Below are 40,618 nucleotides of genomic sequence, written 5' to 3' on the forward strand. Positions count from 1 at the left end.
CCCTTGTGGGAGAGGGTGGCCCGCCGCGTAGCGGCGAGACGGGTGAGGGGTCTCTCTCGGCGAGCAAATCTCTTGCCTCTGAGCGCGTAGAAGCAACCCCTCATCCGGCGCTTCGCGCCACGTTCTCCCACAAGGGGAGAAGGAAGAGCCACCAACCAATTTTTCGATTCCGGGCTAAACCGGGATCCTCACGCTCGCGCGCAAGCCGCCCATCGGGCTGTCGCCGAGCGTGATGTCGCCGCCGTGGGAGCGGGCGATGTCGCGGGCGATGGCAAGGCCGAGGCCGGTGCCGCCTTCATCCTGGTTGCGGGCGTTGTCGAGCCGCAGGAACGGCTTGAACACCTCTTCGCGCAAATGCGTGGGAATGCCCGGCCCGTCGTCGTCGACGGTGACGGTCAAATAACGGTGATCTCGCTGGCCGGCGATGGCGATGCTTTTGCCGTAGCGCGCGGCGTTGGTGACGAGATTGGCGAGGCACCGCTTGAACGAGGCCGGCTTCACCGTGACCACCGGTAGGCCGTGGAACGTCACGGTCGCGGTGTGGCCGTGACGTTCGGCATCGCTGCGCAGCTCTTCCAGCGCCTGGGCCATATCGGTCGGCTGCGACTGCTCGCCGGAATCGCCGCGGGCAAAGGCGAGGTAGTCCTCCAGCATCATCGACATCTCGTCGACGTCCTTGCGCATGCCCTCCAGTTCGGGGCTGTCGCCGATCAGCGCCAGCTCGAGCTTGAAGCGGGTCAGGATGGTGCGCAGATCGTGGCTGACGCCGGCCAGCATCGCGGTGCGCTGCTCCATCGTGCGCTCGATGCGGGACTTCATCTCCAGGAAGGCTACGGACGCGCGCCGCACCTCGCGCGCGCCTCTGGGGCGGAAGTTCGGTGCCTCGCGACCCTTGCCGAAACTTTCGGCGGCGTCCGCAAGCCGCAGGATCGGCTTGATCTGATTGCGCAGGAACAGCACCGCGACGATCAAGAGGATCGAGGACGTGCCGACCATCCAGAACAGGAAGATTTCCGAGTTCGAGGCATAGGCGGCGCTGCGCTGCGCGAACACGCGCATCACCGCATCGTCGAGCTGGATCCGGATCTCGACGAGATTGGAACGGCCGACCGTGTCGATCCAGAAGGAGCGTCCGATCTGGCGGCCGAGTTGCACCGACAGCGTCTGGTCGAGCAGCGAGAAGAACGGCTTCGGCCCCGGCGGCGGCATATCGCCGGCGGGCAGGAAATCCACCACGAGGCCAAGGCGCTGCTGGGCGATGCGGCGGATCTGGTCGCGGTCCTTGTCCTGCGGATAGCCCTTGTAGACGTCGATCAGGGCGGCGATGTCCTGCACCACCGCGGCCGACAAGCGGCGCGTCACAGTGTTCCAGTGCCGCTCCATGAACACGAAGGCGACCACGGATTGCAGCACCACCATCGGCACGATCATGATCAGCAGCGCACGCGCATAGAGGCCGGTCGGCATCCAGCCCTTGAACGCGTTGCCCATCCAGCCATTGGCGGCGGAGACGCGCCCGGCGGCGCTTTTAAGCAGCGTCAGGCCGGTATCGATCGTGCTCATCGCTCGCGCTTCACTGCTTGAACTCTAGGGCGAGGCCACAAGCCGATAGCCGATGCCGCGCACCGCCTGCAGAAACAGCGGATTGGCGGGGTCGTTCTCGATCTTGCGTCGCAGGCGGTTGATCTGTACGTCGACGGCGCGCTCATTGACGCTGCCATTGCCGGTGAGCGCGCTGCGCGGCACGGTCTCGCCCGGCGTCTCCGAGAGAATCCTCAGCATCTCGCGCTCGCGGTCGGTGAGGTGAATGACCTCCTCGCCCTGGCGCAGTTCGCCGCGATCGAGATGGTAGACGTAGGGGCCGAACGCAATCTTCTCGACCGTCGCGGCCTGCGGCGGCGGCGCGGCGCGCTTGAGGATGTTGTTGATACGCAGCGCAAGCTCGCGCGGCTCGAACGGCTTTGCCACGTAATCGTCGGCGCCGATTTGCAGGCCCTCGATGCGGCTTTCCGCTTCATGCCGCGCCGTCAGCATCACGATCGGCACCGAGGAGGACGTCCGGATGAAACGCGCAAGATCGAAGCCGGTCTCGCCGGGCATCATGACGTCGAGGATCAGCAAGTCGAAATGCAGGCCGAGCAGCTTCGAGCGCGCATCGCCGGCGCTCGCGGCGGTGGTGACGCGATAGCCTTCGCCGGCGAGGAAGCGCGACAACAGATCACGGATGCGGCGGTCGTCGTCGACCAGCAGCAGATGCGGGGCGTCATCGGCGGGTTGCACTGGCGGGCGGGCGAGCGTGGCAGCGAGCGGCACGGTCACTCCTTTGCGTCTTGGTCGACGGTGGCGAAGATCGTCTCGAGCACCTTGTCCGGATCGTTGCGGTCGATCATCGCGCGCAGGAAGCGCTTGACGGTCTCGGCGTCCTGCGGCGTCATTTCCGACAGCGCCTTGGTGATCCGCGTGGTTTGCAGGCCAGCCAGCTTCTGCACCAGCGCCTCGCCCTTGGGTGTCGCATAGAGCAGGCGCTGGCGGCGATCGTTATCGCCGGTCTTCTGCACGATGTAGCCTTCGTCAAGCAACTGCTTGAGCACCCGGCCGAGCGATTGCTTGGTGATGCGCAACACGTCGAGCAGATCGGCGACCTTGAGCCCGGGATAGCGGTAGACGAAATGCATGACCCGGTGATGGGCCCGGCCGAAGCCGAAAGCCTCCAGCTCCTGGTCGGGGTCGCCGACGAAATCGCGATAGGCGAAGAACAGCAGCTCGATAATATCCCAGCGCAAATTGCCTCCGTCGCCTGCTGCCGGACGCGGCTCGGCAGCGCTTTGAGGGGGAGTCGCGAAATTTATGTCAGGCATATTGACGTATCTTGGGTTCAATGTTACAAAACGATCAGCCCGCACGAAATTTTAGATCGTTCCGCGTCGGGCGGCATCTTCAAAAGCGGCCGGAGAGAGCCGGACAGCGGCCACGGCCGGATCAGATCTACCGTGCGATTGTCGAGCGGCATTTCGACAAAACATACTGGACTTCCGCCTTCCGCAAAAGCATGTCCTCGGCGACATGCTGGCCACGGAACCCGGCCGTAACAAGGCTGGCGGTGGTCCGGCCACAAACCTAATCAAACCAGCCGGACCCGAAACAGGGTAGGCAGGGGCCAGAACAGCGCCGATCCGGACAGCGGGAGCCAAGGACATGAGCATAAAATTCGACATCCAGCCCGCAGCAAATCCGACTTCCGAAAAGGATCGTGTCGCCAAGCTGGCGGACCCCGGCTTCGGGCGGGTCTTCACCGATCACATGGCCATCGTCCGCTACAACCAGGCCAAGGGCGGCTGGTACGACGCGCGCATCGAGGCACGCGCGAACTTCCAGCTCGATCCGGCCGGCGCCGTCCTGCACTACGCGCAGGAAATCTTCGAGGGCCTCAAGGCCTACAAGCGCGACGACGGCGGCGTGAACCTGTTCCGCCCCGACGCCAACGCGCGGCGGTTCAAGGACTCGGCCGATCGCATGGCGATGGCGCAGCTGCCCGAGGACGTCTTCATTGAAGCGGTCGAGCAGGTCGTGCGCATCGACCGCGACTGGATTCCGGGCGGCGAGGGCAGCCTTTACCTGCGCCCCTTCATGATCGCGAGCGAGATCTTCCTCGGCGTCAAGCCGTCGTCCGAATACATCTTCGCGGTGATCGCCTCGCCGGTCGGCTCCTATTTCAAGGGCGGCCCTGCGCCGGTATCGATCTGGGCGTCGGAGAACTACACGCGCGCCGCGGTCGGCGGCACCGGCGCCGTCAAATGCGGCGGCAACTACGCCGCGAGCCTGCGGGCGCAGGCCGAGGCGATCCAGCACGGCTGCGATCAGGTCGTCTTCCTCGATGCGGTCGAGCGCCGCTACATCGAGGAGCTCGGCGGCATGAACGTCTTCTTCGTGTTCGAGGACGGCTCGCTGTCGACGCCGCCGCTCGGCACGATCCTGCCCGGCATCACCCGCGACTCCATCATCGCGCTCGCCAACGATGCCGGCAAGACCGTGCGCGAGGAGCTGTACTCGCTCGACCAGTGGCGCAAGGACGCGGCCTCCGGCAAGCTGAAGGAAGCGTTTGCCTGCGGTACCGCCGCCGTCATCTCGCCGATCGGGAAGGTGCGCTCGGTCAGCGGCGACTTCGACATCTGTGGCGGCGCCGCCGGCCCCGTCGCCATGGGCCTGCGCAAGCAGCTCATCGACATCCAGTACGGCCGCACCAACGATCCGCACAACTGGATCAAGAAGGTGTTTTAAGCGGCGGCGGTCTGGTTTCCTTCTCCCCTTGTGGGAGAAGGTGGCGCGAAGCGCCGGATGAGGGGTTGTCTCCGCGAACTCAACGGCGACGTTCGACCTGCCGAGAGAGACCCCTCAACCGTCTCGCCGCTATCGCGGCGAGCCACCCTCTCCCACAAGGGGCCCACAAGGGGAGAGGGCAAGAATAGTTGCCGCTTCGCGCGTCGGCTGGTAAACGCCGCGCATGGCCGAGAAACCCAAAAAACCGCAGAAACTGAAGGCGCGCCTGCCGCGCGGGCTCGAAGATCGCGATCCCGCCGCGATCCGGGCCACGCGCGAGATGATGGAGAAAATCCGCGCCGTCTACGAGCTCTACGGCTTCGAGCCGGTGGAGACGCCGGCGATGGAATACACCGACGCGCTCGGAAAATTCCTGCCCGACCAGGACCGCCCGAACGAGGGCGTGTTCTCGTTCCAGGACGACGACGAGCAATGGATTTCGCTGCGCTACGATTTGACCGCGCCGCTGGCGCGCTACGTCGGCGAGCGATACGGGACCGACGCTCTGGTCTTGCCCTACCGCAGCTACCGCGTCGGCTACGTCTTCCGCAACGAAAAGCCCGGCCCCGGCCGCTTCCGCCAGTTCATGCAGTTCGACGCGGATACGGTCGGCTCGGCGACGCCGGCGGCGGATGCCGAGATCTGCATGATGGCGGCGGATACGATGGAGGCGCTGGGCATCGCGCGCGGCTCCTATATCGTGAAGGTGAACAACCGCAAGGTGCTCGACGGCGTGCGCGATGCGCTCGGCATCGCTGACGACGGCCAGTGGCTCACCGTCATGCGTGCGATCGACAAGCTTGATCGGCTCGGCCTGGACGGAGTCAGGCAGTTGCTCGGTGCTGGTCGCAAGGATGAGTCCGGCGACTTCACCAAGGGGGCGGGGCTGAAGGACGAAGACATTGCGCTGGTCGTCTCCGCCATCGAACAGAATAAAGACGCGCCGATTGATCCTCGTCTCAGTGCGAACGTCGTTGGACAGCAGGGTCGCGATGAGCTCGACCAGATCAGCAAGCTCGTGGTTGCCGCCGGCTATGGCGAAGATCGCATCAAGATCGACCCCTCCGTCGTGCGCGGCCTCGAATACTACACCGGCCCTGTCTACGAGGTCGAACTCCTGCTCGACACCAAGGACGAGAAGGGCCGTCCGGTGCGCTTCGGCTCGGTTGGCGGCGGTGGCCGCTATGACGGCCTCGTCTCGCGCTTCCGCGGCGAGCCGGTGCCGTCAACCGGTTTCTCCATCGGCGTGTCTCGGCTGCAGGCGGCGTTGACGCTGCTCGGCAAGCTCGACACGCGGCCGGACTTCGGGCCCGTCGTCGTCACCGTGTTCGACCGCGACCGCGTCGCCGACTACCAGAAGATGGTCGCAACCTTGCGGACCGCCGGCATCCGCGCCGAGCTCTATCTCGGCAACCCGAAGAACATGGGTAACCAGCTCAAGTATGCCGACCGCCGCAACGCGCCCTGCGTCATCATCCAGGGCTCGGATGAAAAGGCGCGCGGCGAGGTGCAGATCAAGGATTTGATCGAGGGCGCGAAAGCCGCCGCCGCGATCGCCTCCAACCAGGAATGGCGCGAGAGCCGCCCGGCGCAATTCTCATGCAGCGAGGAAGACCTCGTCGCCAAAGTGCGCGAGGTGCTGGCGCGCCATGACGTGAAGTGGGGATAGCCATTCGCAAGCGGCGTCCTGCCCGGGCTTGTCCCGGGCATCCACGTCCTGTTTGATGCATCCATCGTGAATGGCCGGCATATGCCCGGCCGTGACGAAAGCAGCAGGGAGAAGACAATGCCTGAGATCACCGTCAGCATGGCCGTGGGCCGCACCGACGAACAGAAGGCCGGCATGATGCGCGACATCACCCAGGCACTGGTGAAGAATCTCGGCGTCGACGCCGACGCCGTCGTCATCCAGATCAACGAAGCCCCGCTCGCCCACAAGATGAAGGGCGGCAAGACCTTCGTGGAACGCGCGGCGGCGGCGAAAAAGTAGCCACCGCCTTAGCGTCAACAACAGCCGTCGTCCCGGACAAGCGTAAGCGCAGATCCGGGACCCATAGCCACAGGCAGTGGTTATCCGGCGAAGCGGTAACTCCGAATCCCCGTAGTCACGACTTCCTGCGGCTATGGGTCCCGGATCAGCGCTCCGCTCTCGACAACACTTCGCGTTCTCAAGAGCTGTGCTTGTCCGGGACGACATCGTGTGTGAGGCGACCATGGACGCGCGCGACTTCATCACAGTCGGCATGAGCGCCGAGCGCACGCTGGTGGTGCCGGTGGAGCGCACGGTCGGGCATTTCGTGCCGGGCATGCCTTTTGTCTATGCGACCCCGATGATGATCCTGGAGATGGAGATGACGTCGGGCGATGCGATCCGCCCTGCGCTAAGGCCGGGTTGGGTCACGGTCGGCACCGAGGTCGACATCCGCCATCTTGCGGCAGCCCGCGTCGGCGCGACGGTGCGGACCACCGCGAAGGTGGTCGCGGTCGAGCGCCGCGTCATCCGCTTCGAGGTCGAGGCCTTCGAGGGCTCGCGCAAGCTCGGTGAAGGCCGCCACGCCCGCGGTCTCGTCAATGTCGAGATGTTCAACAAGCGGCTGGGGGCGTAGCTCGAATACAAGGGTGGGCAAAGGCGCGTAGCGCCGTGCCCACCATGTCTCCGCCTCTGCGATGGATGGTGGGCACGCTTCGCTTTGCCCCACCCTACGACACCTTGCTACTTCGCCAGCTCCTTAGATCGCTTCGTCGCCGCCGCAATCGCACGGATCATCAGGTCGCGCAGGCCGGGCTCGCTCATCAGCACGCCGAGCGCTGCGGCGGTGGTGCCGCCGGGCGAGGTGACGTTCTGGCGCAGCGTGCTGGAGGCAAGCTCCGATTGGTGGAGGAGCTCGCCGGAGCCGGCGACGGTTTCGCGGGCGAGCCTGGTTGCGAGCGCCTCGGGCAATCCCGCTTCAACGCCGGCGCGCGCGAGCTCTTCGGCGAGCAGGAACACATAGGCCGGGCCCGAGCCGGAGACGGCGGTCACCGCATCCATCAGGCCTTCATCCTCGACCCATTCCACCGAGCCGGTGGTGCGCAGCAGGGCATCGGCCACGCTACGTTGCTGCGCGCTGACATTCGTCGCGGCGACGGCAACGGTAATGCCGCGGCCGATCGCGGCCGGCGTGTTCGGCATCGCCCGCACCACGGCGCCGCCGCAGACCTCGGCAACCGAGGCGATCGTGGTTCCCGCCATGATCGACACAACGGAGGTCTTGTCGGAGACGAACGGCTTCAGCTTGGCACCCGCCTCGCGAAACAATTGCGGCTTGACCGCGACCACGACCGTTTCGACTGTGCCGGCCGCCGTCGCATCGGGGTTGAGCGCAACGCCTTTGGCGGCAAGCGCGCTGATCTCGGGCGAAAGATGTGGATCGATTACCGCGACACGGTGCGGGTCAAGGCCGCCCGCCAGCCATCCCGTCAGCATCGCGCCGCCCATCTTGCCTGCGCCGGCGAGCAGGATGGCGCCGGTGATATTTTGGAGGGTGTTGTTGTTCGTCATAGCCGCTGCCAAACTCGGTGTCGTCCTGGCGAAAGCCAGGACCCATTACCCCGAATGTTTCTAGTGGATGGAAGGCAGAGCAACAAGCATCGCGCGGTACGGAGAGACCTCGCGGTATGGGTCCTGGATCTGCGCTCGCTAAGGGGCGGCGCTTTGCGCCACCGCTCGCTTGTCCAGGACGACGTTGAGGAGGCGGGTGCGGCCCACTTACATGTCGAGGAGGAGAGGCGCCCTACGCTTCGCCCGCCGTATCGAACATCGCGGCGTCCATCGCTTCGGTGGTGGACTTGCCCGCCCACACCACGAACTGGAACGCCGGGAAATAGCGTTCGCTGGCGTGGATGGCTCCGGCGAGCATGGCTTCGCATTGCGCGGTCGACGCGGTCAGGCCGCCCGGCAGCACCAGGGCCTGGCGGTGCATGATCATGCCGGTGTGGGTCCACAGATCGAAATGCCCGACCCACAGTTGCTCGTTGATCGCGGCGACGAGCCGCTGCACCTCCGACCTTCGCGCGACGGGAATCTTCATGTCGAACGCGCAGGCCAGATGCAGCGCCTCGATCTCGCCCATCCAGGTGAAGGAGAGCTGATAGTCGGTCCATTGTCCTTTGGAGACAATCGTGAGTTCGTCTTCGCCGGAGCGTTCAAACGGCCAGTCGTTGCTGGCGGCAATATCCTCGACCACCGCGAGCGGATGGTTTCGGGAATCGATTGTGCTTTCGAGCAGGGACATGCCGTCTCGACCTCTTGCCTTTTTGTTGTCTTTGATACGCACGCAGTTGGCCCGGCGCGCGCTCCCTCAACGTCGCTACGGCGTCCCCTCGGAGTCGCTGTTGCGATCCCTCGGATCGGCACGGGCCTGTCGCGGATCAAGTGATGTGATTTGCGGAATCTGCGCAACCGGGTCCGGAGTCCGTCCACAAGTCAGGACTCGTTCGTCCACAGCTCATCTCGGCCACAATTATTAACGAGCAGAACAAACCGGAATCGGATTTGCCGGATCCGGCGATCGTTAATTCCGTCCCGCGAGGGCCAGCCCGCCGGGACGGCATGGGACCATGCGATTTTCCGATGCGGAACGCGCTTGCTGCGGCCGCCGGCCGGCGTCATATTTGCTCCCAGGCCGTTCATCCCGAGCGGCCGATGTTCTCAGGGCGGGGTGAAAGTCCCCACCGGCGGTAAGGGTCGAAATACCCAAGCCCGCGAGCGCCTCCCCCAAGGGTTCTCCTGAAGGGAAGGGTCAGCAGATTCGGTGCAACTCCGAAGCCGACGGTTAAAGTCCGGATGAAAGAGAACGGTCGGTGGCGGACGCATCGCAGGATGCGGCTGTTTGTCGTTCCGTGTGCCCTGATTCTGGTCCTTAAGAAGGAAAGCCATGAATCAGATGTTGCAAGATCCCCAAACCGAAACGTCCCAAGCCGCCCCATCGCCGGTTCCACAGGATCCGGCGGCCGAGCACCCGCGTTTCGCCAAGCCGCAGCGGGTGGCGTTCGTGCAGGCCTGCTGGCACCGCGACGTGGTCGAAGAGGCCCGCATCGCCTTCATCAAGGAGGCGGAAGCACGCCACCTCACCCATGTCGACGTGTTCGAGGTGCCGGGCTCGTTCGAAATCCCGCTGCACGCCCAGATCCTGGCCAAGACCCGGCGCTACACCGCGATCGTCGCGGCCGGCCTCGTGGTCGATGGCGGCATCTACCGTCACGAGTTCGTCGCCGATACCGTGATCAAGGCGCTGATGGACGTGCAGCTGCGCACCGAGGTGCCGGTGTTCTCCGCGGTGCTGACGCCGCAGCAATTCCACGAGACCGAGGTGCACTACGACTTCTTCCGCCGCCACTTCGCCATCAAGGGCGTCGAGGTCGCGGAAGCCTGCGCCAACACGCTGCTCGGGCTCGAGCGCCTGCGCGGCCAGGTCGCGGCCGGGATTGTGGGGTAGGCAGACTGCCGTAGGGTGGGCAAAGCGAAGCGTGCCCACCTCTTCCCGCGAAACAAAAAAGGTGGGCACGGCGCTTTGCGCCTTTGCCCACCCTACGAGACCGGGAAAGAAAATTAGTCGAACAGGCTCGACACAGACTCCTCTGCGGCGGTGCGCGCGATCGCGTCCGAGATCAGGCTGGCGATCGGCAGCGTGCGGATGTTCGGTGCCTTGCTCACCGCATCGGTCGGTTGGATCGAGTCGGTGATCACGAGCTCTTTCAGCTTGGAGTTCGTGATGCGGGCGGCCGCGCCGCCGGAGAGCACGCCGTGAGTGATGTAGGCGTAGACGTCCTTGGCGCCCTTGGCGATCAGCGCATCGGCCGCGTTCACCAGCGTGCCGCCTGAATCGACGATATCGTCGACCAGGATGCAGGTGTAGCCGGAGACGTCGCCGATCACATTCATGACCTCGGATTCGCCGGCCCGCTCACGGCGCTTGTCGACGATCGCCAGCGGGGTGTTGATGCGCTTGGCGAGCCCGCGCGCGCGGGCCACGCCGCCGACGTCGGGCGAGATCACCATCACCTTGGAGAGGTCGAACTTATCCTTGATGTCGCGCACCATCAGCGGCGCTGCGTAGAGATTGTCGGTCGGGATGTCGAAGAAGCCCTGGATCTGGCCGGCATGCAGGTCGAGCGTCATGACGCGGTCGACGCCGGCCTGGGTGATCAAATTGGCGACCAGCTTGGCCGAGATCGGCGTGCGCGAACCCGATTTGCGGTCCTGCCGCGCATAGCCGAAATAGGGCAACACCGCCGTGATGCGGCGCGCCGATGACCGGCGCAGCGCGTCGGTGATGATCAGCAATTCCATCAGATGGTCGTTCGCCGGGAACGAGGTCGACTGGATGACGAAGGCGTCCGAACCGCGGACGTTCTCCTGGATCTCGACGAAGATCTCCATGTCGGCGAAGCGCCGCACCACCGCTTTGGTCAGCGGCAGGTCAAGGCCTTGCGCAATGGCTTGGGCGAGGGCCGGATTGGAGTTGCCGGCGACGAGCTTGATAGAGCCGTTTTTGGCCGACATCGACGCTTCCTCCCGCGCTTTGCTGGATACGACGTTCAACATCACAGATACCCACTGGAAGCACGGTTACGACGGGCGAGCAAATATCAGGCCGAGGGCCGCACTGGCAACCCGGGATGCTACGTTTCCCCTGCGAAAATCCCGAGTCTGAGCAACGGTTTGGCAGGAGTCCTAAAAATACCTGAGGCCGTGGTTTAGCGGTGGTTATCGCTCGGCATAGCCGAGCGCCGCGGCCGGCATATCCGGTGCGGGTGCCGGGGGCATCACGCTCGCCACCGCTGGTCCCCGCAGGCCCGGAACGGGGCTCGGCGCATCCGGCGCTCCATTGATCATGTTGGAAAGTCCGCTGAATCCGGCCTGGGCGATCTTGCGCAGCACCAGATCATCGGCGGCCGACCAAGGATCCCGAGCAGCGTCGCGGCCGCCCTTGCCGGCCGTCGGTTCCTCGCCAGCGAGCCGCAGCGCCCGCTGCTGGTTGGCGTCATAGACGTCCCAGACCCAGGCGATCACGGTCTTGCCGCGCACGATTTGGGCGGAGAGGTAGCTGCGCACACGGTAGGCAGCCGTCCCTTCGCGGGAGACGACGGACAGGCTGCGCAGCTTGGATTCGCTGTCGAGCACGCCGACCATGCGGTCAAACACCTGCGGCGGCGGCCCGTCGATCGACTCGAAGGCGACCGTCGCTGCACTGCCGGCGCTCGGCGCCATCGCATAGGAATTGCTCGCAGCCCCCCCGCCGGCGCAGCCGCCGAGCGCGGCCGCCACCGCCAGCAGCATGACCGCCAGCCCACGCGAGCCCGCGCGGCGCAAGAATGATGACGCATCCCTCATTATGGAGGGCAGCGATATCGTTAAAACGCATTAACGTCTAGGGCAGGCGCGACAGATCCTGTCGGCAAGTGAAATTTGGGGACTTGACGGGATTTCGGCCGTCATGGCCGGGCTTGTCCCGGCCATCCACGAAACTGTTCACGTGCGGCCAGACGTGGATGCCCGGGACAAGCCCGGGCATGACGACTGTGAATGTCGCGACTCTTACGTGTTCACCCCTCCAGTGCGATCGCGTGGATGTGGCGGCCGTAGTCCGGCTCCTTGCGATGCACCGAGCGGCGGTAGCTGAAGAAGCGCTCGTCGGCGTAGGTGTCGAGGCCGAGATCGTCGATCATCAAAATGCCGGCAGCCTCCAGCCGCATGCGGATGAAGCCTGCGAGATCGAACATCGCGTGGCCTTCGCGCACCGACGGGATGAAGAACATGGCATTGTCCGCATCCGCCTCGATGAAGCGCGCCACGAACTCGTTGCCGACCTCGTAGCTGTCCTGGCGGATCAAGGGACCGATCGCCGCGATGATGCCGCTGCGCGAGGCGCCGAGCTTCTCCATCGCCGCGATTGTCGCCTCCAGCACGCCGGTGAGCGCGCCCTTCCAGCCGGCATGGGCGCCGCCGATGACCCGCGCCTCGGGGTCGACGAACAGCACCGGACCGCAATCGGCGGTGGAGACGCCGAGCGCGATGCCGGGGGTCCTGGTGACCAGCGCATCGCCCTTCGGCCGCGGTCCGCCGGGCCACGGGGCTTCGGCGACGAGGACGTCGGGCGAATGGATCTGGTGCAGGCTGAGGAAGCGTTGGGACGCGACGCCGACATGCTCGGCCATGCGGCGGCGGTTTTCCGCGACATGGGCCGGATCGTCGCTGGAGCCGAGCCCGCCGTTCAGGGCTGAATAGATGCCATTGGAAACGCCGCCCTCGCGGGTGAAGAAGGCGTGGCGCAAACCGGGCACCGCCGACAGCAGTGACGACGCAAGGGTCATGAGCCCTCTCCAGCCTGTTCGAGATCGCTGAGGCCCGCAATTGCGGTCAGCCGCGGCTCGGAGATGCCGAGCACCTTGAACATCGAGCCCATGCCGCTGCGCCCCGTATCGGTCAGACGCTTCAGCGCCACCGAGATGTCGGTGGCGATTTCCGGCGTCGCCTTCTGCATCAGGGCGGCCGCGCGGGTGTCGATGCCGATGCGCTTGAGGAAATCGCCCTGCGTCACCGGACCATGCACGCGGGCGCCGACGTCCTCGGCCGCGCGCGACAGCGCCTGGAAGTCGACATGGGCGGTGAGGTCGGCCTGGCCCGGCGCCTTCAAGGGATCGGTGAAGCTGTGGCGTGCGATCGCCTGGAAGGTGTCGCCGGCATCGCTGCGCAGATGGCCATAATCGATGATCAGCGCCGCGCCGTCCTGGTCGCGGACCCTTGTGGCGAGCTTCATGATCTCGGCGTCGGGCCGCCATTCGAACACGGCGCCGATCGGCGCCGCGCGCACCAAAGGCGGCAGCAACATTTCGAAGCGCGGCGTCGGCTCGGCCGCCGCGCCAAACTCAAGCTTGCCGTTGCCGTTGATCTCGATCACGCGCTCGTGCCAGCCGTTCTCGTGCCTGACCATCTGGTGGACCGGCAGCACGTCGAAATATTCGTTGGCGAGGATGATGCTCGGGCCTTCGGGCACGTCGTCGACGCTATTGTGCCAGGTGATGTTACGCAGGCCCGACAGCGTCGCCATCTGCCGCTCGCGCAGCACCGGGTTGACCTCGACCATGTGGATATGAAGCGCCTGGTACAGCGGCGGCAGTACGCGCAATGCCCGCAGCGCATCCGCCATCATGGTGCCGCGGCCGGGCCCGAGCTCGATCAGCCGCAGGAACTGCGGCGAGCCCATCTGCTTCCACACCGACGCGCTCCACAGGCCGAGCAGCTCGCCGAACATCTGGCTGACCTCGGGCGCGGTGGTGAAGTCGCCTTCACGCCCGAGCGGATCGCGCGAGACGTAATAGCCATAGCGCGGATGCATCAGGCACAGTTCCATGTACCGCCAGACCGGCATGGGGCCCGAGGATTTGATCAGCGACTTGATCTCGTTGAGTAGCGGCGAGTCGGTCACGACCTGCTTTCCCAGAAGGAATTAACGAATAGCCCCGGCAGGCTTCGGCGCACCGCGCCACACTGCCAATACAATAAGTATGCCGCCGACAATAAGCATCGGAATCGACAACAGCATGCCCATGGTTAATCCGCCCCAGAGGTAGCCGAGCTGGACGTCCGGTTCGCGGAAATGTTCGCCGGCAATCCGGGACAGGCCATAGACCAGGATGAAGGCGCCGAGGATCATGCCCGGCCGCTTCAGGGCGCCGAAGCGGATCATCACTGCGAGGACCGTAAACAGCAGGATGCCCTCCATGCCGGCTTCGTAGAGCTGGCTGGGATGTCGCGGTAGCTGCGTCGGATCGTTAGGGAAGATCATTGCCCAGGGCAGCTCCGGGTCGGTGGCGCGGCCCCACAATTCGCCATTGATGAAATTGGCGATCCGCCCGAGCAGCAGCCCAACCGGGGCGACCGCCGTGGTGATGTCGCCGAGCGACAGGATCGGGATGCTGTTGCGATAGGCAAACCACATCACCGCGACGACGCATCCGAGGAAGCCGCCATGGAACGACATCCCGCCCTCCCACAATTTGAAGATCGCGGCGGGATGCTCGATGAAGAAAGGCAAATTGTAGAACAGCACGTAGCCGGTGCGACCGCCCAGAATGATGCCGAGCGTGACCCAGAGGATGAAGTCGTCGATCTGGAGCAGCGAGATCGGCGCAGGTCCGCCCCACAGGCGCTGGTTCTTCAGAAGCGAGCGGGCATAGAGCCAGCCGAACACGATGCCGCAGATATAGGCCAGCGCATACCAGCGGATCGCGAACGGGCCGATCTCGATTGCGATCGGCTTGAAGGCGGGAAAGTCGATGAGCAGAAAGGGCATCGCGCCTTCTATGTCTGGACGAGATTGCGGCGATAGAGCGCGAGCAGGCGCCTTGTGATTCTTGTTATGCAGGGACGTTGAATACGATTGCAAGGAAACCGGGGCATGACAAGGATACCGCCGTTCGGCCCTTGAACCGGCCTGTTCGGATTGCCATTGTGTTTTGGAGAGATCGCGCAAAAGTGTTTCGGAGGCCGCCATGACCCAGACCAGCAACCGGTTTTTCGACGAGATCGGCCGCCTGATGAACGACGCCGCCGGCGCTGCCCAGGGCGTCAAGCGCGAGTTTGATACCGTGTTGCGCACCCAGGCAGAAAAATTCCTGCGCGACATGGATCTGGTCAAGCGCGAGGAGTTCGAGGCGGTCAAGGACATGGCACGCCTCGCCCGTGAGGAGAACGAGGCGCTGAAGGCGCGCATCGCGGCGCTGGAGGCCAAGCTCGGCGGGGCGCCAATCACCTGACACGGCCGTAGCCCGGATGGAGCGCGCAGTGCAATCCGGGACCAGTCTCGCCTGTTGCACGAGTTCCTCAGATTACGCTTTCGCTCCATCCGGGCTACTCTTGGGGCCGCCCTGCGCCCATTCTCCTTGTCATTTCCGTCTCTTCCGGGTAAAAGCCCGCCACGTCCGCGGCCCCCGCACCCCTGGAGGCTTGCTGTGGACGGCACCATGGGCCGCCTTGCGGCCCATTAACTTTTGCAAAAACAAGGACTTAACGTTATGGCGACCGTCAAGGAATTGAAGGCGACCGCACGTTCGAAGAGCGGCAAGGGGGCCGCCCGGGCTGAGCGTCGCGCCGGCAGAGTGCCCGGAGTGATCTATGGCAACAACCAGCCCCCGCTCACGATCTCGATTGAGGATCGCGAACTGCGCCAGCGCATCCTCGCCGGCCGGTTCCTGACCACGCTGGTCGACATCGACCTCGAGGGCAAGAAGCACCGCGTGATTCCGCGCGACTTCCACCTCGATCCCGTCAAGGACTTCCCGATCCATGTCGACTTCATGCGGCTCGGCGAAGGCGCCACCATCCGCATCAGCGTGCCCTTGCACGTGGTGAAGGCGGAAGGCTCGCCCGGCGTGAAGCGCGGCGGCACCGTCAACATCGTCGCCCACGCGATCGAGCTCGAATGCGGCGTCGAGAACATTCCGCAGTTCATCGAGGTCGACGTCGGCTCGCTCGAAATCGGTCACTCGCTGCATCTGTCCGACGTCAAGCTGCCGACCGGCGTGAAGACGCTGGCGCGCGAGGACGCCACACTCGTCACCATCGTGCCGCCGTCCGGCTATGCCGAAGAGCAGAAGGCTGCGGCTGCGGCTGCGGCCGGTGGTGCGGCTCCGGGTGCTGCGGCTGCTCCGGCGGCTGGCGCGGCTGCGCCGGCTGCGGGTGCTGCGGCTCCGGCAGCGGCTGCCAAGGCTCCCGCCGGCGGCGACAAGAAGAAGTAATCTCTCAAAGCTGGCGCGCGGTCTCTGATCGCGCGCCGAGCGAGGGGCGCGCCGCGTCATGCGACTGTTTGTTGGGCTCGGCAATCCCGGCGCGAAATACGCACGAAACCGGCACAATATCGGCTTCATGGCCGTCGACGAGATTGCGCGGCGTCATGGTTTCTCGCCATGGCGCCGCCGCTTTCAGGGCGAGACCTCGGAAGGCACGCTCGGACCTGAGCGCGTGATCCTGCTCAAGCCCACGACCTACATGAACGAGTCGGGCAGCAGCGTTCAGGAGGCGGCCAGCTTCTTCAAGATCGCACCGGGCGACGTCACCGTGTTCCATGACGAGATCGAGCTGCCGCCGGGCAAGGTGCGGGTGAAAATCGGCGGAGGCATCGCCGGCCACAACGGCCTGCGCTCGATCTCCGCGCATATTGGCAGCGAGTACCGCCGGGTGCGGCTCGGCATCGGTCATCCCGGCGTCAAGGAATTGGTGCACGGCCACGTGCTGTCGGATTTCGCCAAGGCCGACAACGAATGGGTGGCGACGCTCTGCGACGCCGTCGCCGAGCACGCCGCGCTGGTCGCCAAGGGCACCGACGCGACCTTCGCCAACAGGGTGCATCTTGCCATGCAGGCGAAGGGCTTTTTGACCAAGGACGACAACGGCAAGGAATAACGCTCGTCATCGCGGCCTGCGCGAGATGAGCGGTGATGTGTAGGGTGGGTTAGCCCCGCGGCTGCGCGAAGCGCAGTCCGCTTGGCGTAACCCACCGTGTCGCGGCAAAGGGATTGGTGGGTTACGCTTCGCTAACCCACCCTACGGACCGTCTTAGAGGATACGATGGGATTCAAATGCGGGATTGTCGGGTTGCCCAATGTCGGCAAGTCGACCTTGTTCAATGCGCTGACCGAGACGGCGGCGGCGCAGGCCGCGAACTATCCGTTCTGCACCATCGAGCCGAATGTCGGCGAGGTCGCCGTGCCCGATCCGCGGCTCGACAAGCTCGCGGCCGCTGCCAAATCGGCGCAGATCATCCCGACCCGGCTGACCTTCGTCGACATCGCCGGCCTCGTCCGCGGCGCCTCCAAGGGCGAAGGCCTCGGCAACCAGTTCCTCGCCAACATCCGCGAGGTCGACGCCATCGCGCATGTGGTGCGCTGCTTTGAAGATTCCGACATCACCCATGTCGAGGGCAAGATCGCGCCGCTTGCCGACATCGAGACCATCGAGACCGAGCTGATGCTCGCCGATCTGGACAGCCTCGAGAAGCGCGTCGACAATCTCTCCAAGAAAGCCAAGGGCAACGACAAGGAGGCCAAGGAGCAGCTCGACCTCGTCAACCGCACCCTGGTGCTGCTCCGCGAGGGCAAGCCCGCGCGACTCGTCGAGCGCAAGGCCGAGGAGGAGCGCGCCTTCTCGATGCTCGGCCTGCTGTCGTCGAAGCCCGTGCTCTATGTCTGCAACGTCGAGGAGGGATCGGCTGCGACCGGCAATGCCTTCTCCAGGGCGGTCGAGGAACAGGCGGCGAAGGAAGGCGCAATTGCCGTCGTCATCTCCGCCAAGATCGAATCCGAGATCGCGACGATCTCGCGCGAAGAGCGCGCCGATTTCCTGGAGACGCTCGGCCTGGAGGAAGCCGGGCTCGACCGCCTGATCCGCGCCGGCTACCAGCTGCTCGAGCTCATCACCTATTTCACGGTGGGACCGAAGGAGACGCGCGCCTGGACCATCCATCGCGGCACCAAGGCGCCGGGAGCGGCCGGCGTGATCCACACCGATTTCGAAAAAGGCTTCATCCGCGCCGAGACCATCGCCTATGACGATTACGTCGCGCTGGGCGGCGAAGCCGGCGCCCGCGATGCCGGCAAGCTGCGGCTCGAAGGCAAGGAATACGTCGTCGCCGACGGCGACGTGATGCATTTTAGGTTCAATACGTAAGACCGATCCGCTGTCATTCCGGGGCGCGCATAGCGCGAACCCGGAATCCATTCATCCACTCGCTCGCGGCTCGATGGATTCCGGGTTCGCCGCTTCGAGGCGCCCCGGAATGACAAGATCACCGCACCCCGCCGCCCTGGTCCCTGATCGCGCCGAGGTGTTCGTTGATGCGGAAGATGATCAGGATCAGTTCCGCCGCGATGCGCGAGAATATGATGCCGACGACCACGCCCGCGATCGATTCCAGCACCATCAGGAAGCCGGCGAACGGGCTGATCGCCATCGCCGTCAACCCGGCAAAGATGCCGGACAGTCCGAACAGGCAGATCACCGCGATCACCAGCCAGTAGAAAGTCTTGATGATCGTCGGCGTGATGAAGCGGTCCCATTGAAACAGATCGCTGAATGAAAACATCTCTCTCCCCCGGGCAAATCGCGCCTCCGGCTGCGTCAACCGATTCGAGGCAGGTCTGGCCCCACTCGTCGAATGTAGCACGAGCCATGCGGGCCGGCGGGTTGAGATTGCCGGAAAGTGCGGCCACAATCTGACCCTCCCGCAAAGCTTTCCCAAGATGACCCTGACCTTCGAAGATTTCCCACCCGGCCGGTTCGGAACGTTCGGCCCGCGGCATGTCACCCGCGACGAGATCCTGGCGTTTGCCGCCGAGTTCGATCCGCAACCGATGCACCTGGACGAGGAGGCAGCGGCCAAGAGCATGCTGCGCGGCCTGTCCGGATCGGGCTGGCACCTCTGCTCGCTGATGATGCGGATGATGGCCGACGGGTTCATCACCCGCGCCGCTTCGCTCGGCTCGCCCGGCGTCGACGAGGTGCGCTGGCTTTCTCCCTTGCGGCCCGGCGACGACCTCACGCTCGACGTTGACGTCGTGGACGCGCGCACCTCGAACAGCCGTCCCGAGCTCGGCATCGTCAAGTTCAAATGCACTGCGCGCAACGCCAAAGGCGAGGCGCTGTGCGAGATGACCTCGCCGATCCTGATCGCGCGGCGCGAGGGGGCGGTCTGATGGGCTTCTTCGAGGAGATCGAGATCGGCCATCGCCGCGAGATCGGCGCCTACATTTTCACCGCGGACTCCATCAAGACGTTCGCCGCAAAATTCGATCCGCAGCGCTTCCACCTCGACGAGGAGGAAGGCAAGAACTCGCTGTTCGGCGGGCTCGCAGCCTCGGGCTGGCATGTCGGGTCGGCCTGCATGAGTCTTCTTGTCGCGGACGGCGAGCGTCTGGCGCGAGAAGCCGCTGCGCGCGGTGAGGAGGTCGCGGTGTGGGGCCCGTCGCCGGGCTTTCGGGACTTGCGCTGGCTGAGGCCGGTGCTCGCCGGCGACACCGTCAGATTCGTCAACGAGGTCGTCGACAAGCGCGCCTCCGGTTCGCGTCCCGGCTGGGGCATTTTGACGGCCCGCACCTCCGGCACCAACCAGCGCGGCGAACAAGTCTATTCCATCACCGCCAGCGCCTTCGTTCCGATGCGAGAGGGCGCGTGATTTAGAATCGATCGAGCCCAGCGTCCTTCTTCCCTTCTCCCCTTGTGGGAGAAGGTGGCGCGAAGCGCCGGATGAGGGGTTGCTTCCGCGGATTCAGGTGCCAGAGGGTCGCGCGCGGAAACAAACCCCTCACCAACCGAGCTTGTGTCGATCCGTGGCGCTGCCCTCTCCCACAAGGGGCGAGGGCACAGCAATGCGCATCCGTCCGTGGCGACAAACTTCGATGGCTTCCCTCCCTCCAACGGGTCGAGGCCGAAGAGAAATCGCGGAACTGTTGCCCGCGCGCTATGGACGCGTTTCCGGGTGGCTGCCATAAGCCAGCGCGAGATGGGCTACCTGCGCAGCAGTTCGCGGAACCATCGAGTTGCTAACCAATTATGAACCTGTTGCTGTCTATTTGAATGAACTGGGCAGAGGACAGGGGGACGAGGACCATGGCAGACCGCGGCGCACTCAAGCTGGTCGGATTTATCTTCGCGACCGCCACGCTCGCCGTGATGCTGGTCGCCGGCATGGTGGTGAAGGGCTATGCGGACGGCGGTTACACCCTGGAAGCTTCGACGGTCGACGCGAGCCGTTAAGAGTTCGTTAACTCCTTGAGGCTGGCGTCCGGTCTCCACTCAGCGGCTGTAGACGAACGCCAGCACTGCGATCGCAATCGCCAACAATCCGACAAAGCGCAGCATGATCGTGCCGAACTGGTTCGGCGCTGGCTGCAACGGAATCGGGTCCGTGTTGTCGGGCCGAATGCTTTGCATCTGAAATGTCCCCTCGGGCCGGTCGCAACATAGACCGGCGCTGGGCATTGGTCGGCGCGGGGGCGCGGAAAGTTCAAAGCGCGGTAGCTGGCTGGGCTACGCGGCGCAGACCGCATTCGCCGTTATGCCGCGCGAAGGCGGGGCATCCAGTACGCCGCGGCTTCTCGGCTCTCGCCCCGCTGTCTCTGGAATACTGGATCACCCGCTCCAGTGCGCAATTGCGCACAAGGCGGGTGATGACACCGCCCATAAATCAAAACCGCCGCGCCCCTTGCGGGAACGCGGCGGCTTGTGAGTGTGATGCGATCAGCTGTTGCGCAGGCCGTCGGCGGCGCGCTTCCACTGGGCGACGTTGTCGGAGATCATGCGGGTCGACTTCATCGCGGCCTGGCTGAGCTGGGCGTAGCCGGAGATCTCACGCTGGACGCGCTGGCCTTCGGCATGGAGCAGGTCGCGCAGGCTCTCGAGCTCGGAGATCAGGTTCTCGATCTCGGCAAGCGAGGTGCCGGCGACGCGCTGGATCAGCGAGTTGACGTTGGTGACGGTGGCTTCCGCGCTCGGGTCGAGCGCCGGCTCTGCGCTGCCCGCCGCCGGGCGGCGCAGATAGGCGATGTCGTTGCGGACAAAATCGCGGATGCCGGCTTCGACCTCGGTCACCGCGGCAAGATTGTTGTCGACGGTTTCGGTCTCAGTTGATTCGATCTTTTCCGGACGAATGGCGTTCATCGTTGTTCCCCTGATCGCGTTGAGCGCAGCGCGAGTGTCCCCCGCACGACGACGTCTGTAAGGCTTCTGCATCAGGGCGTCCGATTTTGACGGCAAATAGGCCAAGATGCGGCAAGGGCGGACCATTCGGGGGCTTTGCCGTGGCGCGAAGTTACAAATGTCTGAATACCGCCGCGGCGGGCACGAGGTGCACTTACGGCACGGTCGGTTTCGACTCCCTCGCCCCGCTTGCGGGGAGAGGGTGGGGTGAGGGGGAGTTTCCGCGGGACGGTGACAGTTGAGTGCGCGGAGGCTCCCCCCTCACCCGGAATTTGCTCTAGCAAATTCCGGCCTCTCCTCGCAGGCGGGGAGAGGCAAAGACCTCACCAGCTTTTCTTGAAGCCGGCCGTCAGGCTCTTGTTGATCGCGCCCTGCGAGGTCTCGCCGACGGAGCCGGAGACGGTGACGTTGTCGAACAGCTTCTGCTCAGCGCCGAACTTGTGCAGCCATTTGTCGTCGGTGGTCGACAGCGTCTGGCCGGCGGTGATGCTGGTGCCGGTGTCGGTGAGGGTGACCTTGGCGGACTGGTCGGTCTCGTAGTTACGCATGATGTGCCCGCCGACGCCGGGGAGCGCGGTGGTGCCCTGCTGGTTGATGCTGTAGCCGTTCTGGAGCGTCAGCGACGTGTCGTTCGAAAGCGGCACTGACTTGATGAGCGAGGCGCCCACCTTGCTCTGCTCGGCGCCGGGATCGACGCGGGCTTCCACCGCGGTTTTATCCCAGATCGAGCCGGCGCCCGGCGCGGTCGCGGCCGCCCAGGCGCTGCCGGAGGATTGCGGCAGGTTGCCGCCATTGGTGGCCTTCTGCGCCAAAAGCTCGGACATCGTCCGCGGCTCGCTCGCTACCGTCATGTCGGCACCGATCCGGGCGTCCCAGAACGACGACACCGATTGCTTCACCTTCACCGCCGAGGAGCCGTTCGCGTTGGCGTTCGACGACCAGTTGAGGCCGTCCTTGGCGGCGGCCTGCGCGCGCTTCTTGGCGGCGGTGATGTCGTTGAGCGTGCCGGCGTCGATCGCGAGCTGGCTCCAATCGAGCTTGTCGACGTCGATGCCTTTGAGCACGTCGGGGTCGTTGACGTCGGGGGCCTCCGCGGCCTCGGCCTCCTCGTCCGGCACCGCCGCGGCTGGCGGGATGATCTGCGCCGATGCCGTCAGCACGGAGGCGAATATGAACGCGGCCACCAGCATTGGCAGCCTGGTCCAGCCCAAACCTGTCGACAATTCCATCGTCCTGCCCGCGAGCCCAGTTCGCGCGGAGGATGCGGAACTATCGTTGCGAAATTGTGGCGCTGGCCTCATTTCAAACGACCACTCAAAAAGCGAACCAACGGGCCGGGCGAAAGGCGCGCGCCCGATGACGAGCTTCTCCACGGCGGCATCCGGCGGGGCTGGAGGCCAGGACGCGTCGCAGGGAGCATCAGCCATCGGTCCCGAAACCGGGGCCCGTTGGTGTCCCCCTCAGCCGACGCTGGTCATCTTCGGCAGATGAATGGCGCGGCCAAGTGCCTGCTCGACCAGATCGAAGGTGTCGATCAGCACCCGCATGTTGACGAGCCTGCCCGCCCTGAACTGGGCGAACTGCGCCACCCGCAGCGAGATCGGCTTGTCGGAATCCAGCGCAGTCAGCGAATAGCGAGGCGGCCGAATCCACCCCGAGCATGATGCTTTCACGGTCGAAACGGCGGACCCGGAAATTGTCGGCGAGCTGGCGGATCACGTCGAGCACCGCCGCCTTGCCCTGGCGCGCGCCGAGGAACGGGAACATGTCGATCGGGCCGTAAAGCGCCCAGTCGACGTCCTCGTCGATCAGGGCCTCGATATCCTCGAAATGCCGGTCGTTGATCGCGCGGTGCAACGCGCGCGAAAAACGCCAGAGGCTGTGCTCTGTCATTTTGGGGCGTCCTGAAACTGGCTTTGCAAAAAACGAAAAACAACCCCGCGCACCGTAAGGCGCCGCGGGTCGCTCAATTCATTAGTGTACGAACAAAATACCGGATTCTGGCCAAAACGCAATTCACGTTTTCGCAATGCATAATTGAGCGCGCTTCGTGAAATTTACCAATAGATGCCCGTCCGGCGTCTCCTGAAACCGGGTCACCCGCCGCAGTGCGCGCCTTGCTGAGAAGACGGCATAACCCCTCACCCCGGCCTTTGTGATGCCTCTGGTCTGGTTGGTGCCGGGCTGACCGGCCTGTTGCCGAGACCGCACAGGTCCCGGGTTTCGCTTCCTCGCTCGGTTGCCAACCAACCACCGTTCACCCACACTTCCGCCCTGACTCGACATTTTGGGGGGATCGATGCCGGCGTTCCGCTTTGAGAAGTTCTTGGCTGCTGCGATCTTCGGGATTGCACTGGCCGTCCTACTCCAGCCTCGCGCTGGCTTTGCCTACACGCAGGAGGAGCAGCAGGCCTGCACGCCCGACGCGATGCGGCTGTGCGGCGAGTTCGTTCCGAACGTCGATGCCATTACCGCCTGCATGATCCAGAAGAAGGCGCAGCTCTCGCCGCAGTGCCGGCCGTTCTTCCGGCAGGGACCGGAGCCAGGCGAGGTCCGCGCCGGCAAGCCGACCAACATTGCGCCCAAAACCGCCAGGAAGAGCACGAAGGCGGCCAAGAAGAAAAAGCCCAGCGAGGGCTGAGCGCTTCCTGGCACGTTCCTGTCGCGAAACTGCGTCATGCCCCGGAGAAAAAGCGCGAAGTGGGTTTTCGGGCTCGAAGTCGCGGGCGTTCACCTTTCCGGTGCGTTGTTTCGCAGCCGCTTGAATCAAAATGACCGAGGCATCAGCCCCGCGACAGCTACCGGACTCCTTTTGTTCGCCGGCTCGCGCGCATGCTTGTGCCAATTGCGATCGTCGTCGATAAAAAAGAGCCGCGATACGACTTGCTCGGCAGGGTTGCATTCCGTTTTTCTCGCAGCGCTGGCCAAGAAACGCACGATTGCCAGGTGCCAAGGGCGCTGCGTGACAGTTTGTGTCTATCGTCGCGCGAAGCAGTGTGACTCAAAAGCCAACACGTCTTGTTATTTCGTGGCTTGGGCGCAACTCCCGGTAAATTTTTCTTTCGCGAATCAGCGTGGTGATTCATTTTCGCGATCTGGGGTCAATCTGGAGGCCAAGGTATGAACGTTATTGTTTTTGCATCGCGTAAAGGCGGCTCGGGCAAGAGTACCCTGGCTGCACATCTCGCCGCGCAGATCAAGGCGACAAAGCCCATCCTGCTCGTCGATGCAGATCCGCAAGGATCGCTCACGCTGTGGCACAAGCTGCGTGGCACCAACGAGCCGCCGATCAAGTCGGCGGTGAACTCGGTCAGCGGCATCGTCTCCGCCGCCAAGCGCGACGGATATGAATGGGTGTTGATCGACACGCCGCCGAACCTGTCGGCTGTCGTCGACGATGCGATCAGGAACGCGACCATGGTGGTGATTCCGGCGCGTCCCGGCGTGTTCGATGTCAACGCGGTGCAGGAAACCATTCAGATGTGCCGTGCGGCGCGCAAGCCCTATGCGGTCGTGCTCAACGGTGCGCCGGCCCGCCGCGACGAGTCCGAAAGCCCGATCGTCACCATTGCCCGCGAGGCGCTGGCAAAGTTCCGCGCTCCCGTATGGGGCGGCCAGATCACTAACCGTTCCGATCTCCTGATGGCGCTGAGCCATGGCGAAGGCGCGCGGGAATATCAGGCCGAGAGCCGCGCGGCTCATGAAATTGCAAGGCTGTGGGCGGCGATCGAGCGTTCAGTTAAGGCTATTCGCGGCACGGCGTCGGCATCCGGCGCAATGCACAAGCAGGCGGCATAATTCATCATTCATTTCCCTGGGACGAAAAACGCGCGGATGTCCGCGCGTTTTGCGTTTTCTGGAAGTGAAGATGGAAGTTACGCCACCATCAGCATGTAGAACACGATGACCGGCGACAGCGTCAGGATCACCGACCAGATGCCGACAGCCCAGAGAATGTCCTCGGCGCTAAAGTTCTGCTGTCCGGCGTCGTAATGCGACGCCATATCATTCTGACTATTCACAAACGCCCCCGCGATTTCTTCGCTTTATGGGCGTGAACGATACGCACGATGCTTTAAGATTCCGGGTCGCAGTGTCGCGCGTATTTGAAAACAGGTGCTACCACGGATTAACCATCCGTGAGCAGGCCGTGTCAGGCCAGCCAGACGCGAAACACCAGCACCGGGATCAGGCCGAGCAACACGGCCCAGAACCCGAACGACGACACCACCAGAATTCCCTGCAAGAGATCGGCGGGCGCGAAATTTTCCGCGGCCGTCGGCCGGATACGATGTCCCATGATTTCCCCCTCTGAAAGACATTGGAGGAAACGATAGGCACCCTCGCGTAAACGAGACGTGGATGCACCATGCGGCGCCTGCGAAGGCCGTTCGCGCGCGGTTAACCACGCCGGCTTTCCCTCCCCCCTTGTGGGGAGGGTGGCATAGGCGGCCTTCGGCCGCCGTCCTTAGAACGCCGATGCTTCGCATCGGCTATGGCGTAGCGGCGAGACGGGTGAGGGGTCTGTCTCCGCGGGTGACTCTCTCACTATCGAGTTCGCGGACAGATACCCCTCATCCGGCGCTTCGCGCCACCTTCTCCCACAAGGGGAGAAGGTGACGGCAGCGTGCACGCGGCGAGATTGCGCCTCAGCTAAAAACCACCCGCTGTGCCTGCGTTTGATCTCGTCGATCCGGTCCACCCCATCACGTCTTCGGTCAACCCGATATCGCGGCGCAGCCAGTCGGAGGCCGGATATGTCTCGACCCGTTTGTACCGGTCCGTGCGTGAAGCCGCTGCCATGCGGCGCCGAGCGCGCGGGTCCACCAGCGGAGCCCAAGACTGCTGGCCTGAAGACTGCTGGCGTGAAGACTGCGGGCGCGAACGCCGGCAGCCTCGTTCGAGGAGTCGCAAGCTGGGCGAGATGACGAGGACATTGTCTAGGCCGCAACTCTCACCCGCCGTTCGATCTCGCGATCGAGCGCGGCGGCGAGCTCGCTGCTGATCTCCACCATCGGCAGGCGTACCTCGGGGCTGTCGATGAGGCCGCTTCGCCACAGCCAGTACTTTGCAGGTGCGGGGCTGGGTTCGGCGAACAGCAGGCGCGTCAGCTCCGCGACCTCCTGCCAGCGCGCCAGCGCCGCGTCGTGATTGCCGCGCTTGAGCTCGGCATGGACCGCGGCGAAGGTCGCGGTCTCGACATGTGCTGACAGCACGATGCCGCCGTCGGCGCCATCGCAGAGCGCTTCGTGATGATTTGCGTCCTCGCCGGTGAGTACGCGAAAGCCCTGCGGCCGGTCGCGCAGCAGCGCGATGGATTGCGCGCGGCTCGCGCCGCAATCCTTTAGCCCGACGATGTTTGGATGCTCAGCGAGCCGCAGCAGCGTCTGGTTGGTGATGTTGACCGAGGTGCGATACGGGATGTTGTAGAGCGCAAGCGGCCAGGCGGCGTGATCGGCGAGCGCCTCGAAATGCGCCAGCAGTCCGCGTTGCGACGGTCGCACATAATAGGGACTGGCGATCAAATAGCCGTCGATCGGCCAGTCCGCGGTCTCATCCAGGCGGTCCTTCAGTCGCGACGTGTCGGCGCCGGAGAGCCCGAGGCAGATCGGCACCGTGCGGCGGCCGGCCGCCATCTCGTCGCGCACGACGGCGACGAGGCGCTCGAGCTCGGCGTCTCGCAGCGTCATGCCTTCACCGGAGGTCGCCCCCAGGATGAAGCCGTCGACGGCTTGTCCGCTGTAATGCCGCGTCAGCCGCCGCAGCGACGTCTCATCGAGACGACCGTCGCGAAACGGCGTCACCAGCGGCAGCCAGAGCCCGTGCAAATGACTTGATAGGTCGGTCATGTTCCATCTCCTTCTCGGACAAGACCTGAGACGGAGGGCACATGAAAAAACCCCGTCCAGGCGGCGGGGTTTTCGAAGATTGCGGCGATGAGTCAGCCTAGCGCGCGCAATAATCCGAGGTCCCCGAACGGGGGCCTTTTTTCGAGACGGCTGCCTCGAACGAGATTGCGCACGACTTCGTGATCATTCGCAAATGATGCGGGGTATGCGTGGAACTGTCAATACACGCGGAAAGCGAGAGCGAAATATTCAAAAAAAAGCCGGACTCGAACGAGCCCGGCTTAAGGTATTGGCCACGTGAGGCCGACACAATCACCTTCCAAGAGGGATTACTGAACTCCTGAACTCCCGCGCCACTGGAGGAGGGGGACAAATGCGCAACGCGAAGGCTCAGTATGCAAACATTATGAGCTTGCCCCACGCCATGCAGCAACCGCCGAGGTCGCATGTCAGACATGCGGAAATCAGGACGGCCAGCGTTGCGCCTTGCTCACCACGAAGTCGCGGAACACCTGCACGCGTGCGACCGTCTTCAATTCCTCGGGATAGACGAAATACGTGTCGAGTTGGATCGAGTCGGACTCGCCGAACAGCTGCACCAAGCGGCTCTGCTCTTCGATCAGGTAGTCCGGCAGCGCGGCGATGCCGAGGCCCTGCTGACAGGCGCGCACGAGACCGAGGATGTTGTTCACCCTGAAATAAGCTTCGCGCGGACCGCTGCCGTTGCGGCCGGCTTCGACCAGCCAGTTGCGGTTCTGCAGATGCGGCGCGAAATTGCCGTCGGAGAGCGTGATGATGCGGTGGGAGTCGAGCTCTTCCAGCGTTCGCGGCGTGCCGAAGCGCTTGATGTAGTCCGGCGAGCAGTAGGCGTGGAAGCCCATCGCGAACAGCTTACGTTGGATCAGATCCGGCTGCGTCGGCTTGCGGGTTCGGATCGCGACGTCGGCCTCGCGCATCGACAGGTCGAGCTCTTCGTCGGTGACGATCAGCGAGATCCGGATTTCCGGATAGAGCGCGGTGAATTCGCCGAGCCGCGGGATCAGCCAGTTGATGCCGACGCCAGGCGTGGTCGTGATCTTGAGATCGCCGCTCGGCCGCTCGCGGCTGTCGGTCAGTTTCGCGCGCGCCGCCTGGAGCTGCATGAACACGTCATGCGCGGTGCGGAACAAGAGGTCGCCCTGCTCGGTGAGGATCAGGCCGCGGGCGTGGCGGTGGAACAGCGAGACCGAGAGCTCCTGCTCAAGCGCCGAGACCTGGCGTGACACCGCCGATTGCGACAGGCCGAGCTGCTCGCCCGCATGCGTGAAGCTGCCCGCTTCCGCCGCCGCGTGAAACACCTTCAGCTTGTCCCAGTCCATATCCGTAAATCCGTCGCGTGTTCTAGCCATGATCGTTATTCCGCTGCCGCGCGCTCGCTGGCGCGCAGGGCCAAGAATCGTTCGGCTTCGAGCGCTGCCATGCAGCCGAGGCCTGCGGCCGTCACGGCCTGGCGATAAGTCTCGTCGGCGACGTCGCCGGCGGCGAACAGACCGGGCACCGAGGTGGCGGTCGAGTTCGGGGCGACCTCGACATAGCCCGACGGTTTGAGCTTGACCTGGTCCTTCACGAGTTCGGTCGCCGGCGCGTGCCCGATGGCGATGAAGACGCCGTCGGCTTTCACCTTGGTGAGCGCGCCGGTCTTGACGTTCTTCAGGCGGACATGGGTGACCTTGTTCGGGTTGGCCTCGCCGCCGATCTCGTCGATGGCGCTGTCCCAGACCACCTTGATCTTGGGATGCTTGAACAGGCGCTCCTGAAGGATGCGCTCGGCGCGGAAATGGTCGCGGCGGTGAACCACCGTGACCGTTGATGCGAAATTGGTCAGGAATAGCGCCTCTTCGACCGCGGTGTTGCCGCCGCCAACCACGATCACGTCCTTGCCACGATAGAAGAAGCCGTCGCAGGTGGCGCAGGCCGAGACGCCAAAACCTTTGAAGGTCTCCTCGGAAGAGATCCCGAGCCAGCGCGCCTGAGCGCCGGTGGCGAGGACGACGGTCTCGGCGAGGTAGACGTCGCCGGAGTCGCAGGTGAGGCGGAACGGCCGGTGCGAAGTGTCTAGCTTGACGACCAGGTCAGTCTTGATTTGGGTTCCCACATGGAGCGCCTGCTTCTCCATCTGCTCCATCAGCCAGGGACCCTGGATCACGTCGGCGAAGCCTGGATAATTCTCGACGTCGGTGGTGATGGTGAGCTGGCCGCCCGGCTGGATGCCCTGGATCAGGATCGGCTCGAGCATCGCACGCGCGGCGTAGATCGCCGCTGTGTACCCGGCAGGACCGGAGCCGATGATGACGACCTTTGCATGGACAGGGGCGGACATAGTGACAGGCGCCTTTCATGGGGATTGCAGCGCGGCGCGGAACGTGCCGGGAGGCCTCGCGGAGACGCTGAAATATCAGAGGTAATCTAAGCCTTCTGGTGAGCCATGCAAGAATTGCATTCCCAATCGGCGGATTTTTCCAACAGGGAACAAAAGTCGATTGCGCTGCACGCGCAATAAAATTGCTCATTCCGCCAAGACTGGGCTATGAGGTTGCGGCAAACCCACCCGATACCGCCATAAAGGCCAGGAGTTCCATTCACGTGTCGCGGAACCTAGACGAGATCGACTTCAAAATTCTCGCCGAGATCCAGGCCAACGGACGAATCACTAATGTCGAGCTGGCCAAGCGCGTCGGAATTTCGCCGCCGCCCTGCCTGCGCCGCGTCCGCGCGCTGGAGGAAGAGGGCTATATCCATGGCTATCGTGGCCTACTGGATCCGCGGAAACTCGGATTCGACGTCACTGTGTTCGCCGCCGTGCATCTCTCCAGCCAGGCCGAGGCGGATTTGCGCGCCTTCGAGGAGTTCGTCCGCGCCGAGCCCTTGGTGCGGGAGTGCTGGATGCTGTCCGGCGAGGTCGACTTCATCCTGAAATGCGTCGCGCCCGACATGGCCACTTTCCAGGATTTCGTCACGCACCTGACCGCGGCCCCCCATGTCCGCAACGTGCGGACCTCGCTGGTGCTGCACAATTCGAAATACGAGGCGGCCGTGCCGCTGGACGTGAAGGGACGGAGATAGCTCGCTGTATCTCTCCCTCTCCCCGTTCTTGCGCAGCAACAAAAAGGCCGCGCTAAGCGCGGCCTTTTCAAATGTCGGCGCGTGCGACGGCAAAATCCTTACCGCCACTCCACCTTGGTGATCTCATACGCCTTGGCGCCGCCGGGTGCGTTGACCTCGACGGTCGAGCCTTTCTTCTTGCCGATCAGCGCGCGCGCGAGCGGCGAGGTGATGGAGATGCGGCCTTTCTTGGCGTCGGCCTCGACCTCGCCGACAATCTGCCACACCGCCTTCTTTTCGGTGTCCTCGTCGATCAGCGTCACCGTGGCGCCGAACTTGATGGTGTCGCCGGACAGCTTCGAGATGTCGATGATGTCGGCGCGCGCGAGCTTGTCCTCGAGTTCGGCGATGCGGCCTTCATTGTGGGACTGCTCTTCCTTCGCGGCATGATATTCCGCGTTTTCAGACAGGTCGCCGTGCGAGCGCGCCTCCGCGATATGCTCGATGATGCGCGGACGGTCCTCCGACTGGCGCTTCTTCAATTCTTCCCCGAGCGCGGCAAACCCGCCCGCTGTCATCGGAACCTTTTCCATCTTCTCTCTCGTCCTTCGATCGTGCGCCCCAATCCGCAGTTGGGCGCCCGCAACCTTGATTCGTCGGTATTCCGGGGCCCAAGACAGGGGCCGCCGGACGTTGACAGAAAGGGGCTAGGCGACGGAACAGAACTGCCACACGACCGGACTGTTCCTCCGGCCATTGTGGCCTCACTGCCAATCACTAAGCGGAGGCTTTGCCCCGCCAATGATCAGGTTTCCGAAAAATAGCTCTGCAGGGTACGAACCTCAAGGTCCCCGCCCAGATAGGCCCGGATGCCCTGCGCGGCCGCCATGGCCCCGGAAAGAGTGGTGTAATACGGCACTTTATGCAAGAGGGCCGCGCGCCGCAGCGAGCGGCTGTCGGCGAGCGCCTGCGGGCCTTCGGTGGTGTTGAAGACGAGCTGGATATCGCCGTTGGTGATGGCGTCGACGATGTGCGGCCGCCCCTCCAGCACCTTGTTCACCTTCTCGGTCGGAATGCCCTGATCGGTGAGGAAGCGCTGCGTGCCCGATGTTGCCAGCACCTTGAAGCCGAGCGAATGCAGTTCGCGCACGGCTTCGGCGATGCGTGTCTTGTCGCCCTCGCGCACCGAGACGAACACCGTGCCCTTGCGTGGCACGTGCGTGCCGCCGCCGAGCTGGCTCTTGGCAAACGCTACCGCGAAGGAGCTATCGATGCCCATGACCTCGCCGGTCGAGCGCATCTCCGGGCCGAGCACCGTGTCGACGCCCGGGAAGCGCGCGAACGGAAACACCGATTCCTTCACGCCGACATGCTTGAAGTCCGCCTTCGTCAGCTTGAAGTCGGCGAGCTTCTCGCCGGCCATGATTCGGGCGGCGATTTTTGCGACCGGCGTGCCGACCACCTTGGCGACGAACGGTACGGTGCGCGAGGCGCGCGGGTTGACTTCGAGCACGTAGATATCGCCGTCCTTGATCGCGTACTGCACGTTCATCAGGCCGACGACGTCAAGACCAAGCGCCAGCTCACGTGTCTGCCGCTCCAGCTCCCCGATCATCCTGGCATCGAGCGAGTGCGGCGGCAGCGAGCAGGCGGAATCGCCGGAATGGATGCCCGCTTCCTCGATGTGCTCCATGATGCCGACAATGAAGGTGTCCTTGCCATCGCACAGACAATCGACGTCGATCTCGGTGGCGTCTGACAGATAGCGGTCGAACAGCAGCGGATTCTTGCCGAGCACGGTGTTGATCTGCCCGGTCTTGTCGTTAGGGTAGCGCGCCTTGACGTCGGCGGGCACCAGTTCCGGCAGCGTGCCGAGAAGGTAGTCGCTGAGCTGGTTCTCCTCGCGGATGATCTGCATCGCGCGGCCGCCGAGCACGTAGGAGGGCCGCACCACCAGCGGCAGGCCGAGATCGGCCGCGACCAGGCGGGCCTGCTCGACCGAATAGGCGATGCCGTTCTTCGGCTGCTTGAGACGCAGCTTGTCGAGCACGCGCTTGAAGCGGTCGCGGTCCTCCGCAAGATCGATGGCGTCGGGCGAGGTGCCGAGGATGGGCACTTCGGCGGCTTCCAGCGCGCGCGCAAGCTTCAGCGGAGTCTGGCCGCCGAACTGCACGATGACGCCGTGCAGCGTGCCGTTCGAACGTTCCTTCGCGATGATCTCCAGCACGTCCTCGGCGGTGAGCGGCTCGAAATAGAGCCGGTCGGCGGTGTCGTAGTCGGTCGACACCGTTTCCGGGTTGCAGTTGACCATGATGGATTCGTAGCCGGCGTCGTGTAGCGCGAAGCAGGCATGGCAGCAGCAATAGTCGAACTCGATGCCCTGGCCGATGCGGTTCGGTCCGCCGCCGAGGATGATGACCTTCTTCTTGTCCGACGGCATGCTCTCGTCCGACGGCGCGCCTGCGAACGGCGCCTCATAGGTCGAATACATGTAGGCGGTGGGGGAGGCGAATTCGGCCGCGCAGGTGTCGATGCGCTTGTACACGGGACGGACACCGAGCGCGTGGCGCTTCGCGGTCACCTCGGCCTCCGTCGCCTGTGCGAGCACGGCCAGCCGCGCGTCCGAGAAGCCCATCGTCTTGAGCGAGCGCATGGCGAAGGCGTTGCCCGGCAGGCCGTTCTTGCGAACCTTCTCTTCCATCTCGACGATGCCGCGCATCTCGCTGAGGAACCACGGATCGATCTTGCATGAGTTGAAGATGTCCTCGTTCGACCAGCCGAGCCGCATCGCCTGGGCGACCTGGAGCAGCCGGTTCGGCGTCGGCGTGCCGAGCGCGGCCCGGATCGCGTTCTTGTCGTCGTCGCGGCCGAGACCCTCGATCTCGATCTCGTCGAGGCCGGTGAGGCCGGTCTCGAGCCCGCGCAGCGCCTTTTGCAGGCTCTCCTGGAAGGTACGGCCGATCGCCATCACTTCGCCGACCGACTTCATCGACGTCGTCAGCGTGGTTGATGCGCCCGGGAATTTCTCGAATGCGAAGCGCGGCACCTTGGTGACGACGTAGTCGATGGTTGGCTCGAACGAGGCCGGCGTCGCGCCGCCGGTGATGTCGTTGGCGATTTCGTCCAGGGTGTAGCCGACCGCGAGCTTGGCCGCGACCTTTGCGATCGGAAAGCCGGTGGCCTTGGAGGCCAAAGCGGACGAGCGCGACACCCGCGGATTCATCTCGATGACGACCATGCGGCCGTCGTCCGGATTGACGCCGAACTGCACGTTGGAGCCGCCGGTCTCCACGCCGATCTCGCGCAGCACCGCCAGCGAGGCGTCGCGCATGATCTGATATTCCTTGTCGGTCAGCGTCAGCGCCGGCGCCACCGTGATGGAATCGCCGGTGTGAACGCCCATCGGATCGAGGTTCTCGATCGAGCAGACGATGATGCAATTGTCCTTCTTGTCGCGCACCACCTCCATCTCGAACTCTTTCCAGCCGAGCACGGATTCTTCGATCAGCACTTCGTTGGTGGGAGATGCATCCAGGCCGCGCTCGATGATGTCGAGGAATTCTTCCTTGTTATAGGCAATGCCCCCGCCAGTGCCGCCCATCGTGAAGGAGGGGCGGATGATCGCCGGCAGGCCGATCTCGGACAGCGCCATCAGCGCCTGGCCGAGCGCATATTCCTGGTAGCGCTTGCGGCGGTCGCTTTCGCCGAGGATCCATTGTCGCTCGAGTTCTTCGAGAGCTGCGCCGGACAGCTTCTCGCGCTCGGCCTGGTATTTGTCGCGATAGGATTTCTTCAGGGCGGAGGCGTTGGCAAGCCGCGACTTCGGCGTCTCAAGCCCAATCTTGGTCATGGCCTCGCGGAACAGCTGGCGGTCTTCCGCCTTGTCGATCGCATCCGCCGTGGCGCCGATCATCTCGACGTCGAATTTTTCGAGCGTGCCTTGCCGGCGTAGCGACAGCGCGCAGTTCAGCGCGGTCTGCCCGCCCATGGTCGGCAGCAGCGCGAAGCCGCCGGGAACGATGTGACGTTCCTTCTCGATGATCTTGGCGACGATCTCGGGCGTGATCGGCTCGATATAGGTCGCATCGGCCAATTCCGGGTCGGTCATGATGGTGGCCGGGTTGGAATTGACGAGGACGATGCGATAGCCCTCTTCCTTCAGCGTCTTCACCGCCTGCGTGCCCGAATAGTCGAACTCGCAGGCCTGGCCGATCACGATAGGACCGGCGCCGATGATCAAGATGGTGGTGATGTCTGTACGTTTGGGCATCAACTCTCGCCGAAGTCGGATTTGGGCACAAAAAAAGGGCGCGCTTGCTGCGCGTCCCCTGTGGCCGAGAGCGCGTTGGTCTTCCTCGCGCGCGGGTGGGTCTTAGACCAGATTCCGGGGCGGCGAAACCCCGAAAAATGCCCATCAACCGGCAATTTTGACGGGTTTCGGCCGCGCCTGCCAGCCGCGGGCGAGATGCACCAGAAGCGACGCCGTAACGCTCGATCCGCCGATCCAGCCGAGGTCGGTCGGCGACAGCGTCGCCAGCACCGCGCCGCCCAGGGCGCCGCCGATGGCGAAGCCGAGATACATGGCGGAGGCGTTCAGCGAGAGCGCGATCATCGAGGCCTGCGGCTCGATCCGGATGATGCTGGCAATCTGGGCCGGATAGAACGCCCAGCCGGAAATGCCCCAGAGGAAGATCGCACCCAGCACGGCGTAATGCGCCTGCCCCGGCATCAGCTTCAGGACCAGCGAATGCAGGATCAACGCGCTCGCCATGCCGGCGAGTCCGAGCGCCGCGGTCATGAGCGTGCCGAGGCGGTCAGCCAGGACGCCGCCGAGCATGTTGCCGATTGCGGCCGCGCCGCCGAACACCAGCAGCGCAAGGCTGATCTGCGACGCATCGAATCCCAGACCGCGCAGCGGGACCGCGAAATAGGTGAACACGGTGAAGCCGCCGAGCGCCCATAGAATCGTGATCAGAAGTGCGATCAAGACATTGCCGTGACGCGCGACCGCCAGCCGCTCGCTGAGCGAAGCGGTGTTGCGCGGCAGGCCTTTGGGCAGACCAAGCAGCAGGCCGGCAAGCGCAACGGCGCCGATCAGGGCGACCATGGCGAAGGTCGCGCGCCAGCCGAACAGGCTGCCGACCAGATTGCCGAAGGGAACGCCGATGACGGTCGCGACCGTGAGGCCGGAGGTGACGAGGGCCACCGCGCGGCCGCGCCGTTCGGGCGAGGCGACCGCCACGGACACCGCGAGCGCGGTCGGCATGCACAGCCCGGAGCCCAGCGCCATCAGCATGCGCGAGGCCAGCAGCAGGGCGTAGTTGGATGCCACCATCGCCGCGAGATTGCCGGCGATGAAGATCGCCAGCGCCAGGGCAAGCACAGTGCGGCGGTCGATGTTGTTCAGCGTCACCGCCAGGATCGGCGAGCCAACGGCATAGGTGAGGGCGTAGGCGGTGACCAATTGGCCGGCGGCCGAGACGGAAATCGACAGGTCGGTGGCGATATCCGGCAAAAGCCCTGCAATAACAAAGCCTTCCGTGCCGATCGTGAAGGCCGCCAGGGCCAGCCAGAACACGCTCATTCGATCTTGTCCTTATGTTCAACGTTTATTGAACTATTGCAGGCGAGAGGAGTCAATTGGTTCAAGAACTATTGAACATTGCGGCTGCTTCGCTATGATTCCCGGATCATGAGCCGCACACCCCTCCATCCCACCCGCGAGCAGATCGAGCTGCCGATGGTCCTGGATTGCCTCAGCGATCCGATCCGGTTGACGATCGTCTACCAGCTCGCCCAGCAGGAACGTGTCAGCAGCGAACTCTGCTGCGGCGACTTCAACGGCCTCGCCGGCAAATCCAACCTCGCCTATCATTTCGCCAAGTTGCGCGAATGCGGGGTGATGCAGACACGCGTGGCGGGGACCAACCGGTTCATGCGGCTGCGCCGTGAGGATCTGGAAGCGCGCTTTCCGGGCCTGCTTGACGCCGTGATCAACTCCGCAGCCAAGGATGCCGACCGCCTTCAGTTGCTATCCGGGTGCGATGTGGTCGACGCGGAGAGCAACTGAGTCGATTGTGCGCAGGTGCCGGGCCGAGGAAGCACCAGTTCGTCTACGCTTTCGCTTCGCTAAAGCTACGCCGGACACGCTTCGCCCCTGCCGGTCTGGCGTGGCTGCGCCACGCGTAGCCCCGCAGGGGCGAAGCGTGGAGGCCCGGCCTGGATTTGAACCAGGATAAAGAGCAATGCACTGCTCTCGCGTCGACGCTTCCGCCACCGGGCCGCCGCGATCATCGCCGATCGGGAGACGGCAAGCCACTTCAGCCAATTGTTATGCTTAACGAACCATTGGCGGCCGCGCGATGAAGGTCATGCGCCAGCGGTTATGGCCGATATTGGTGTGGGCACGCTGGACCGCGAACCCGGCCGCAGCCAGCTTCGCGGTGATCTCGTCCTCGCTGTAGCGCTGCAGTCCAATGCGCGTTCGCAGATGGCGGTAGTCCGACAGCGCCGTGCTGATCAGCCCGACCAGCGCATCCTTCAAGAAGCCGTGGCGCAAGGCGAAGCTGAGCAACGCGGTGACGTCCTGGGCCATGCCGACATTGGGCTGGAGGATGTCGCCGAGCACCAACTTGCCGGACGGCGTCAACAACCGCCGGATGTTGCGTAGCGCCGCATCGAGTTCCTCCGGCGTCATGTATTGCGCGACCGAGTTCATCACGACAAGGTCGATGGACTGGTCCTGCATCTTGCGAACGTCATCGAGCGAGCGGACGCGGATTTTTGTATTCGGGGCAAACCGGGCGATCAACCGGCCGCGCACGCCCGGCGCGGGCTCGGCCAGGATCAGTTTGCCGCAGGCGGATGCCACCTGCTCGGCCGAGAGCGCCTCGCCGCAGGCATAGTCGAGCACGGTCGCCTCGGGCGACGAGATGTAGCCGATGATGTCCCGCGCGATGATCCGGAAGTGCAAATCGCGATGCAACTTGCTGACATAGATCGTATGCGTGGAGTCGTAATAATCGATCCAATCATCCATGGTATTTCGAAGGTCCCGGCCTAACGGTTCCGTGAGCGGAACCGGCGCCGCCCGCCTTGCGTTAGGGGTGCGACGGCGCGCCGTCAATGTCCGCGTCCTAACAGGAAGGTTTCCCGTGAGCAAAGCCCCCAACAAGGTCTCGCCCGACCTCGATACTCCTACGGATCTGTCGCCCCAGGCAGTCAACAAGGTTTCCGAGGCGCTCAACGTGCTTCTGGCCGATGCATTCGCGCTGTATCTGAAGACCAAGAATTTCCACTGGCACATCAGCGGCCGGCATTTCCGCGATTATCATCTGCTGCTCGACGAGCAGTCCGATCAGATCTTCGCCACCACGGACCAGCTCGCCGAGCGCGTGCGCAAGATCGGCGGCACCACACTGAAGTCGATCGGCCAGGTCGCCAAGCTGCAGACCATCAAGGACAACAACGAGGATTACGTCCCGCCGCGCGAGATGCTGCGCGAACTGATGCAGGACAACAAGCATGTCGCGAGCGCAATGCGCAAGGCGCACGAGGTCTGCGACGAAGCCGGAGATGTCGCCAGCGCCAGCATCCTCGAAGTCTTCATCGACGAGACCGAGCGCCGCACCTGGTTCCTGTTCGAAGCCACCCGCCAGGAGGGCAGCAATGCGGCGTAGAGTCAACGAAGCTTAGAGTTAAGGGCATTCTGCGTAGGGTGGGCAAAGGCGCGCTCTTCGCGCGCCGTGCCCACCATCTATCCACACGGTCGACGGCAATGGTGGGCACGCTTCGCTTTGCCCACCCTACGCACCGCGGTTATGGCTGGCTCCACAGCCGCATCAACGCCCCGTTCTTGCCCGTGACCGGATCGGACGGCGGCAGCGCGACCTTTGGAATCGTCTTGAGCGCCTTGGCGTGGTTCTCCGGAGTCGGCCGCGTGATCTCCATCTTGGATCCCAGCGGATAGGCGCCGATCACGCAGAAATCGTCGCTCGCCTTGATGCATTGATGTCCGGTGCCGGCAGGCAGGATGGCGACATCGCCTGCCTTGATCTCCAGCTCCTGGCCATGATCGCCGCCGAAGCGCACCCGGGCGCTGCCGCGCGCGACGCCGAGCACTTCGTGCACCGTCGTGTGATAGTGCAGATAGTCGAAGATGCCGTTGCGCCACGTCCCGCCCCAGCCATTGGCGCCGAACAGGTTTTCGATAGACTCCTCCGGGTGTTTCGGATCGAGCTTGACTGCGCCCTGATAGACCAGGAAGGGGAGGATGTTGTTCGGCACCAGCCCGTCATCCTCGAACACGATGGCGAGCGGCTCGGCACTGTCGCGGACGACGGACATGGCGGGCTCCTGCGTGAGCGTGGCAGGGATCAACGTGGGGCGTGAGACCACGTTCCTTCCGTCACCACCCCTCGTCATTCCGGGGCGACTCGTCAGCGTCGAGTCCGGAATCCATCGTGCCACAGAATCCGTTGCCTGATGGATTCCGGGCTCGCGCTACGCGTGCCCCGGAATGACGAAAAAAGCCCGGGCGAGCCGGGCTGATGTCGTGCAGGTTGCTGCCAGAGAGCGCGCCTTACGCGCTCATCTTCTGCCGCATCAGATCCGCAAACCGCTGGAACAGATAGTGCGAGTCGCGCGGGCCGGGTGAGGCTTCCGGGTGATACTGCACCGAGAACACCGGCTTGCCGTCGAGCTGGATGCCGCAATTGGAGCCGTCGAACAGCGAGATGTGGGTCTGGGTTGCGCCCTTCGGCAGCGTGCTCTCGTCCACGGCAAAGCCGTGGTTCATCGAGGTGATCTCGACCTTGCCGGTGGTCTCGTCCTTCACCGGGTGATTGGCGCCGTGATGGCCCTGATGCATCTTCCTGGTCTTGGCGCCGACGGCGAGGCCGAGCATCTGGTGGCCGAGACATATGCCGAAGGTCGGCGTGCCCGATTTGATCACGTCCTGGATCACCGGCACGGCATATTTGCCGGTCGCGGCCGGATCGCCCGGACCGTTGGACAGGAACACGCCATCGGGCTTCATCGCGAGAATGTCTTCGGACGAGGTCGTCGCCGGCACCACCGTCACCTTGCAGCCGACGCCGGCGAGCAGGCGCAGAATGTTGCGCTTGATGCCGTAGTCGATGGCAACGACGTTGAACTCCGGGGCTTCCTGGCGGCCAAAACCCTTGTCCCAGAGCCAGGGCGTCTCGTCCCAGGTGAAGCGCTGGCCGGAGGTGACCATCGGCACGAGGTCCATGCCCTCGAGGCCCGGCCATTCGCGCGCCTCTTCCTTGAGGCCGTGCAGGTCGAACTCGCCGTCCTTGGCGTGCGCGATCACGGCATTGGGCATGCCCTTGGAGCGGATCAACGCGGTCAGCGCCCGGGTGTCGATGCCGGAGAGGCCGATGATGCCGCGCGCCTTGAGCCAGGCGTCGAGATGCCTGGTGGCGCGGTAGTTCGAGGGATCGGTGATCGCGGTGCGCAGGATCACGCCGCGCGCGCCGGGCGTCGCGGCCATGTTCACCGTCTCGATGTCGTCGTCGTTGGTGCCGACATTGCCGATATGCGGGAAGGTGAAGGTGATGAGCTGCCCGGCATAGGAAGGATCGGTCAGGATCTCCTCATAGCCGGTCATCGCGGTGTTGAAGCAGACTTCACCGACGGCTTGGCCCTCAGCGCCGAGACCAAAGCCTTCGAGCACCGTGCCATCGGCGAGCACAAGGAGCGCGGTCGGTTTGTGGTCCGGCCAGGCGGGGTCGTTGTCATGTTGTGTCATGAGCCCGGTTCATAGTCTCCGCGGACGCCGCCGTCAAAGCAGGACAGCGCCGATTCACATGCGTTTTTGCATATTTGACAGGTCTTCTCGGGCACTTAAGCTGGAACTGGCAAATTTTTGCAAATTTAGGCGGCCGGACGGGAAACAATGGACCGGACCACGGCGGGTCCGGTATGGCCTCTTGCCTGCGAACGTCCTAGATCAGGCGCTATGGATTGAGAGGATCACGATCATGCTGCGCGACGACATCAACAATGCGGTCAAGGAGGCCATGAAGGCCAAGGACGAGCGCAAGCTCTCCACGCTGCGCATGGTCAACTCGACCATCAAGAATGCCGACATCGAGGCGCGCGGCAGCGGCAAGCCGCCGCTGTCGGATGCCGACCTGCTCGGCGTGCTCCAGAAAATGATCAAGCAGCGCCAGGAGTCAGTCGAGCTCTACGACAAGGGCGGCCGCGCCGAGCTCGCCGCCCAGGAACGCGAAGAGATCGCGGTGATCTCGGCCTACCTGCCGAAGCAGATGGCGGATGACGACGTCAAGAAGGCGATCTCGGACGCTATCGCCGAGACCGGCGCGGCCGGCATGAAGGACATGGGCAAGGTGATCGCGGCCTTGAAGGCGAAGTACGCCGGGCAGATGGATTTCGGCAAGGCCAGTGGCTTGGTGAAGGCTGCGTTGACGGGCTAGCTCTTTCCCTCTCCCCTTGTGGGAGAGGGTGCCGCGCGAAGCGCGGCGGGTGAGGGGTTCTCTCCGCGAACGAGCCTCTCGCAACTGAGCACGTTGAGAGAACCCCTCATCCGGCGCTTCGCGCCACCTTCTCCCACAAGGGGAGAAGGGGCACCTTTGATGCGACTGCAATCCGG

The 40,618-nt window shown here is 64.2% G+C and carries 43 protein-coding genes, 1 tRNA gene, 1 pseudogene and 1 riboswitch; of the genes and pseudogenes, 18 read left to right on the plus strand and 27 right to left on the minus strand.

From position 1 onward, the window contains the following. Positions 1 to 174 precede the first annotated feature (174 nt). The 3 genes from FXV83_RS11705 to FXV83_RS11715 are packed head-to-tail and all read right to left on the minus strand — an operon-like array spanning position 175 to position 2,858. Positions 175 to 1,563, minus strand: a complete 1,389-nt coding sequence (locus FXV83_RS11705) for an ATP-binding protein (RefSeq protein WP_148739333.1) — start codon at positions 1,561 to 1,563, stop codon at positions 175 to 177. A 24-nt stretch (positions 1,564 to 1,587) separates the two neighbouring features. Next, positions 1,588 to 2,319, minus strand: coding sequence for a response regulator (locus FXV83_RS11710; protein ID WP_148739334.1), 732 nt, complete (start codon positions 2,317 to 2,319; stop codon positions 1,588 to 1,590). Beyond that, positions 2,316 to 2,858: a MarR family winged helix-turn-helix transcriptional regulator gene (locus FXV83_RS11715; protein ID WP_235939396.1), complete on the minus strand. Its 543-nt coding sequence runs from the start codon at positions 2,856 to 2,858 to the stop codon at positions 2,316 to 2,318. Before FXV83_RS11715 ends, FXV83_RS11710 begins: the two co-directional genes overlap by 4 nt. Before the next feature lie 337 nt (positions 2,859 to 3,195). On the opposite strand from FXV83_RS11715, the gene FXV83_RS11720 reads away from it, so the two are divergent. The 4 genes from FXV83_RS11720 (at position 3,196) to FXV83_RS11735 (ending at position 6,923) form a co-directional block, all read left to right on the plus strand. Further along, positions 3,196 to 4,278: a branched-chain amino acid aminotransferase gene (locus tag FXV83_RS11720; protein ID WP_148739336.1), complete on the plus strand. Its 1,083-nt coding sequence runs from the start codon at positions 3,196 to 3,198 to the stop codon at positions 4,276 to 4,278. 322 nt (positions 4,279 to 4,600) lie between these two features. Then, a complete protein-coding gene (gene hisS, locus FXV83_RS11725; RefSeq protein ID WP_430648933.1) occupies positions 4,601 to 5,986 on the plus strand; it encodes a histidine--tRNA ligase in 1,386 nt (461 codons plus the stop codon). 81 nt (positions 5,987 to 6,067) lie between these two features. Further along, the gene (locus FXV83_RS11730) at positions 6,068 to 6,307 is read left to right on the plus strand and encodes a tautomerase family protein (protein ID WP_283811705.1); all 240 of its coding nucleotides are present in this window, start codon (positions 6,068 to 6,070) and stop codon (positions 6,305 to 6,307) included. Positions 6,308 to 6,530: 223 nt separating this feature from the next. Continuing rightward, complete coding sequence (locus FXV83_RS11735; RefSeq protein ID WP_148739338.1) at positions 6,531 to 6,923, plus strand: thioesterase family protein; 393 nt, start codon at positions 6,531 to 6,533, stop codon at positions 6,921 to 6,923. Positions 6,924 to 7,030: 107 nt separating this feature from the next. On the opposite strand, the gene proC is transcribed toward FXV83_RS11735, so the two are convergent. Continuing rightward, positions 7,031 to 7,858, minus strand: a complete 828-nt coding sequence (proC, locus tag FXV83_RS11740; RefSeq protein ID WP_148739339.1) for a pyrroline-5-carboxylate reductase — start codon at positions 7,856 to 7,858, stop codon at positions 7,031 to 7,033. Between the two features lie 232 nt (positions 7,859 to 8,090). After that, a complete protein-coding gene (locus FXV83_RS11745; protein ID WP_148739340.1) occupies positions 8,091 to 8,591 on the minus strand; it encodes a type III secretion system chaperone family protein in 501 nt (166 codons plus the stop codon). A gap of 408 nt (positions 8,592 to 8,999) precedes the next feature. Further along, a riboswitch (FMN riboswitch) is annotated at positions 9,000 to 9,158 on the plus strand. A gap of 75 nt (positions 9,159 to 9,233) precedes the next feature. Between FXV83_RS11745 and FXV83_RS11750 the strand changes: the two genes are divergently transcribed. Further along, a complete protein-coding gene (locus tag FXV83_RS11750; protein ID WP_148739341.1) occupies positions 9,234 to 9,794 on the plus strand; it encodes a 6,7-dimethyl-8-ribityllumazine synthase in 561 nt (186 codons plus the stop codon). Between the two features lie 113 nt (positions 9,795 to 9,907). On the opposite strand, the gene FXV83_RS11755 is transcribed toward FXV83_RS11750, so the two are convergent. From FXV83_RS11755 to lgt, 5 genes are all read right to left on the minus strand, one after another. Next, positions 9,908 to 10,861: a ribose-phosphate pyrophosphokinase gene (locus FXV83_RS11755; protein ID WP_187435840.1), complete on the minus strand. Its 954-nt coding sequence runs from the start codon at positions 10,859 to 10,861 to the stop codon at positions 9,908 to 9,910. Between the two features lie 204 nt (positions 10,862 to 11,065). Beyond that, on the minus strand, positions 11,066 to 11,692 hold the full coding sequence (locus tag FXV83_RS11760; RefSeq protein ID WP_148739343.1) for a hypothetical protein: 627 nt from the start codon (positions 11,690 to 11,692) through the stop codon (positions 11,066 to 11,068). A gap of 212 nt (positions 11,693 to 11,904) precedes the next feature. Further along, positions 11,905 to 12,672: a peptidoglycan editing factor PgeF gene (gene pgeF / locus FXV83_RS11765; RefSeq protein WP_148739344.1), complete on the minus strand. Its 768-nt coding sequence runs from the start codon at positions 12,670 to 12,672 to the stop codon at positions 11,905 to 11,907. Then, positions 12,669 to 13,787 carry a class I SAM-dependent methyltransferase gene (locus tag FXV83_RS11770; protein WP_148739345.1) on the minus strand — a complete coding sequence of 373 codons (1,119 nt, stop codon included), beginning with the start codon at positions 13,785 to 13,787 and terminating at the stop codon, positions 12,669 to 12,671. Before FXV83_RS11770 ends, pgeF begins: the two co-directional genes overlap by 4 nt. Before the next feature lie 21 nt (positions 13,788 to 13,808). Beyond that, positions 13,809 to 14,654, minus strand: a complete 846-nt coding sequence (gene lgt / locus FXV83_RS11775; protein WP_148739346.1) for a prolipoprotein diacylglyceryl transferase — start codon at positions 14,652 to 14,654, stop codon at positions 13,809 to 13,811. 199 nt (positions 14,655 to 14,853) lie between these two features. Between lgt and FXV83_RS11780 the strand changes: the two genes are divergently transcribed. The 4 genes from FXV83_RS11780 to ychF all read left to right on the plus strand — a co-directional run bounded on the left by FXV83_RS11780 (position 14,854) and on the right by ychF (position 18,025). After that, on the plus strand, positions 14,854 to 15,117 hold the full coding sequence (locus FXV83_RS11780) for an accessory factor UbiK family protein (RefSeq protein WP_148739347.1): 264 nt from the start codon (positions 14,854 to 14,856) through the stop codon (positions 15,115 to 15,117). A gap of 258 nt (positions 15,118 to 15,375) precedes the next feature. Next, entirely contained in the window at positions 15,376 to 16,098 is a 723-nt protein-coding gene (locus tag FXV83_RS11785; protein ID WP_148739348.1) for a 50S ribosomal protein L25/general stress protein Ctc, read from the plus strand. A gap of 58 nt (positions 16,099 to 16,156) precedes the next feature. Continuing rightward, a complete protein-coding gene (gene pth, locus FXV83_RS11790; protein ID WP_148739349.1) occupies positions 16,157 to 16,762 on the plus strand; it encodes an aminoacyl-tRNA hydrolase in 606 nt (201 codons plus the stop codon). Between the two features lie 165 nt (positions 16,763 to 16,927). Continuing rightward, the gene (gene ychF, locus FXV83_RS11795; RefSeq protein WP_148739350.1) at positions 16,928 to 18,025 is read left to right on the plus strand and encodes a redox-regulated ATPase YchF; all 1,098 of its coding nucleotides are present in this window, start codon (positions 16,928 to 16,930) and stop codon (positions 18,023 to 18,025) included. Positions 18,026 to 18,143: 118 nt separating this feature from the next. On the opposite strand, the gene FXV83_RS11800 is transcribed toward ychF, so the two are convergent. Continuing rightward, a complete protein-coding gene (locus FXV83_RS11800) occupies positions 18,144 to 18,440 on the minus strand; it encodes a DUF4282 domain-containing protein (RefSeq protein WP_148739351.1) in 297 nt (98 codons plus the stop codon). A 157-nt stretch (positions 18,441 to 18,597) separates the two neighbouring features. Between FXV83_RS11800 and FXV83_RS11805 the strand changes: the two genes are divergently transcribed. From FXV83_RS11805 to FXV83_RS42585, 3 genes are all read left to right on the plus strand, one after another. After that, on the plus strand, positions 18,598 to 19,050 hold the full coding sequence (locus FXV83_RS11805; protein ID WP_148739352.1) for a MaoC family dehydratase: 453 nt from the start codon (positions 18,598 to 18,600) through the stop codon (positions 19,048 to 19,050). After that, positions 19,050 to 19,529, plus strand: coding sequence for a MaoC family dehydratase (locus tag FXV83_RS11810; protein ID WP_148739353.1), 480 nt, complete (start codon positions 19,050 to 19,052; stop codon positions 19,527 to 19,529). The genes FXV83_RS11805 and FXV83_RS11810 overlap by 1 nt, the downstream gene beginning before the upstream one ends. 434 nt (positions 19,530 to 19,963) lie before the next feature. Next, entirely contained in the window at positions 19,964 to 20,110 is a 147-nt protein-coding gene (locus tag FXV83_RS42585) for a hypothetical protein (RefSeq protein WP_166103493.1), read from the plus strand. 39 nt (positions 20,111 to 20,149) lie between these two features. Here the strand turns inward: FXV83_RS42585 and FXV83_RS42590 are convergent, their stop codons facing one another. From FXV83_RS42590 to FXV83_RS11825, 4 genes and pseudogenes are all read right to left on the minus strand, one after another. Next, positions 20,150 to 20,287 carry a hypothetical protein gene (locus FXV83_RS42590; RefSeq protein WP_187435841.1) on the minus strand — a complete coding sequence of 46 codons (138 nt, stop codon included), beginning with the start codon at positions 20,285 to 20,287 and terminating at the stop codon, positions 20,150 to 20,152. Between the two features lie 306 nt (positions 20,288 to 20,593). Beyond that, positions 20,594 to 21,013: a hypothetical protein gene (locus FXV83_RS11815; protein WP_148739354.1), complete on the minus strand. Its 420-nt coding sequence runs from the start codon at positions 21,011 to 21,013 to the stop codon at positions 20,594 to 20,596. Between the two features lie 362 nt (positions 21,014 to 21,375). Continuing rightward, on the minus strand, positions 21,376 to 22,281 hold the full coding sequence (locus FXV83_RS11820) for a hypothetical protein (protein ID WP_187435842.1): 906 nt from the start codon (positions 22,279 to 22,281) through the stop codon (positions 21,376 to 21,378). A 231-nt stretch (positions 22,282 to 22,512) separates the two neighbouring features. Then, positions 22,513 to 22,945 (minus strand): annotated as a pseudogene (locus FXV83_RS11825) (nuclear transport factor 2 family protein). 406 nt (positions 22,946 to 23,351) lie between these two features. Between FXV83_RS11825 and FXV83_RS11830 the strand changes: the two are divergent. Continuing rightward, positions 23,352 to 23,693 (plus strand): hypothetical protein, encoded by a 342-nt coding sequence (locus tag FXV83_RS11830; RefSeq protein WP_148739355.1) that lies wholly within the window; start codon positions 23,352 to 23,354, stop codon positions 23,691 to 23,693. A 479-nt stretch (positions 23,694 to 24,172) separates the two neighbouring features. After that, entirely contained in the window at positions 24,173 to 24,850 is a 678-nt protein-coding gene (locus FXV83_RS11835; protein WP_148739356.1) for a ParA family protein, read from the plus strand. Positions 24,851 to 24,927: 77 nt separating this feature from the next. Here the strand turns inward: FXV83_RS11835 and FXV83_RS42595 are convergent, their stop codons facing one another. The 5 genes from FXV83_RS42595 to trxB form a co-directional block, all read right to left on the minus strand. After that, positions 24,928 to 25,074, minus strand: a complete 147-nt coding sequence (locus FXV83_RS42595) for a hypothetical protein (protein ID WP_187435844.1) — start codon at positions 25,072 to 25,074, stop codon at positions 24,928 to 24,930. A 131-nt stretch (positions 25,075 to 25,205) separates the two neighbouring features. Further along, a complete protein-coding gene (locus FXV83_RS42600; protein ID WP_187435843.1) occupies positions 25,206 to 25,352 on the minus strand; it encodes a hypothetical protein in 147 nt (48 codons plus the stop codon). A gap of 640 nt (positions 25,353 to 25,992) precedes the next feature. Further along, entirely contained in the window at positions 25,993 to 26,901 is a 909-nt protein-coding gene (locus FXV83_RS11840) for a 4-hydroxy-tetrahydrodipicolinate synthase family protein (RefSeq protein ID WP_148739357.1), read from the minus strand. Between the two features lie 464 nt (positions 26,902 to 27,365). After that, a complete protein-coding gene (locus FXV83_RS11845) occupies positions 27,366 to 28,289 on the minus strand; it encodes a LysR family transcriptional regulator (protein ID WP_007614700.1) in 924 nt (307 codons plus the stop codon). A 5-nt stretch (positions 28,290 to 28,294) separates the two neighbouring features. Beyond that, positions 28,295 to 29,260, minus strand: coding sequence for a thioredoxin-disulfide reductase (trxB, locus tag FXV83_RS11850; protein WP_148739358.1), 966 nt, complete (start codon positions 29,258 to 29,260; stop codon positions 28,295 to 28,297). A gap of 263 nt (positions 29,261 to 29,523) precedes the next feature. On the opposite strand from trxB, the gene FXV83_RS11855 reads away from it, so the two are divergent. Beyond that, positions 29,524 to 30,003: an Lrp/AsnC family transcriptional regulator gene (locus FXV83_RS11855; protein ID WP_148739359.1), complete on the plus strand. Its 480-nt coding sequence runs from the start codon at positions 29,524 to 29,526 to the stop codon at positions 30,001 to 30,003. Positions 30,004 to 30,101: 98 nt separating this feature from the next. On the opposite strand, the gene greA is transcribed toward FXV83_RS11855, so the two are convergent. The 3 genes from greA to FXV83_RS11870 form a co-directional block, all read right to left on the minus strand. Next, positions 30,102 to 30,575 (minus strand): transcription elongation factor GreA, encoded by a 474-nt coding sequence (greA, locus tag FXV83_RS11860; protein ID WP_148739360.1) that lies wholly within the window; start codon positions 30,573 to 30,575, stop codon positions 30,102 to 30,104. Positions 30,576 to 30,787: 212 nt separating this feature from the next. Then, a complete protein-coding gene (gene carB / locus FXV83_RS11865; protein WP_148739361.1) occupies positions 30,788 to 34,252 on the minus strand; it encodes a carbamoyl-phosphate synthase large subunit in 3,465 nt (1,154 codons plus the stop codon). A 144-nt stretch (positions 34,253 to 34,396) separates the two neighbouring features. Continuing rightward, positions 34,397 to 35,566, minus strand: a complete 1,170-nt coding sequence (locus FXV83_RS11870; protein WP_148739362.1) for an MFS transporter — start codon at positions 35,564 to 35,566, stop codon at positions 34,397 to 34,399. Between the two features lie 108 nt (positions 35,567 to 35,674). On the opposite strand from FXV83_RS11870, the gene FXV83_RS11875 reads away from it, so the two are divergent. After that, a complete protein-coding gene (locus FXV83_RS11875) occupies positions 35,675 to 36,052 on the plus strand; it encodes an ArsR/SmtB family transcription factor (RefSeq protein WP_148739363.1) in 378 nt (125 codons plus the stop codon). Between the two features lie 137 nt (positions 36,053 to 36,189). Here the strand turns inward: FXV83_RS11875 and FXV83_RS11880 are convergent. Beyond that, positions 36,190 to 36,265: transfer RNA gene (locus FXV83_RS11880), tRNA-Ala, on the minus strand. A 54-nt stretch (positions 36,266 to 36,319) separates the two neighbouring features. Continuing rightward, the gene (locus FXV83_RS11885) at positions 36,320 to 37,021 is read right to left on the minus strand and encodes a class I SAM-dependent methyltransferase (RefSeq protein WP_148739364.1); all 702 of its coding nucleotides are present in this window, start codon (positions 37,019 to 37,021) and stop codon (positions 36,320 to 36,322) included. A 115-nt stretch (positions 37,022 to 37,136) separates the two neighbouring features. Between FXV83_RS11885 and FXV83_RS11890 the strand changes: the two genes are divergently transcribed. After that, complete coding sequence (locus FXV83_RS11890) at positions 37,137 to 37,661, plus strand: Dps family protein (RefSeq protein WP_148739365.1); 525 nt, start codon at positions 37,137 to 37,139, stop codon at positions 37,659 to 37,661. Between the two features lie 139 nt (positions 37,662 to 37,800). Here FXV83_RS11890 and FXV83_RS11895 read toward each other — a convergent pair whose 3' ends face one another. Together FXV83_RS11895 and carA are read right to left on the minus strand one after the other, a co-directional pair. Then, positions 37,801 to 38,328: a cupin domain-containing protein gene (locus FXV83_RS11895; RefSeq protein WP_148739366.1), complete on the minus strand. Its 528-nt coding sequence runs from the start codon at positions 38,326 to 38,328 to the stop codon at positions 37,801 to 37,803. Between the two features lie 235 nt (positions 38,329 to 38,563). Then, positions 38,564 to 39,754: a glutamine-hydrolyzing carbamoyl-phosphate synthase small subunit gene (gene carA / locus FXV83_RS11900; RefSeq protein WP_148739367.1), complete on the minus strand. Its 1,191-nt coding sequence runs from the start codon at positions 39,752 to 39,754 to the stop codon at positions 38,564 to 38,566. Positions 39,755 to 39,986: 232 nt separating this feature from the next. On the opposite strand from carA, the gene FXV83_RS11905 reads away from it, so the two are divergent. After that, positions 39,987 to 40,442 carry a GatB/YqeY domain-containing protein gene (locus tag FXV83_RS11905; protein WP_148739368.1) on the plus strand — a complete coding sequence of 152 codons (456 nt, stop codon included), beginning with the start codon at positions 39,987 to 39,989 and terminating at the stop codon, positions 40,440 to 40,442. Positions 40,443 to 40,618 lie beyond the last annotated feature (176 nt).

Source organism: Bradyrhizobium hipponense (assembly GCF_008123965.1).
Taxonomy (GTDB): Bacteria; Pseudomonadota; Alphaproteobacteria; order Rhizobiales; family Xanthobacteraceae; genus Bradyrhizobium; species Bradyrhizobium hipponense.

Coding starts and splice junctions, on each gene's coding strand:
- FXV83_RS11895 (WP_148739366.1), bottom strand. CDS start 38,328: ATGTCCGTCGTCCGCGACAGTGCCGAGCCGCTCGCCATCGTGTTCGAG.
- FXV83_RS11815 (WP_148739354.1), bottom strand. CDS start 21,013: ATGAACGCCATTCGTCCGGAAAAGATCGAATCAACTGAGACCGAAACC.
- FXV83_RS11800 (WP_148739351.1), bottom strand. CDS start 18,440: ATGTTTTCATTCAGCGATCTGTTTCAATGGGACCGCTTCATCACGCCG.
- pgeF (WP_148739344.1), bottom strand. CDS start 12,672: ATGACCCTTGCGTCGTCACTGCTGTCGGCGGTGCCCGGTTTGCGCCAC.
- hisS (WP_430648933.1), top strand. CDS start 4,601: ATGGAGAAAATCCGCGCCGTCTACGAGCTCTACGGCTTCGAGCCGGTG.
- FXV83_RS11820 (WP_187435842.1), bottom strand. CDS start 22,281: ATGGAATTGTCGACAGGTTTGGGCTGGACCAGGCTGCCAATGCTGGTG.
- FXV83_RS11840 (WP_148739357.1), bottom strand. CDS start 26,901: ATGACCGACCTATCAAGTCATTTGCACGGGCTCTGGCTGCCGCTGGTG.
- FXV83_RS11870 (WP_148739362.1), bottom strand. CDS start 35,566: ATGAGCGTGTTCTGGCTGGCCCTGGCGGCCTTCACGATCGGCACGGAA.
- greA (WP_148739360.1), bottom strand. CDS start 30,575: ATGGAAAAGGTTCCGATGACAGCGGGCGGGTTTGCCGCGCTCGGGGAA.
- FXV83_RS42590 (WP_187435841.1), bottom strand. CDS start 20,287: ATGCAAAGCATTCGGCCCGACAACACGGACCCGATTCCGTTGCAGCCA.
- FXV83_RS11830 (WP_148739355.1), top strand. CDS start 23,352: ATGCCGGCGTTCCGCTTTGAGAAGTTCTTGGCTGCTGCGATCTTCGGG.
- FXV83_RS11885 (WP_148739364.1), bottom strand. CDS start 37,021: ATGGATGATTGGATCGATTATTACGACTCCACGCATACGATCTATGTC.
- lgt (WP_148739346.1), bottom strand. CDS start 14,654: ATGCCCTTTCTGCTCATCGACTTTCCCGCCTTCAAGCCGATCGCAATC.
- FXV83_RS42600 (WP_187435843.1), bottom strand. CDS start 25,352: ATGGGACATCGTATCCGGCCGACGGCCGCGGAAAATTTCGCGCCCGCC.
- FXV83_RS11805 (WP_148739352.1), top strand. CDS start 18,598: ATGACCCTGACCTTCGAAGATTTCCCACCCGGCCGGTTCGGAACGTTC.
- FXV83_RS11720 (WP_148739336.1), top strand. CDS start 3,196: ATGAGCATAAAATTCGACATCCAGCCCGCAGCAAATCCGACTTCCGAA.
- FXV83_RS11875 (WP_148739363.1), top strand. CDS start 35,675: ATGAGCCGCACACCCCTCCATCCCACCCGCGAGCAGATCGAGCTGCCG.
- FXV83_RS11905 (WP_148739368.1), top strand. CDS start 39,987: ATGCTGCGCGACGACATCAACAATGCGGTCAAGGAGGCCATGAAGGCC.
- FXV83_RS11715 (WP_235939396.1), bottom strand. CDS start 2,858: ATGCCTGACATAAATTTCGCGACTCCCCCTCAAAGCGCTGCCGAGCCG.
- FXV83_RS11845 (WP_007614700.1), bottom strand. CDS start 28,289: ATGGCTAGAACACGCGACGGATTTACGGATATGGACTGGGACAAGCTG.
- FXV83_RS11835 (WP_148739356.1), top strand. CDS start 24,173: ATGAACGTTATTGTTTTTGCATCGCGTAAAGGCGGCTCGGGCAAGAGT.
- FXV83_RS11730 (WP_283811705.1), top strand. CDS start 6,068: ATGCCCGGCCGTGACGAAAGCAGCAGGGAGAAGACAATGCCTGAGATC.
- FXV83_RS11780 (WP_148739347.1), top strand. CDS start 14,854: ATGACCCAGACCAGCAACCGGTTTTTCGACGAGATCGGCCGCCTGATG.
- FXV83_RS11810 (WP_148739353.1), top strand. CDS start 19,050: ATGGGCTTCTTCGAGGAGATCGAGATCGGCCATCGCCGCGAGATCGGC.
- FXV83_RS11785 (WP_148739348.1), top strand. CDS start 15,376: ATGGCGACCGTCAAGGAATTGAAGGCGACCGCACGTTCGAAGAGCGGC.
- carA (WP_148739367.1), bottom strand. CDS start 39,754: ATGACACAACATGACAACGACCCCGCCTGGCCGGACCACAAACCGACC.
- FXV83_RS11745 (WP_148739340.1), bottom strand. CDS start 8,591: ATGTCCCTGCTCGAAAGCACAATCGATTCCCGAAACCATCCGCTCGCG.
- FXV83_RS11755 (WP_187435840.1), bottom strand. CDS start 10,861: ATGTCGGCCAAAAACGGCTCTATCAAGCTCGTCGCCGGCAACTCCAAT.
- trxB (WP_148739358.1), bottom strand. CDS start 29,260: ATGTCCGCCCCTGTCCATGCAAAGGTCGTCATCATCGGCTCCGGTCCT.
- FXV83_RS11760 (WP_148739343.1), bottom strand. CDS start 11,692: ATGAGGGATGCGTCATCATTCTTGCGCCGCGCGGGCTCGCGTGGGCTG.
- FXV83_RS11750 (WP_148739341.1), top strand. CDS start 9,234: ATGAATCAGATGTTGCAAGATCCCCAAACCGAAACGTCCCAAGCCGCC.
- pth (WP_148739349.1), top strand. CDS start 16,157: ATGCGACTGTTTGTTGGGCTCGGCAATCCCGGCGCGAAATACGCACGA.
- FXV83_RS11705 (WP_148739333.1), bottom strand. CDS start 1,563: ATGAGCACGATCGATACCGGCCTGACGCTGCTTAAAAGCGCCGCCGGG.
- FXV83_RS42585 (WP_166103493.1), top strand. CDS start 19,964: ATGGCAGACCGCGGCGCACTCAAGCTGGTCGGATTTATCTTCGCGACC.
- FXV83_RS11735 (WP_148739338.1), top strand. CDS start 6,531: ATGGACGCGCGCGACTTCATCACAGTCGGCATGAGCGCCGAGCGCACG.
- proC (WP_148739339.1), bottom strand. CDS start 7,858: ATGACGAACAACAACACCCTCCAAAATATCACCGGCGCCATCCTGCTC.
- ychF (WP_148739350.1), top strand. CDS start 16,928: ATGGGATTCAAATGCGGGATTGTCGGGTTGCCCAATGTCGGCAAGTCG.
- carB (WP_148739361.1), bottom strand. CDS start 34,252: ATGCCCAAACGTACAGACATCACCACCATCTTGATCATCGGCGCCGGT.